This is a genomic window from Prevotella sp. AM23-5, assembly GCF_003473645.1.
Classification (GTDB): Bacteria; Bacteroidota; Bacteroidia; order Bacteroidales; family Bacteroidaceae; genus Prevotella; species Prevotella copri_A.
Map to the genome: position 1 here is coordinate 1 of NZ_QUCG01000015.1, position 57671 is coordinate 57671.

General features: G+C 45.8%; 43 protein-coding genes (1 of these 43 running past the window's edge). 27 read left to right on the forward strand and 16 right to left on the reverse strand.

Annotated features, from left to right (window positions below):
• The first annotated feature begins 271 nt into the window (after positions 1-271).
• A complete protein-coding gene (locus tag DW657_RS05440; protein WP_296995451.1) occupies positions 272-1168 on the forward strand; it encodes an Rpn family recombination-promoting nuclease/putative transposase in 897 nt (298 codons plus the stop codon).
• Between the two features lie 655 nt (positions 1169-1823).
• Here DW657_RS05440 and DW657_RS05445 read toward each other — a convergent pair.
• From DW657_RS05445 to DW657_RS05465, 5 genes are all read right to left on the reverse strand, one after another.
• Entirely contained in the window at positions 1824-2252 is a 429-nt protein-coding gene (locus tag DW657_RS05445) for a hypothetical protein (RefSeq protein ID WP_118311712.1), read from the reverse strand.
• A 372-nt stretch (positions 2253-2624) separates the two neighbouring features.
• Positions 2625-4289 (reverse strand): right-handed parallel beta-helix repeat-containing protein, encoded by a 1665-nt coding sequence (locus DW657_RS05450; protein WP_118311713.1) that lies wholly within the window; start codon positions 4287-4289, stop codon positions 2625-2627.
• Positions 4290-4398: 109 nt separating this feature from the next.
• Positions 4399-4875: a hypothetical protein gene (locus DW657_RS05455; protein ID WP_117661534.1), complete on the reverse strand. Its 477-nt coding sequence runs from the start codon at positions 4873-4875 to the stop codon at positions 4399-4401.
• 30 nt (positions 4876-4905) lie between these two features.
• A complete protein-coding gene (locus DW657_RS05460) occupies positions 4906-6762 on the reverse strand; it encodes a RagB/SusD family nutrient uptake outer membrane protein (protein ID WP_118311714.1) in 1857 nt (618 codons plus the stop codon).
• 31 nt (positions 6763-6793) lie between these two features.
• Positions 6794-9910 (reverse strand): TonB-dependent receptor, encoded by a 3117-nt coding sequence (locus tag DW657_RS05465; protein WP_233546619.1) that lies wholly within the window; start codon positions 9908-9910, stop codon positions 6794-6796.
• A gap of 419 nt (positions 9911-10329) precedes the next feature.
• On the opposite strand from DW657_RS05465, the gene DW657_RS05470 reads away from it, so the two are divergent.
• Together DW657_RS05470 and DW657_RS05475 are read left to right on the forward strand one after the other, a co-directional pair.
• Entirely contained in the window at positions 10330-10680 is a 351-nt protein-coding gene (locus tag DW657_RS05470; RefSeq protein WP_118311744.1) for a transposase, read from the forward strand.
• Positions 10680-11024 (forward strand): hypothetical protein, encoded by a 345-nt coding sequence (locus tag DW657_RS05475; RefSeq protein ID WP_118311715.1) that lies wholly within the window; start codon positions 10680-10682, stop codon positions 11022-11024. Before DW657_RS05470 ends, DW657_RS05475 begins: the two co-directional genes overlap by 1 nt.
• Positions 11025-11086: 62 nt before the next feature.
• Here DW657_RS05475 and DW657_RS05480 read toward each other — a convergent pair whose 3' ends face one another.
• Both DW657_RS05480 and DW657_RS05485 read right to left on the reverse strand, forming a co-directional pair.
• Positions 11087-12535, reverse strand: a complete 1449-nt coding sequence (locus tag DW657_RS05480) for an ATP-binding protein (RefSeq protein ID WP_118311716.1) — start codon at positions 12533-12535, stop codon at positions 11087-11089.
• A gap of 265 nt (positions 12536-12800) precedes the next feature.
• Positions 12801-13532 (reverse strand): HAD family hydrolase, encoded by a 732-nt coding sequence (locus DW657_RS05485; protein ID WP_118311717.1) that lies wholly within the window; start codon positions 13530-13532, stop codon positions 12801-12803.
• Between the two features lie 324 nt (positions 13533-13856).
• Between DW657_RS05485 and DW657_RS05495 the strand changes: the two genes are divergently transcribed.
• The 3 genes from DW657_RS05495 (at position 13857) to DW657_RS05505 (ending at position 16041) form a co-directional block, all read left to right on the forward strand.
• On the forward strand, positions 13857-14576 hold the full coding sequence (locus DW657_RS05495) for a DUF6088 family protein (protein WP_118311719.1): 720 nt from the start codon (positions 13857-13859) through the stop codon (positions 14574-14576).
• A complete protein-coding gene (locus DW657_RS05500) occupies positions 14573-15550 on the forward strand; it encodes a nucleotidyl transferase AbiEii/AbiGii toxin family protein (protein WP_118311720.1) in 978 nt (325 codons plus the stop codon). Before DW657_RS05495 ends, DW657_RS05500 begins: the two co-directional genes overlap by 4 nt.
• 110 nt (positions 15551-15660) lie before the next feature.
• The gene (locus DW657_RS05505) at positions 15661-16041 is read left to right on the forward strand and encodes a hypothetical protein (RefSeq protein WP_118311721.1); all 381 of its coding nucleotides are present in this window, start codon (positions 15661-15663) and stop codon (positions 16039-16041) included.
• A gap of 109 nt (positions 16042-16150) precedes the next feature.
• Here the strand turns inward: DW657_RS05505 and DW657_RS05510 are convergent, their stop codons facing one another.
• Positions 16151-16387 (reverse strand): OmpA family protein, encoded by a 237-nt coding sequence (locus DW657_RS05510; protein WP_118311722.1) that lies wholly within the window; start codon positions 16385-16387, stop codon positions 16151-16153.
• Positions 16388-16618: 231 nt separating this feature from the next.
• Between DW657_RS05510 and DW657_RS05515 the strand changes: the two genes are divergently transcribed.
• On the forward strand, positions 16619-18865 hold the full coding sequence (locus DW657_RS05515) for an inorganic phosphate transporter (RefSeq protein ID WP_118311723.1): 2247 nt from the start codon (positions 16619-16621) through the stop codon (positions 18863-18865).
• A 123-nt stretch (positions 18866-18988) separates the two neighbouring features.
• On the opposite strand, the gene DW657_RS05520 is transcribed toward DW657_RS05515, so the two are convergent.
• Together DW657_RS05520 and DW657_RS05525 are read right to left on the reverse strand one after the other, a co-directional pair.
• Complete coding sequence (locus DW657_RS05520; protein ID WP_147381889.1) at positions 18989-21163, reverse strand: Plug domain-containing protein; 2175 nt, start codon at positions 21161-21163, stop codon at positions 18989-18991.
• A 6-nt stretch (positions 21164-21169) separates the two neighbouring features.
• Positions 21170-21595, reverse strand: a complete 426-nt coding sequence (locus DW657_RS05525) for a hypothetical protein (protein WP_118311725.1) — start codon at positions 21593-21595, stop codon at positions 21170-21172.
• Between the two features lie 284 nt (positions 21596-21879).
• Here DW657_RS05525 and DW657_RS05530 point away from each other — a divergent pair, with 284 nt between their 5' ends.
• The 3 genes from DW657_RS05530 to queF all read left to right on the forward strand — a co-directional run bounded on the left by DW657_RS05530 (position 21880) and on the right by queF (position 23795).
• The gene (locus DW657_RS05530; protein ID WP_089543473.1) at positions 21880-22287 is read left to right on the forward strand and encodes an Hsp20/alpha crystallin family protein; all 408 of its coding nucleotides are present in this window, start codon (positions 21880-21882) and stop codon (positions 22285-22287) included.
• Between the two features lie 281 nt (positions 22288-22568).
• Positions 22569-23258: a queuosine precursor transporter gene (locus tag DW657_RS05535; RefSeq protein WP_118311745.1), complete on the forward strand. Its 690-nt coding sequence runs from the start codon at positions 22569-22571 to the stop codon at positions 23256-23258.
• 81 nt (positions 23259-23339) lie between these two features.
• Positions 23340-23795: a preQ(1) synthase gene (queF, locus tag DW657_RS05540; protein WP_117661520.1), complete on the forward strand. Its 456-nt coding sequence runs from the start codon at positions 23340-23342 to the stop codon at positions 23793-23795.
• Between the two features lie 55 nt (positions 23796-23850).
• Here the strand turns inward: queF and menB are convergent, their stop codons facing one another.
• From menB to DW657_RS05560, 4 genes are all read right to left on the reverse strand, one after another.
• The gene (menB, locus tag DW657_RS05545; RefSeq protein ID WP_089545278.1) at positions 23851-24672 is read right to left on the reverse strand and encodes a 1,4-dihydroxy-2-naphthoyl-CoA synthase; all 822 of its coding nucleotides are present in this window, start codon (positions 24670-24672) and stop codon (positions 23851-23853) included.
• Positions 24669-26429: a 2-succinyl-5-enolpyruvyl-6-hydroxy-3-cyclohexene-1-carboxylic-acid synthase gene (gene menD / locus DW657_RS05550; RefSeq protein WP_118311726.1), complete on the reverse strand. Its 1761-nt coding sequence runs from the start codon at positions 26427-26429 to the stop codon at positions 24669-24671. Before menD ends, menB begins: the two co-directional genes overlap by 4 nt.
• Positions 26430-26500: 71 nt before the next feature.
• Positions 26501-27547: an isochorismate synthase gene (locus DW657_RS05555; RefSeq protein ID WP_118311727.1), complete on the reverse strand. Its 1047-nt coding sequence runs from the start codon at positions 27545-27547 to the stop codon at positions 26501-26503.
• A gap of 3 nt (positions 27548-27550) precedes the next feature.
• The gene (locus tag DW657_RS05560) at positions 27551-28003 is read right to left on the reverse strand and encodes a PaaI family thioesterase (RefSeq protein ID WP_117661516.1); all 453 of its coding nucleotides are present in this window, start codon (positions 28001-28003) and stop codon (positions 27551-27553) included.
• A 211-nt stretch (positions 28004-28214) separates the two neighbouring features.
• On the opposite strand from DW657_RS05560, the gene DW657_RS05565 reads away from it, so the two are divergent.
• The 15 genes from DW657_RS05565 to DW657_RS05640 all read left to right on the forward strand — a co-directional run bounded on the left by DW657_RS05565 (position 28215) and on the right by DW657_RS05640 (position 51051).
• On the forward strand, positions 28215-30497 hold the full coding sequence (locus DW657_RS05565) for an alpha-N-acetylglucosaminidase (RefSeq protein ID WP_118311728.1): 2283 nt from the start codon (positions 28215-28217) through the stop codon (positions 30495-30497).
• Positions 30498-30514: 17 nt separating this feature from the next.
• Positions 30515-31645 carry an acyltransferase family protein gene (locus tag DW657_RS05570; protein WP_118311746.1) on the forward strand — a complete coding sequence of 377 codons (1131 nt, stop codon included), beginning with the start codon at positions 30515-30517 and terminating at the stop codon, positions 31643-31645.
• Between the two features lie 130 nt (positions 31646-31775).
• Positions 31776-33506, forward strand: a complete 1731-nt coding sequence (lysS, locus tag DW657_RS05575) for a lysine--tRNA ligase (RefSeq protein WP_118311729.1) — start codon at positions 31776-31778, stop codon at positions 33504-33506.
• A 108-nt stretch (positions 33507-33614) separates the two neighbouring features.
• The gene (locus DW657_RS05580; RefSeq protein ID WP_089545285.1) at positions 33615-34613 is read left to right on the forward strand and encodes an NAD(P)H-dependent glycerol-3-phosphate dehydrogenase; all 999 of its coding nucleotides are present in this window, start codon (positions 33615-33617) and stop codon (positions 34611-34613) included.
• Positions 34614-34656: 43 nt separating this feature from the next.
• Positions 34657-36015 (forward strand): glucose-6-phosphate isomerase, encoded by a 1359-nt coding sequence (locus DW657_RS05585; RefSeq protein WP_118311730.1) that lies wholly within the window; start codon positions 34657-34659, stop codon positions 36013-36015.
• Between the two features lie 3 nt (positions 36016-36018).
• Positions 36019-36789, forward strand: coding sequence for an HAD family phosphatase (locus DW657_RS05590; RefSeq protein WP_118311731.1), 771 nt, complete (start codon positions 36019-36021; stop codon positions 36787-36789).
• A complete protein-coding gene (locus tag DW657_RS05595) occupies positions 36786-38168 on the forward strand; it encodes an alpha-L-fucosidase (protein ID WP_118311732.1) in 1383 nt (460 codons plus the stop codon). Before DW657_RS05590 ends, DW657_RS05595 begins: the two co-directional genes overlap by 4 nt.
• Positions 38169-38294: 126 nt before the next feature.
• Positions 38295-40067, forward strand: coding sequence for an L-fucose isomerase (gene fucI, locus DW657_RS05600; RefSeq protein ID WP_089545289.1), 1773 nt, complete (start codon positions 38295-38297; stop codon positions 40065-40067).
• A gap of 48 nt (positions 40068-40115) precedes the next feature.
• Entirely contained in the window at positions 40116-40751 is a 636-nt protein-coding gene (locus DW657_RS05605) for a class II aldolase/adducin family protein (RefSeq protein ID WP_117661511.1), read from the forward strand.
• Between the two features lie 115 nt (positions 40752-40866).
• A complete protein-coding gene (locus DW657_RS05610; RefSeq protein ID WP_118311733.1) occupies positions 40867-42258 on the forward strand; it encodes a rhamnulokinase family protein in 1392 nt (463 codons plus the stop codon).
• A gap of 54 nt (positions 42259-42312) precedes the next feature.
• Positions 42313-43641, forward strand: a complete 1329-nt coding sequence (gene fucP, locus DW657_RS05615; protein WP_118311734.1) for an L-fucose:H+ symporter permease — start codon at positions 42313-42315, stop codon at positions 43639-43641.
• A 249-nt stretch (positions 43642-43890) separates the two neighbouring features.
• On the forward strand, positions 43891-47277 hold the full coding sequence (locus tag DW657_RS05620) for a SusC/RagA family TonB-linked outer membrane protein (protein ID WP_118311735.1): 3387 nt from the start codon (positions 43891-43893) through the stop codon (positions 47275-47277).
• 20 nt (positions 47278-47297) lie between these two features.
• Positions 47298-49247 (forward strand): SusD/RagB family nutrient-binding outer membrane lipoprotein, encoded by a 1950-nt coding sequence (locus tag DW657_RS05625; RefSeq protein ID WP_118311736.1) that lies wholly within the window; start codon positions 47298-47300, stop codon positions 49245-49247.
• A gap of 71 nt (positions 49248-49318) precedes the next feature.
• Positions 49319-49969, forward strand: a complete 651-nt coding sequence (locus tag DW657_RS05630) for a hypothetical protein (protein WP_147381890.1) — start codon at positions 49319-49321, stop codon at positions 49967-49969.
• A 407-nt stretch (positions 49970-50376) separates the two neighbouring features.
• Entirely contained in the window at positions 50377-51051 is a 675-nt protein-coding gene (locus tag DW657_RS05640) for a hypothetical protein (RefSeq protein ID WP_147381891.1), read from the forward strand.
• Between the two features lie 315 nt (positions 51052-51366).
• Here the strand turns inward: DW657_RS05640 and DW657_RS05645 are convergent, their stop codons facing one another.
• Together DW657_RS05645 and DW657_RS05650 are read right to left on the reverse strand one after the other, a co-directional pair.
• Positions 51367-52257, reverse strand: coding sequence for an Abi family protein (locus DW657_RS05645; protein WP_118311740.1), 891 nt, complete (start codon positions 52255-52257; stop codon positions 51367-51369).
• Between the two features lie 527 nt (positions 52258-52784).
• The gene (locus DW657_RS05650; protein WP_118311741.1) at positions 52785-55448 is read right to left on the reverse strand and encodes a glycoside hydrolase family 3 C-terminal domain-containing protein; all 2664 of its coding nucleotides are present in this window, start codon (positions 55446-55448) and stop codon (positions 52785-52787) included.
• Positions 55449-55730: 282 nt separating this feature from the next.
• Here DW657_RS05650 and DW657_RS05655 point away from each other — a divergent pair, with 282 nt between their 5' ends.
• Positions 55731-57137, forward strand: coding sequence for a sigma-54 dependent transcriptional regulator (locus tag DW657_RS05655; RefSeq protein WP_117661505.1), 1407 nt, complete (start codon positions 55731-55733; stop codon positions 57135-57137).
• Positions 57138-57432: 295 nt separating this feature from the next.
• On the forward strand, positions 57433-57671 hold the 5' portion of the coding sequence (locus DW657_RS05665) for a hypothetical protein (protein WP_117661503.1). The gene runs 4 nt beyond the window's last position; 239 of the gene's 243 nt are visible here — the first part of the coding sequence; it begins with the start codon at positions 57433-57435; the stop codon falls past the right edge of the window.

A 57671-nucleotide genomic window follows, 5' to 3' on the forward strand; every position in this document is an offset into this window, starting at 1 on the left:
AAGGTGATACTGGGTCATCGTGACCTGCCTGGCGTGCAGAAGGCATGCCCCTGCTTCGATGCCACCAAGCTCCAGCCGCTGCTGGAGGTATAGGAATGGAATCAGAAAAAATCATCCCCCAACCTGCAAACTGCGGGCTGGGGGATTTGTATTATGTGATAGAAAGAGTTATGAATGTCTATCAGCCAGTTTTCCCGCTTTTTATTTGGTCGTTTCAGGAAAAAAGCGTAATTTTGCGGCGAAACTAGATGTTGAATTAAATGAATTGCGTATGAAACAGGTAGAAGAAAGATACATCAGCTTGCTGACCGACTTCGGCTTCAAGCGAATATTCGGAACGGCAATGAACAAGGATTTGCTCATTTGCTTCCTCAACAGCTTGTTTAATGGCAGACAGGTTGTGAAGGATGTGTCGTATCTGAATCCGGAGCATGTGGGAGATGTCTATACCGACCGCAAGGCCATCTTCGACGTGTATTGCGAAGGAGAAAACGGCGAGAAGTTCATCGTGGAAATGCAGAATGCCTACCAGGCTTATTTCAAGGACCGCTCCCTCTTCTACTCCACTTTCCCGATTCGCGAGCAGGCACCCAAGGGGAATGACTGGGATTTCAAGCTCAATCATGTCTATACTGTTGCGCTGCTCAACTTCAACATGAACGAGGATGCCTTCGACAAGGAGAAAATTCGCCATCATGTACAGTTGTGCGATACCGCTACCCACAAGATTTTCTACGACAAGCTGGAGTTTATCTATGTAGAGATTGCGAAATTCAATAAGACACTAGGAGAACTGGAAACGCTCTACGAAAAATGGCTCTATGCGCTGAAGAACCTCTATAAGCTTACCCAGCGTCCGAAGGAGCTGTGCGACAAGGTATTCGACCGTCTCTTTGAGGAAGCCGAGATTGCCAAGTTCACACCTCAGGAAATGAGGGAGTATGAAGCAAGTAAGATGGCATACCGGGATATCAAGAACTCCATTGATACGGCGAAGCAAGAAGGTCTTGCAGAGGGTATGGAAAAAGGTATGAAAAAAGGTATGGAGAAAGGTATGAACCAGAAAGCCCTGGATATTGCCAGGAACATGCTTGCTGATAGCGTTGACATCAATCTGATTATGAAGTATTCCGGTCTTACCCAGGAACAGATAGAAAAATTGAAATAAGATATTATCTTAGAGGTAACAGATAAGAAATCCCCCCATCCCATCGATATGCTGACTATTGCCTGGGGCTGGGGATAACATATCCCCAAAGCATAAAGAGGTTAGGTCAGTTTTTGACGGCGGATTGCAAATCCGCCGGAACGCCTAACGGAGGAAAGGCATATCCGGCGCTACGGAAAATTATCTTGGAGAAAGAGTAATCTCTCTCCAAGATAATTCGAAAAAGATGACGTAATGGATATTATTATGTCAACGTATAGTACATTTTCTATGGCATATTGAATATAATAATCCGCAAGGAACCATTACTTTAATTTTGCCTTCTTACATAACTTATACTGCACGCCAATTACATCGCCCTCCATTAGAGTCAGTTGTAGCGAAACAAAGTTTTGCCGTAAGACCTGCACCACTAGCAGCAAGTAGAACTTTTACTTTAGTTTCAACTCCTAAACATCCTACAGCGGTTCCGTAATTCCACTTGCCGAAAATATAAGTCTTGCATGTATATACAGGAGTTATTGCTGCATTTGACTGACAATAAAACAAAACATTACTATTCTCCTCTCTAGGCATAAAAGCGTCATATCCTTCTGTATTCCCATATGTCTCTATATGTCCATATTGATCCCCTAATGCTCTACTAGAAGTGAGTCTAGAAACAATGTTGCTTTTTTTTACTCTCTTGTATAGATGGTTTTACATCTGTCAGAGTAATAGGTTTCCCTTCTTTGTTGCATTTTGCAATGGCTTCATTGGCAACTTTCATCTCGTTTAATGCATTTTTGTACATTTCTTCGCTGATGCCCATCGCTTCCGCTTCTTTTTGTGATATAGTTAAACTATAAACACTATCTTTTAAAGATACAAATTCAGACAACTTTATGTTTGCTGCTCTTTGTTCTCTTTGCTTAGGAGTGAGTTCTGAAAAATCAGCCTCAGATAGTCCAAGTTCCGATGCAGTGCAAATGCTATTCTTTTCTGAAGATGCTGTTGATGAAATGTTCTGCTCTTTTTGTGAGCAAGACAAGAACAGCAGGGAGAAGAAGAATGCGCTGATTAATTGAAATTTAAATTTTTTCATACCGTCAATTGTTTGTTGATAATAGGTTTATTACTTAATGATTTCGGCTACAAAGATAATGAAAAGTTCGCAAAAACGAGAGATTTACTTCAAAAATCTACGCAAAATAACGTAAAAAGTCTGTGTGCTAATACTTTTATAAAAAAATATGCCCTCTTGCTTCGCAGCAAAAGGGCATACGCTTAGTTTTCATTATTTGATTTGTGTAAGTCAATAATTGAACCAAATTTAATAACTATTCTTATCGACCTATTTTTTTAAAACTAAATCTTATAAACCTAATCTTACAATAAGCCTATTCTATAGATCTAACCTAGTACAATTAAACTAATTTGATAGTTATTCAATTCTAAGTTATCCCGTATAAGATGACTAATAACTCAATTTTGTTGTCTCACCATTTGGGCTAATCACAATATTGTTCTTCACCTTCAAGTTATCTACCGAATCATAAACAAGAGGCTTGTCGTCCTGAGAACGCAGAGTGAATACATTGTTCTCGATGGTGATGTTGCGGTGAACAGCACCTGCCTTCTTGCGGTTTTCTGGATTGATCCAGATAGTAGAACTAGCGCAACGATTGAAAGTATTGTTGCGGATGATGAGATTGTGAACAGGACCCGATTCAAACCAGCTGCGAGCATCGTCTGCCACGAGAATAGCACTCATCTGCATTCCGTAGAAATAATTGTCCTCGATAACAGATGGCTGACGGGTGGTAATGAGAATACCACGAGTAGGAATACGGCTGAAGTGGCAACGTGCAATGTGTACACGAGGAGTCCAGGTGATATTCTCCACTACACGTGTTCCATTCTTCAATAGATTCGCTGGTACTGGCTTGGTGAGCGTAATCTCTATCTCGCGAGGAGAAACCATCTTGGCACTCTTTACCTTGAAGGTACCCTCAGCAAGAAGTGTTTCAGGATTTACGATTTCAATGTCATCGCCGCTGTGGAATGACTGGAAACCATAGGTCTGATGATGCATATAGCGCAGGAGCAGCTTGTTGGCAGAGGTTGCACGAACAATCTGCAAATGTGTTCCATGCACATTGATAGGGTCATCATGAGCACCGGCAAACTTGGTATCGGTAATATCTACCAGTCCACGGCAGCCGGAAATCTGGATAAAGTCGGCAAATCCTGCATTGGTTCTACCGCTTCCCTCTTCTGGTGCAAACCAGCAGCGGTGGATAGAAATGTTTTCAGAAACCTGACCTACAACACCGAAGTTGCTGAGATAATAGATACGTACATTGTCCAGACGAACATTCTTTGACTCCCAGATAAGTCCGCAAGCCTCACGGCGGATAGCGTCGCGCATCTGGAAGACTGTACCTACAGGAACGGCAGGCTTCTTGTTGTATTTGATATAGAGCTTACCAGGCTCCATCTCGCGAGCCTCTACCACATTGTCGGTAGGACTCCAGTCACGCCAGGTAATATCCTTGATAGGATCATACCACTGCGCAATACCTCTGCTGAAAGCCCAGCCACGTCCGTACCATTCTACTTTACCGTCCTTGATGCGGTATTGTGAGGTAGGATGAGTGCGGCATATCATATAGTCCTTACCATCAGCCTCCACGGTCATTTCGGTCTGGGTAGGATGAGCATTGTCAATATTAAGATTACGGAGTGTGATGTTCTGACAGTTGTCGATGACAAATGCCGACATCTCGCCGTCGAGCATCAGTGTAGAGCCATTACCGTCGATGGTTACATTTCGAAGGCCACGCAGCAGCAGGGCGATGTGCTTTGAAGGATCTGCACACTCAACCTCTGACGTAGTATTCGAAATATAATATTTGCGTACGGTAGATTCCTCACGGGTAATGTTCCATACACCGAGTTCCAGCTTCAAAGTTACTGGACTTCCCTTCATGGTAGCAGCCTTTTCCAATGCGCTGCGGATAGCATTGGCTGCATTTCCGTTCTGGCTGACGCTGATAACCTTCTCAGCAGCACTTACAGAAATGAACGACAACAGTAAAAGCGACAGGGCAATCAGTCTTTCTTTAATAGTATTCTTCATTATAATGATACCTTTTCTATTATTCTTAATTTTAAGAAAGCCCGAAATCAGAAAAGATTCCGGGCTTTCCCCTTTTTCTGGCTAACTCCTGAAATAGGAGCTGGCAAGTTTATTTATTAAAACTAACAATTTTAATAGTCCAGATCTTTGTGTTGCCATTGGCAGCCTTTACGCTGAACTTGCGTTCCTTGGTCCAATCGTCTGGAGTACCCAAGTTAGCAGTTCCCTCAACAGGAGTAATACGAGCTGCTGTAGAAACAGTTACCTGCCCCCACAACTTGCTCTGAGTTACCTGGTTGCGTACTTCTGTAGAGAAGTCGCCGCCAGCTTCAGGAACGGAAACACTTACGCTGATGACGCCATTCTCAGAGTCAACAGTACTCTGGCAGTTCAAACGCTTTTCCTTTACCACAGGCTCGCCAGTGATAGGATCCTTGTCTGTACTAGCCCAACGGTGGTAGAGCTGTACGGCGCTGATTTCAGCCTCCTCGTAAGAAGGCAGATCCTCCCAACTACATGCTGTAAGAAGAGGCATGCAAATCAACAGAAACACCCACTTGAGTGTTGAAAGAGATATCTTTTTCATTTCTATTCGATTTTTTGTTTATTAATAATATTACTCCCATCCTGGGTTCTGGTCAGATTCGTTGATGGCAGAGTTTGCCTGAATCAATGACTTTGGAATTGGGAAGAGATAAGAGCGTGTATCGAATGTACGCTTATCATTTGACAGCTGAACATTACCGATATAGAAAGCAGAGTGGTCTGGCTTAATCTCGATGAATGTTGCAGGTTCTGTAAGCTCATTGATTACGCTACCAGGAGCCTTGCCATCGTTAGCCTCCTGACCATACTTACCCCAACGCAGCAGACTGAAGTACCAGTCGCCCTCCCAGAAGAGTTCTACACGGCGCTCAATCTTGTAGTCCTTCCATGCATCAGCAAGAGTAGATGCCTCAGAAGCAGGAAGACCACCATGAGTCTGGCGGGTCAGGTTGAGAGTTGCTACTGCATCAGATACCTTTTTCAGACGGAGCTGAGCCTCAGCCTTGTTGAGCAGGCAACGGCCATAGCGGAAGATAACCTTGTGGTAATCCGTATATACATTGTAGAATGGACGTGGATCCCAGTTGGTATAGATAGACTTGCGCATTGCGTAGTTGGTCAGAGGCACGTGGTCGTTGGCGTAACGGTTGGTTGCCCAGCGGCTGAAGTTACCACGAGTGTAAGTGGTGATATTCTCGCCCAGGTAAGTAGAACCGTCGTGAACGATAGAAGCGTCGAAACGCTTGTCACGGTGCTGATACATCAGGTCGCTGATGTTGGTACCAGCAGTCTTTACCTTGAATGCCTTGAAGTACTGACCACCGTCAAACTCTGCATCATCCTTGTGCTCGATGCTGGCAATAGCCTCGTCGCGGCTGATAGGAGTGGTGTTGTTGACGAACTGTGAAGCCTCATACCAGCGTACTGCCTTACCAGTCTCCTGGTCGATAACCAGATAGTCATCTACAAGGTTCTGGCTTGGAGTGTGGTCGAGCCAGCACTCAAAGATATCTGGATTCTTGAACAAAGGTCCGCAACCGTTCTTCTCAAGGTTTGAGTTGAGCAGGTTAGGGATGAGGTTGATCATATCAGTACCCTGTACGGTTGTATTGTCCTTGCTCCAGTACTGAGCCAGAATGATCTCTGGTGAAGAGTAAGCACCGTTCTGGTTGAAGATACTCTCATAGTTGGCATCGAGTGAAACACCTTTGAGGGCGTCAACTGCGTCGATAGCCTCCTGATAAAGGCTCTTGCCTGCCTGCAGAGATGCATTGTCGTTGGTATAAGCTGCAGCTGTAAGGCAAACCTCAGAGAGGAATGCATAGCCTGCATTCTTTGTAAGGCGACCAGCTTCTGCCTCTTCTGGCAGGTTAGGAATAGCCTCACGCAAATCGGTCAGTACGTGCTGGTAGCTCTCTACGATATCCTTGGTAAGAGGAAGATTGAACTCATCGCCGGTGGTGAGTACACGGTCCACCCAGATATAACGGCCAGCCTTGCGAGCCAGGTCGAAGTAAATCATGGCGCGCATCATCTTTGCCTCTGCTGTAAAGCGTGCCTTGTAAGCCTCAGGAATAGAAGATTCCTTCATCTTCTCGATGATGAGGTTACAGTTACGGATAGAGGTAAAGCGGCTGTTCAAACCACAATCATAGGTGTTCTCGATAAGACCACGAGCCTCACCCGGACAGTCGGCACGGCAGTTCACCATGTTGTTGGTGAATGTCTTGTCCCATGTAGAGAACCACTCGTAAAGGTCGAACGCATTGCCATAGTTTCCGATGACGAATGCATCAACAGTACCCTGTGTCTCCCAAACAGTTGTTTCAGGATAGCCTTCTGTTGGCTTGGTGTCGAGGAAATCGCTGCAGCTCTGAAGGCCGAGGGCTCCCATCAACAGAATTGGCAATATATGTTTATGTTTCATAATGAATATGCTTTTTAATTATTGTTAGAATTTAGAAGCCGATGTTCACGCTGATTGTATATACTCTTGAAATCGGATATGTATAACCGCTACCTGAACCTGACTCAGGATCGAATCCCCACTTCTTGGCAGGGCTGAAGGTAAGGAGGTTGTAGCCTGCGAGAGATACATTACACTTGGTAAACCATCCCAGCTTGCTGAGAACGGTACGCTTCAAGTCGTAACCGATAGAGAGGGTCTTCAAGCGCAGGTAGTGAGCATCAACCAACCAGAAGTTAGAGCTTACGAAGTTGTTGTTGCCGTTGAAACCTGCTGATGCATGCTGACGTGGGTAGAGACTGTTGGTATTGTCAGGTGCCCAGATATCCTTCTGGAAATCGTAAATCACTGGCAAATAGTTACTGTTACCACCCTGGAGAATGCCATCTACATAGAGGTTGTAGTTGGTAGCACCCTGCCACAACATATTGAGCGACCATCCCTTGTATTCCAAATCTACATTGAAACCGTAGTTAGACTGTGGAGTTCCACCTGAACCCTGGCGATACTGGTCATCACCATCAATCTTACCGTCACCGTTGAAGTCGTAATACTTCAAGTCACCGGCCATCAAGTTGGTTGAGCCATTACGCTTAGGACTGTTCATAACGTCCTCATAGTTCTTGTAGAAGCCGAGGTTCTTGTAGTAAACACCAGAGTAAGCACCTACCTGTGTGCTGCGCTTATATGGGTTCTTCAATGAAGTCTCGCTCTCGTTAGGGTTGATGTTCCAACGGTCATCGTAGAAAGTGAAGTTGGCAGAAACACCATACTTCAAGTCACCGATGTTGTCCTTCCACTGGAGTACGAACTCAGCACCACGGCGGATGCTCTCACCGTCTGACTTCACGTAAGGAAGGTTCTTGCCCAGAGGAGCTGTATAACCTACGTTTGAAGGTGAAGCGATGTAACCTGTTGTAACCTTGGCAAAGTAATCGATAGATCCTGACAAGCGACTGTTGAGTGTAGCGAAGTCAACACCGATGTTGAAGTCCTTGGTGGTGTACCAGGTCATATCTGGACTGATAAGGCCACCCTCATAGAAGCTTGAGTACCACTTGCCGCCGAGGTAAGCACCACGGGTATTCATACCATAAGAAGATACATAAGCGAAACGTCCTACATTGCCGTCCTGACCGATCTCACCGTAAGAAGAACGGATCTTCAAGAGGTTGAGCACCTTGTCGATACCGAGGTTCTTGTAGAATGCCTCATCAGATACTGCCCATGCAGCAGAGCCAGAGAAGAAGGTTCCCCAACGCTTGTTCTTTGGGAAGTAATCACTACCGTCATGACGCATATTCACCTCGAACATGTAGCGAGAATCATAGTCGTACTTCAAACGGCCGATAAAGGCTGCACGGCGATAACCTACACCCTCTTGTGAACCGTTGGTAGCTGTATCTACAGGACCTGAATTCATCTGGTCAACGTCGAAGAGGTATGAGTTACGAGCCAAAGATGAGTTGTCGTAATCTGAACCGCTGGCCTCAACACCGAAGGTTGCACCTACAGTATGCTTCTCAAAGAAGGTACGAGAGTAGTCAACGAAGAACTGAGTATTGAAGTTGCTGCGGTAGTAAACGTTCTTGCTCAAGCTAGGCTTGTTGGCAGTAGCAGGATTGCCCTCCCAGTCGTATGTCTGTGCAGACTTATTCCATGTCTTGTTGCGGTCGTTCACGATACCGTAGCTGGTGAGCGCCTTCAGGGTAAGTCCCTTCACCCATGGCACCTCCCAGATCAGGTTGAGGTTACCACGTACAGAACTGATTTGCTCCTTATAGTAACCGCCATCACCGCTGATGTCAACGAGTGGGTTATCGGTAGTACCGCTGTAAATCTGTCCGTACTGGTTGTAAGCAGGCTCCCAAGGGCGCTTGTTCTGAATGTGCGACCATACTGTGTAATATCCACGACCAGAAGCAGTTGCAGGTTCCTTTGTATCCACGATGTAAGCATCTACACCCGTCTGTACCTTTAAACCAATCTGCTTGAAGGTAGCCTCCATGTTGGTACGGAAGTTGTAGCGCTGCATGTTGTTGGAGTTGGTGCGATAGATAGACTCCTGGTTGTAGTAACCCAGACCAGTGTAAATCTTCATCACATCATTACCGCCTGCTACAGAGAGATTGTGGCGCATTTCAGGAGCGAAAGCACGCATACATACGTCCTGCCAATCTACATTAGGATGACCCTTTGGATCAGAACCGTTGCGGAAGAGTTCCAATTCTTCCTTAGAGTACTGAGGGGCACGTCCGTCATATTCCAGACCGCGGTTCAGATAGGTAGCTGCTGTGTAAGAATCTACCTTATCCTGCAAGTCGGCTGGCTGAGAGAGTGTGTAGTTGAAGCTATAGTCAATATTCAACTTGCCTGTAGCACCCTTCTTGGTAGTTACCATGATGATACCGTTGGCAGCTCGTGCACCGTAGATAGCGGTAGCAGAAGCATCCTTCAATACAGTTACCTGGTCGATATCATCTGTATTCAAGTTCTGGAAGTCACGCTCCTCACAGATAATGTTATCGATAACGTAGAGAGGTGTGCCACCACCACGGATCTTGATAGATGCCTTGGCATTGATACCACCACCTGACTGCTGCACGATAAGACCAGGAGCACGTCCTGCCAAACTCTGTGTAATATTAGGTACAGGTACCTTAGCGATGTCATCTGCCTTTACAGAAGAGATGGCAGATGTAGTCTTTCTCTTAGAAGTAGTACCGTAACCTACTACAACTACTTCGTTGAGGGTTTTAGAATCTTCATAGATTACAACATCCAAAGGTTGACCTTTGAACTTCACTTCCTGTGTTACATAACCAATGTAGGAAACAACAATAGTCTGTCCGTTTTCTACACCAGAAATGGTAAATACACCATCCAGGTCAGTTACAGCTCCTGTCTTATCGGAACCTTTCACCTTGACCGTTGCACCAATAATTGGTTCACCAGCAGCGTCCTTTACCACACCCTTGCAAACAGCACCCTGCTGTGTTACCTGGGCTACACCAAATGTACTTGAGGAAGGAACAGTACTCGCATTGGCGCCACCTACTAAAATCGTAGATAGTAATAGGGTCATGCCAAACTGACTTTTTTTGCTCATAATTGTTTGGTTTTAATTGTTATATTATGTAGTTTTATAAGATAATCAGATTCTTAATAATATAATTGTCTGACTAAGTTTATATATTGATTCAATTAATAATTCTTATTGCTTAGGCTTATTATATTTAATAACCGGTTGCAAATTTACGATAAATTTTAATAAGTTGTCTAAAAAAAAGTTAATAAATGCAAATGGGGCGAAAAAACATATAAAACTTGCTTTTTCGCCCCTCTTTATCCTTATTTATATATAGGAGAGGGGCGTGGACTTATGATACACCCTCATCTTCATCTTTTTCTCTCTCCATACCTTTTCCTTTCCTTCTTTTTGAAAGAAAATCCCAGAAATTCTTGGCTGTTTCAATAAAAAAGCGTATCTTCGCAGCAGATAAAAAATGGATTTATGTGTTGAAGTATATGGAAGAAGTATTTAAAAATTTGCCTTCAGCGGAACAGAAGAAGATGCTCGATTATCTTGCAAAATTGCCAGATGTTCGTTATCTGAGTAGTGAGGAGCAGGAAAAATACGATGAAAGTATTAAGGCTGTTGATGATTACTACTCCGGTCTTTATGGCTCGTATGTTGAAGGCGAGGAAAAGGGTATTGCTAAAGGACGTGTGGAAGGTAGAGCAGAAGGACGTGCTGAAGGTGAATTGTCCAAAGGTTTGACTGTAGCCCGTAACTTGTTGGCAATTGGTATGTCTTGGCCTCAGATTATGCAGATAACTGGATTGACAGAAGAACAATTGAGGCAGCTTAAGTCGTAGTGTACGTTACAGAGTATACTAGCTTCCCTCTCAATCCTCAGATGCAGGCAGAACTCCTGGAGATTTCTCTCTCTACCGACCTGAAGGAATATTGCAGGCGTGGTTACAGCGAGAAGTCTTTTAACACCAGTGATTTGGTATGGAACGCTTCGCTGGCCCGTTCGTTCTGCAAAGGCAAGCTGACGCTGAAGGCGGAGGCTTTTGATATTCTTCAGAATCTGTCGAGCACCGTGTATGAGGTGGGCGGACAGGGCAAGACCGAGAAATGGAACAATACCCTGCCAAGCTATGCGATGGTGCATTTGATGTATAAATTCAGCAAGGCACCGAAGAGCAAGAAATAATTGTGGAAGTTTTGAGGTGGGGTGTGGCATGAGCCACACCCTTTCCTTTTAGGGGTTATCTTTTAAACAAACAAATCATCCATCGTAATCTGTTTCTGTACGATGTCGCTATGTTTGTTCTGCTTCAATCCGAAAGAAGTAATCAATGTGAGGAGAAGCGATTTGGAAGTCTTCGTCTCTTCAGTGAAGATACGAAGTTTCTCCTGCAATTTCTCCTCATATTCCTTGCTGATTTCGAATTCGCTCTTGTAGAATTTCATCTCACAGATGTTGATGGTTTCATCTTTCCGGTCTATCAGCAAGTCTATTTGAGCTCCCTTTTCTGTGTTGCTGCTTCGCCATGAGCAAACCAAGGTCTGTACTCCCGAAATTCCCAGGGCATGCTTGATTTTGTCTATATGGTTTAGACAAAGCATCTCAAACGACAGTCCTGCCCAAGTATGGTATAGCTGACTGTTCTGGGAGGATGACCAGAAACTGGAATCCTGATACTTGTTATGTCTGATGAACCGGAAGTAGAAGAGCGTATAGAAATCTACTAACTGAAATAAGGTGTTTCGCTTTTGGCGAATGTCGGAAGTCATCTTGTTGGTAGTGCTGAATGGTTCATACAGACGGATGAATCCGCATTGTTCCAATTCTTCCAGTACAGTAGAGAAGGCTCCGTTATCTTTTCCTCCCGATGCTTTGACCAGTTCCTGTCGGGTCATACCCATTCCTTTGGTAGCAAGGGCAGTAACCACGGCGATATGGTCGGCTGATTTCTTAAACAAAGCTCTGTATAAGTCGTTGAATTCATCTTTCAGTTCTGCATTGTCTGCGAAAAACAGCTGGTCGATGTTCTGTGCCAGACTTTTCGATTTATCCATCATAGACAGATAATAAGGTATTCCACCCATAACCATATAGCATTCTGCTATCTGTTTTCGGCTGTAGCCGAAGTGGTAAGCCTTGAAGTATTCTTCGCATTCGTGCAGAGTGAATGGTTTTACGATCAGATGATGGGTCAGTCGGTTATGCAAGCCACCACGGTTGCGAATCAGGTTGTTGATCATCCAGGATGTGGCGGATCCGCAAACGATGAGTTTGATGTCGTTGCGCAGTACAGCCCAACTGTTCCAGAAGTTTTCCAGTGCTGGTATGAATCCCGATTTGGCGGTATCCATCCATGGCAATTCATCGATGAATATTACTTTCTTGCCTTCCGGAAGTGTTTCTATGTATTGTGACAAGGCATAGAATGCCAGCAGCCAGCTCTTGAACGTCTGCAGAGTGGTGGAGTGGGTATATTTTTGCAGGGCAATGCTGAAGTTGACAAGCTGTTCGCCTTTGGCAACTCCGTTCATTCCTGTCATGAAGAAGGCAAAATGATCCTCTACGGCTTTTCTGATGAGAAAAGTCTTGCCTACACGTCGTCTTCCATAGACGGCGATAAACTCTGATTTATCGGAGTTTATATATTCATTGAGCAGTTTGAGTTCTGCTTCTCTTCCTATTAGTCTCTGTTCCATATCTTTCGTTATTTTCTGCGCAAAGATAATGCAAGCGAGCGCAATGAAAGCTTGCTTTCAAATTGCCGAGTGCAGCTTATCTTCTGCAAAGATAATGCAAGCGAGCGCAATGAAAGCTTGCTTTCAAATTGCCGAGTGCAGCTTATCTTCTGCAAAGATATAAAAAAATCCCCATTAGCGCAAATTATTCGTGGATAATCTGCGCTAATGGTATGAAAAAAGCACATTAGCGCAGATTATCTGTGCGAAACTTGCCCCAAGGAAGCTACAGGATGTCCAGCAGCTGCGCAAAGCGGGAGATGCGGCGGAGGTTGGGATGTTCAAACTCCTCTATCTTTTCGTGCGCCCAGGTAGTATGGAAAGGGATATGGACGGCAGAGGCTCCGATTTTCAATGCCGGCGCAATATCGCTCTTAAAGCTGTTGCCCACCATAAGAAGCTCTTCGGGCTTCACTTCCATCTCCCTGCAAAGACGGCGGTAAGCCTCGGGCTTCTTATCGCTCACGATACTCACCACATCAAAATAGCGCTGCAGCCCCGAACGCCACAACTTATTCTCCTGATCCATCAGTTCTCCCTTGGTAAAGACAGCTAGCCTGTATCTTCTTTCACCGGAAGAACCATCCTCCTGCCCTACTCTCATTTCACGGATGCTGGCAAGGGTAGCCTCAACGCCCTCCAGCGGTTTGGCATCAAGATGCAGAAGACTCTTGCCCAGATCCAGAATCTGAGCAATGACATTCGCCTCCACCTTACCATAACTCACCTTGATGGCATTTTCTACCAGCGAAAGGGTGAAAGCCTTGCAGCCATATCCCAAGTCAGCCATATTCCGACTCTCCGTTTCAAAGAGGGCTGCAGAAATCTCCTTCTCCTTGCCATAAGCAGAAAGAAGCTCGCAATATTCATGCTCTACCTCCTCAAAGTAATTCTGCAATGCCCAGAGCGTATCGTCGGCATCGAAGGCTATCGCCCTGATATCTTTCAGTTTTTCCATACTTTTCATTTCTTTTAGCTGCAAAGTTAATGTTTTTATCCGAAAAGGAAAACAAATTATTCTGCTTTCTTTTGCATATACCTATATTTTTCGTTACTTTTCCAAAAATTCAAATAAAGCAACAATATGAAATACCCTGCAAACCACTCAGCCCCTCTATGGGCATGAGTAGTTACAGTATTTTAAGAGGAAAAAAACAAGGGAAGATGAAGGGGTATGGGAGGATTATAGCATGAAAATGGTTAAAGAAACATATAAAAGTCAAGTTTATTGCGTGAAAAACAAGACTTTTATTAACTTTGCACTCGAAAAAAAGGAGAAAACATGGTTATAGCAAGACTGATAAAAGAGAAATTGTCATCCACCCCTGCTGGGGTTGTATTGACAACAAGAGACTTTGGGGTGGAGATGCGGTATCAGCCAGCACTCGCCAAAGCTCTCAACCGTCTTGTGCTCCAAGGCGAGCTACAAAAGATAGCAAAGGGAAAATACTATATTCCGAAGAAGACCATCTTTGGAAATCTAAAACCTGCAGATTCTGAACTTGTAAAGGACTTTCTGGAGCAAAATGGCAAAATTGTAGGTTACATTACCGGGACAGCCGCATTTGCATCCATGGGGCTGACAACACAGATAAGCTCATCTATCCTTGTCGGCACAAATAAATATAGGAGACCTATCACAAGGAATGGCGTCAAAATATCTTTCTTGTTACAAGAGAACGCCATAACATCAAGCAACATTCCATTACTTAGAATATTGGATGCTCTGCGCCTTATAAAGGACATTCCTGCCACTTCACCAGATGAATGTGTGATGAATATTTGCAAAGCGATCAATGCTCTTTCAAAGAATCAGAAGCAAGAATTGGCGGAACTATCCTTGGCATACACACCTTATGTAAGAGCTTTGCTTGGAGCCATCTACGAGAATATGGAACTTGAAACGGAAACCATCAGCAAAACATTGAATGGAGTGACCAGCTACAAGTTGCCAATCTCCGACAAAGTATTATCAAACAAAAAAAACTGGAACATCATATGAGATTACATGAAAACTGGGAATTGTTCTCTGATGCCTTGCAAGCTGCATCACAACCCGTAGAAGTTGGAGGACTTGGCATCAAGAGCATTTTCATTGAGAAGGACTATTGGATTTGTCGCTCGCTGTCATTGATGGCTGCGAACGACAAGGAGAATCGTGCCATTTTCAAAGGAGGAACAAGTCTTACAAAAGCATACAGTATCGGAAGTCGATTCTCAGAAGACATAGATATTGCTATTTCTGAGGCATGGACGCTCAGCGGCAACCAATTGAAGATGCTGATCAAGAGAACTGCCAAAAGCATGACGGAAGGTCTGCTGGAAATGGATATGCCTGGTTTTACGAGCAAGGGATCTCACTATCACAAGGCATACTATTCTTATCCAAGAGCTATTGATACATTACAAGTAGGTGCTATCAAAGCAGGACAGTTGCTTGTTGAAATCAATTCCTTTGCCAATCCATATCCTTTTCAGAAATGTAAACTGCAAAGCTTCTTGACCGAGTTCTTGCAAAAGACAGGCAACGAGAACTTGATAGAGGAATATGATATGCAACCTTTCGAGGTGAATGTTCTCGACAGGCGTAGGACATTGACAGAGAAACTGGTATCATTGCTTCGCTGTTCCTTAGCCGACAACTACTTGCCGGAGTTGACAGCCAAGATACGTCATTTCTATGATTTGCATTTTCTATTGAATGATGCAGAGACACAGAAATATCTGAAAAGCGATGCTTTCAAATCGGACTTCAACAACTTGTTTGCACAAGACCAACAGAGATTCGACAAGCCTGAAGGATGGCAAAACAAAGACATCATGGATTCTCCAATCATCTGTGACCTACATAATGTATGGTCAGCGTTAAGCAACGTCTATGCAAAAGAACTTCCAGACCTTGCCTACAAAGATATACCGACTATTGAAAGTATCGAAAATAGCATGGAGCAGTTGATTTCGTATTTGATAAAATAAACTGTCATGGCAAAGAAGCATAGAGGACATTACTGTAAGATTTGTGGTGAATACAAGTCGAATGAATCATTTTCTGGAAAAGGTCATGCCCAACACATCTGTAAGGGTGCATGGGTGAGATAAAGAAAGGTAACAAGAAAGTTTTGGACTTGCCTTTCGGGGATAATGAGTTTGAAATTGCTGACGCAGATGAATATATCGCTTCCGTTTTATATGGCAACAACGAAGAACGAGAAACCAAGACCTTCAAAAAACTCAGCCGTGAACAGAAAATGGTGTTGAAAGCGATAGTGCAAGATGAAGTTACGCTCTATTGGCAAGCCCATCGACAGATACCAGTAAACGACAAACTAAAACTACTCAGAAGTTCTGTCAATACTGTAGTATATGAACAGTTGGGCTTTGCCATAAAGGATGACACGATGTTCAAAGCTTACATTCAAGAGCAAGTTGTCGCTGTCATAAACAAGATATTGCGACTTGAAAAATAACAGAATAACCAATAGCAGAAAGAGCCCATTCATCACGAATGGACTCTTTCTTTTGATAATCATTGTTTTACAGATTATCCATTTTTATCGTATGAATGATACTTTACTATCAAACAAACAATCTAACCACCGTATGACGGTTGGCTGCAATTGGTGAATACTCATCAATACCACCCTCGCTTTTTGATATTATCATGGACTTGTCAATGCCTCTTGCCACAAGCTGTTGCGTGATATAATCCGCTCTTGACTTGCTGAGAGGATTGTTGATGCCATCGTTTCCTGTGGCACTGTCAGCAGCACCAACAACGGAAATTTCTTTATCTTTGTGGATAAATTCTTTCATTTTTACGATTTTAGACTAAAGATATTGACTTTTCACCCTTACAAATCAATTTTCACGAAAAACATATTATCTATACCTCGCCAACACAACAACATCTTAACAACATTGTAACACCTGTTTAAATCACCTGTAACATCGTACTCGTATCTTTGCACCCAGAAAAGCAAGGGGAGAAATTTATCTAACTATGTAGAGATAAGCCCCTATAAAACAATAAACATTAATATAATAATGAGTACGATTTATCTTTGTATCGTGATCTTCCTGCTCTGTCTGGCAGTGTTTGATCTCTTCGTGGGAGTCAGCAACGATGCTGTCAACTTCCTGCAATCTGCCATCGGAGCTAAGGTGGCAAAGTTTCGCACGGTGCTGATCATCGCATCCTGCGGTGTGGTACTGGGTGCCATTATGTCATCGGGAATGATGGATATCGCCCGACACGGCATCATGAGTCCAGATCACTTTACCTTCGAGGAAGTGATGACGCTCTTCCTAGCCGTGATGGTGACGGATGTGATCATCCTGGATGTGTTCAATACGCTGGGTATGCCAACCTCAACCACCGTTTCGCTGGTGTTCGAACTCCTGGGAGGTGCCTTTATCCTCGCAACATTGAAGATGTACGGCGACGATAGCCTCAACTACGGCGTATTGCTCAACAGTAACAAAGCTTTGGAGGTTATCATGGGTATCTTCTCATCCGTCATCATCGCCTTCGTATTCGGTGCTTTCGTGATGTGGCTTTCCCGTATCATCTTCACCTTCAACTATCGCAAGCATTCACGCTACAGCATCGCCATCTTCGGTGGCATCGCCTTCACAGCCCTCTCTTACTTCATCTTCATGAAGGGATTGGGTAAGAGTCCTTACCTGCCAGCAGAATGGCGCGATTATATCGACCAGAACCTGGGCTTGCTGCTCTGCATCACCTTCGTAGGTTCTGCCATCGTAATGGAGTTCCTGCATCTCTGCCGCATCAATATCTTCAAGTTTACCGTATTGATGGGTACTTTCGCCCTGGCTATGGCTTTCGCCGGCAACGACCTGGTGAACTTCATCGGTGTGCCTCTCGCTGGTCTTTCTTCTTATCAGGACTATATGGCAAATGCCAACGGTGCTACTCCAGACCAGTTTATGATGACTTCTCTGATGGATAGCGCCAAGACTACTCCAGTTTATCTTCTCGCTGCCGGTGCCGTGATGATCATCGCTATGGCAACTTCCAAGAAGGCTCAGAACGTAATCAAGACTTCTGTGGATTTGAGCCGTCAGGACGAGGGTGACGAGATGTTCGGAAGTTCTTCTGCAGCCCGCGTGATTGTACGCAACTGCCAGGCTACAGATTCTTGGTTGAAGCAGTTTATGCCAAAGTCTTTGATGAACTGGATTAACAGACGATTCGACAAGAACGATGTAGAGCTGGAAGAGAGCGCTGCCTTCGACGTGGTTCGTGCAGCCGTAAACCTGGTATTGGCAAGTATGCTCATCACCATCGGTACCAACCTGAAGTTGCCACTCTCTACCACCTACGTAACCTTTATGGTGGCTATGGGTTCTTCACTTGCCGATAGAGCCTGGAGCCGTGAGAGTGCCGTGTTCCGTGTAACCGGTGTATTGAGTGTGATTGGTGGATGGTTCATCACAGCCGGTGTAGCTTTCGCAGCCTGCGCCATTGTCTGCCTCATCATGCACTTCGGCGGTGTAGGAATCCAGAGCTGCTTCATGGCATTGGTTATCTTCCTGCTCATCCGCAGCAACATCCAGTATAACAAGAAGGCAAAGGAAGAGAGCAAGGGCAGCACCTTCCAGTTGATGATGCGCTCACACGATCCAGAGATTGTATGGGATCTGCTTCGTCGCCAGGTATCCCGCACCCAGAGCTTCGTCTGCCACTTTGCACTCAACGAGTTCAACCAGATTATGGATGGTCTTGCCAACGAGAATCCTAAGTATCTCCGTCATGCCAACAAGGACTTGAAGAAGGAGCAGGATATGCTGAAGAAATACCGTCGCCAGGAGATGCTCGGTTTGAAGAAATCACCTATGGAGATTGCCATCGAGCGCAACACCTGGTTCCATCTGGGTGCCAACAGCAACCAGCAGTTCATCTACTCTCTGCGCCGTATGCTAGACCCGATCAAGGAGCACGTGGACAACAACTTCAATCCACTTCCTGCAGAATATACCAAGGAGTTTGCTCCTGTACGCCAGAAGATCAACGACCTGATGCGTATGAGCTGCGAGCAGATTGAGACCAGCCGCTACGAGAACTACCACGAGATTCTCGCCGAGGCAGATGCCTGCAAGGATGAGCTCAGCGTACTTCGCAAGAAGCATATCGACCGCATCCAGCATCTTTCAGATAATTCCCTGATGCAGATTTCGCTGGTTTACCTGAATGTACTTCAGGAGAGCCAGGAGTTCCTGAGCGTGATGAGACACCAGCTCAGAGCAGCCAAGAAGTTTATGGAAAAATAAAAGACTAAAGACATAAGGTAGCAACCTATGGTATAACAACAATATATCTATTCATTATCAAAAGAGGAACCCTCGCTTTTTGAGGATTCCTCTTTTTTTGATTATCTATCGTCGAATCTATAATTACTTTGTGTTTAAAGTCATTGGATATTCAAAAGACCAGATATCCGTACCGTCAACAACATCTACCAGCATACGGCAATTGTCTTTTCTTTGCCCTATCTGCTTTATATTCCCCTTCTTTACTACAGACAATCCCATAGGTGTATAATATGTTCCTTTAGAGACTGCAGCTTTTTTATTTCCAAAACGGGTTTTTACATAAATAGCCCCTTCCAATGCTCCATGCACGTATGCTAGAGTTTCCCATGGTTTGAGCAGCTTCACAGATTCTATTTCCAAAGCAGGCATTTCAAGAACAGACTCTATTTCGTAATCTTGGCGAGTTCCATCCACCAACAACACCAGAGATGAGCCATTCAATGCAGAGTTTCCTCTAGTAGATTGCAAAGAAAATCTCTTTTCAGCTTTTACGTCACTGTTATACAATACCCTTACTCCTGGCATAGATCTTAAAATATCCAACAGAGTTTGGTAATTGTGTCGTTCAATATGATCGTGATCCACGTAATTCACGCCATAAAATTCTGCGGATGTCATAGGCTTTTCTCTACGATATTTAGCTTTGACTACAACTTCCGGCAAATATTGGTCTTTAAATTTTCCTTTTTTGGCACCACTTTCATCAATACTAAAAATACGATTCGTTCCGGACTCAATCAGATGAAAAGCTGGAGGAAAAGTCATATCTTCAAAATGAATAGCAGCATTGACTGGTTGCTCCCGTACATTTACAGGCTGCAGAAAAAAGGTATCTCCATCCTCAAAGTCATCAACAGCCATTCTAAATCTACCTTTTTTATCTACCGGTGCGTCATACACCAAGGCATTCCTTGTATTATAGGCAACAACCTTTCCTCCTCTTAGCACCAAATCATCTATAGACATGACTTTTCCAATAATGAGCATATTTTCCTCTGGTAGATGAGTATATATGGCTGAATCTTTCAAGAGGGCCTCAGAAAGTTCAAATCGCTTAAATCTAGCAGTATTCATCCATGCCTGCAAATCGGCAAAGCGAGAAGAGGTTCTTTTCTGAAATACTTTTTTGGGAAAAGGCAATGGCGAATTATAATCCGACAAATACAGCAAATCACTTTCTGCATGAGAAACCCATTTGTCGCTATCAGAAACAAAACGTATGGACTCATACCTATTGCCAGCTAATACAACCGTATCATTGGAAAAGGTTCTTTGAGCTTCATTTATCAACGAATCTACATATTGCGGATATTGATACTTACAGACAATACTCGTTTCTGATAAAATCTGATGATTCTTATCTGTCAGAAACAGAGTTATGATTTTAGGGCTATTCGTAAGAAGCACAACCCCACTCTCACCAAACTTATCAATCTTACAAACACCATTTTCTCTACTGAACAAATAAAGTTCAGTATTATCCAACCTACCTTTTGCATTCAAGACTTCATAAAATAACTTATTACCATTCACAGAGCATTGCACTTTCATTTTCTTGTCGTCAGCAAAAGGCAGCAGGATCCTTTTATCCTTTCCAGAAATGTTAACAGACAAACTATATCTTTTACCCATTAATGGAATAAAATGAAAGACTGTAAATCCAGAATTAGAAGTTTTGACAGAACTAATTGTATCACCAGCTTCATTAAGCAGAGCTACCGGTAAGGATTCCAAGGGTTCACCTTGAGAATTTAAAAAGGATGCAGTAACCTCCTGTATTCTATTAGGGCACAAAACTCCTGCCGTCGGATAAATATAACAAGAAACTTCATCATTATCCAAAGATTTGAGAGATGAAGGCTTGCTTCCGATATAAACTGGTTGATACGCAAAACTTTCAGAAGAAAAATTTCTCATCAGATTGGTATAAGAGCGTAAATAATAGGAGCCAGAATAAATTCGTTCCGTAGGAATTCGTGCCCTAAAACTTCCTTCCTTTTTACAATCCACCCTCTGTCGAACCAAAACTGAATCCTGACTGTTCAAGAGTTCTATATATAGATAATTACTATAAGGTAAGAAACGATTAGCAGCCAGACAAGTCACAACGCCATTTACCTCCAGTGTATCCCCTGGATTCCATTCCGTCTTTCCTAATTCCAAAAAAATCTGTTCTGTTCTAAAATCCTTTGGAAGCTGAGCAAAGCCAAAAGAACACCATAAACCCAATAAAGACAATATAAAAACAACTCGCATAGGCAACTACTTTAGTTTATTCCATAACAAACGTATTTCATAATAGCAACGCCAATACCTTCCAGGAGTATCAGTATTTGAAATCGAAGTTACGTATCTTCCATTCTTTTCATCATACCATTTATCCACACACAGCTCTAGCACTGCTTCATCATAATTAGAATCATCATCGAGCAATATTCCACTTACTGATATCTGCCATGTTCCACTACCATAACTAATTATTCGTGGTTGACCAGGACCATATATTTCAGCATTAGGACTTGCTCCTTCTGGCGGTTCTGGCACAGAAAAAACAAACCGTTGCAAATCCGTTGCATTTAAATCTACACTTACAGTTGCCAAAACTCCTAAATCTGTAAGATGTGTAGTTTGTGAAAAAGCTATATTTGCAATACACAAACAAATCCATAATAACAAATTTCTTTTCATAACTCAATTGCATTAAAATTAATATTAGCAAAAGTAGAAAAAAAAGCACATACTCAAAAACTTACGAATAAACATTAACTATAATTAGCAGAAATCAATCGAATTCAAATAGAACTCTGCCATTCTAGGACATTTTGACACCTCTCACCGACGTTTTGGCAGAAGTTTACACTTTGGTACGGGGATTGTAAAAGAGGAAGTGTAAGCGGACAAGTAATTCGCTACACAACATAAATAATAACGAATAATAATAAATAAAAATAGAATCGGAGGTTAAGATTATGATGTACAGAAATTCTTGGATACCAGAGGTATTTAACGGACTCTTCAACGAAGGTAATATGCAGAAGGCTAATACTACAGCCCCTGCCATCAACGTCAAGGAGTCTTTGACAAAATATACAGTAGAACTTGCAGCTCCAGGAATGCGCAAGGACGACTTTGAGGTAAACCTCAATGAGAATGGCGATCTCCACATCAAGATGGAGAACAAGCATCAGCCTGAGCAGGAGGAGCACGTTTATCTACGTCGCGAGTTCTCATACGCTAAGTTTGAGCAGACCCTGATTCTCCCAGACGATGTCAACAAGGAGAAGATTTCTGCCAGTGTAGCTGACGGTGTGCTCACCATCCAGTTGCCTAAGATGCAGCAGGAAGAGCAGAAGATTGCACGCCAGATTTCAATAGGATAAGTGTTTTTGGGTTAGTTTTTCATAAGCAGATTGTTTAGTTAGGTTTTGGTTGAATAGATTGTTTAGTTTAGGTTAGATTGTTTAGTTAGGTTTAATTGTTAGATAAGTTAGGTTTAGTTAATACATATCGCCCTAAGTGCTAGTGATAGTACTTGGGGCTTTTTTTATGCAAAAAAACGGGTAAAGATTTGGCAGTTAGAGAGAAATGTTGTAATTTTGCAGCCCGAAATAAAAAGTAAGTATAACCCGAGTGCTTGGTAAACCTCGTAAAAAACAAGAAAATGGAAAAGAAAACAACTCAAGTGAGTGTGCTGTTCATGCTTTTCAGCATCCTCTTCTGCGTTTGTCTCATTGCGGCAAACGTGCTCGAAACAAAGCAAATTGCAGTAGGCCCGATTTCTTTGACTGGCGGCCTCATCGTGTTTCCGGTAAGTTACATCATCAACGATGTGGTGTGCGAAGTATGGGGCTATCAGAAAGCCCGCCTTCTCATCTGGACAGGCTTCGCCATGAACTTTTTCTTTGTAGCTCTGGGCGCCATCTGCGACTGGATTCCAGCCGCTCCCTATTGGACAAACGATGCCGGTTTCCATGCCATCTTCGGTCTTGCTCCCCGCATTGCCGCTGCCTCTTTCGTAGCATTCATCATAGGTTCCTTTGCCAATGCCTATGTGATGAGCGTGATGAAGATTCGTGATGGCGGCAAGCATTTCTCCGCCCGTGCCATCTGGAGCACCGTGGCAGGCGAAAGCTGCGATAGCCTTATCTTCTTCCCTCTTGCCTTGGGTGGAGTGGTTCCTACTTCAGAACTGCCGTGGCTGATGCTCTGGCAGGTGGTATTGAAGACCGTGTACGAAATCATCGTGCTTCCTGTCACCATCCGTGTGGTCAATGCGATTAAGAAACACGAGGGCGAGGATGTGTATGACAACAACATCTCCTACAACATCTTCAAACTGGGGACTATCTAGAGCCCAAAAAGAAAGTCCTTTCAGCAGAAAAGTTCGCCACCCAAAATTAACATTAAACACCAAACATTAAACATTAGAACTATGGATAGAAAAGAAGATGGGTTGAAGGCACTGGGTGCCAAGACCCAATATAGAATGGATTATGCGCCAGAGGTATTGGAGACCTTCGTGAACAAGCACCCTGGCAATGATTACTGGGTACGTTTCAACTGCCCTGAGTTTACCTCCCTCTGCCCTATCACGGGTCAGCCAGACTTTGCAGAGATTCGCATCAGCTATATTCCAGACGTGAAGATGGTAGAGAGCAAGAGCCTGAAGCTCTATCTCTTCAGTTTCCGCAACCACGGTGATTTTCACGAGGACTGCGTGAACATCATCATGAAGGACCTCATCAAGCTGATGGATCCAAAGTATATCGAGGTAACAGGTATCTTTACTCCTCGCGGCGGCATCAGCATCTGGCCTTACGCCAACTATGGCAAGCCAGGAACCAAATATGAGAAGCTCGCAGAACAGAGATTCGCTACTCACGAATAAAAAACGAAATAAAAAAACTCGGAAGATATCGAAATGTATCTTCCGAGTTTTTTTATTATGGGAACTGAGGATAATCCTCGAAGCGAGGCTTGCGCTTCTCCAGGAAAGCCTTACCGCCTTCCTGTGCCTCATCCATGGTATAATAGAGCATAGTAGCATCGCCAGCCAACTCCTGGATACCAGCCTGACCATCCAACTCGGCATTCAATCCAGCCTTGATCATACGGAGAGCCAAAGGAGAACGCTCCATCATGATTTCAGCCCACTCTACACAGGTATCCTCCAACTGATCGAGAGGAACCACCTTGTTCACCATTCCCATCTCCTCAGCCTCTTTTGCAGAATACTGCTTGCAGAGGAACCAGATTTCACGAGCCTTCTTCTGACCTACCATTCTTGCCAGATATGAAGAACCGAAACCGGCATCAAAGCTTCCCACCTTAGGACCGGTCTGACCAAAGATGGCATTCTCAGATGCGATGGTCAGGTCGCACATCACATGGAGCACATGACCGCCACCAATGGCATAACCATTCACCATGGCGATAACCGGCTTAGGCAAGCGGCGAATCTGCATCTGCACATCGAGCACGTTGAGACGAGGCACACCATCGTTGCCTACATATCCACCTCTGCCCTTCACATGCATATCACCACCGGCACAGAACGCCTTGTCGCCAGCACCCGTCAGGATAACCACACGAATATCCAGACAGTCACGACAGTAGTTGAAAGCCTGCGCCATCTCCCAGGTGGTCAATGGGGTGAAGGCATTGCGATAACGCTCACGATTGATTGTAATCTTAGCGATATGATTATACTCCTCGAAGATGATTTCCTTGAAATCAAAACCTTCTATCTTTTTCCATTCTCTCATATTTGAAAACTATTATAATATTTTTCTATTACCTGATTATCAGTTTCTATATCCGTTAGCACCTCCAGAAGCATCGGTCTGTCAGACTTGGTATGGATGAGCCAATCGAGCCCCTCATGCAACGACTTCATATCATCAGCATTCTGATAAGCCACATTCTGTGCCAGACAAATGTGATAAGCCGAGGTGCAATGCTCAGCCATCACCAGTTTCTCGCGCGCAGCACTCTCCTTCAATCCCTTGAACTTGGCAAAGATGGCTCCGCCGCCATTGTTCAGCAACAAGATGCGAAGGCTACCATTGAGATTCTGATTCCAGAGAGCATTCTGATCGTAGAAGAAACTCAGGTCGCCCAACACGCAGAATACCTTCTGCTGGCTCTTGGCATCCGGATGATGATACTCCGAAAGATAGATAGACAAGCCTGCTGCCGTAGATAGCGACCCCTCAATACCATTTACACCCCGATTGCAATGCACATACTGACGGGCATAGATGCAAGCCAGACGAATAGCCATGCTATTGCCATAAAAGAGACGGCACTCACGAGTATCATCCAGTGAATGAGCCAGATATTCCGTCTGGAAAGCCTTCACAGCTACCATACTGCTGAAGGACGGTTCATAATCGAAAGCATAACGTTTAGCCGCCCACAGTGCCTTCTCCCAACGTTCCTTATACGCATTCACTTCATCCCGATAAACCTGATCATAAGAAGTCATGGCATCTGCCAACTGTGTGGTATCACATGGGAAAATGCGGTCAATACGCATAAAGGTATCGATGTAATCACCATCTGTGCTTGCCCGCCATACCTTCGCCCCCTTCTTTACGGCAAGGCGAAGAAACTGTTTCAGACGCTTGCTCACCAAAGTGCCTCCTACATAGAGAATAAAATCGGGCATATAATCCTCGTCATACCCTATCTTATTCAGCACTTCATCGAAATTAGTAACCAGGAGGCCGCTGGAGAATTCCCGGCATGCAGGATCTTCACTTGATGTGCCCAGAGCCGTCGGTTCGATAAGCGTGACTGCCCATGAATCTATCTGCTTGATGCCGTAAAGCTGACTGCATGGGTAATCCTGCCCTACCACAATCATCGGTTTCCTGGCATTCAGGAAATCAAGCATATCACCATAATGGAAACTGCCGCCAAAGAGATTGGTCTTCACGTAATCCACCCAATGAGTTTTCGGAAGCTTATCTACCGTAAACTGATAAAGCGGTTCAGAAAGCTGGATATTGATGTGTACCGGACCTATCTTGCGATGCACACAGTCGATAACCGCTTCGTGCACCAACCGTTCGCAATACCATGCCTGCTCCTCATTGGATATAATCGGAAGATTCACACTCCTGTTGACCATCGTCCCAAAGACATTGGCTTGTGGCAGCGTCTGTCCATCCTGCTGTCCGATCCAAGTTTCAGGTCTATCAGCCGAAATCACGATGACAGGCAGTTTCTGATAAAAAGCCTCGCAGACTGCCGGATAGAGATTGAGCAATGCTGAACCGGAAGTAACGCATACCGCTACCGGATCGGGACATGGTGACGGATTACCCAAGGCAATGCCCATAGCCACAAATCCTGCACTGCGTTCATCGGTGACAGGATAGCAGGTAATGCCTTCCATCTCATTAAAATTATGCACGATAGGCGCATTACGACTTCCAGGACAAGCCACAACTCTTCTCACACCATGAGATGCGAGAACACCCGTCAGGATATTGACATTATCGATATTACTAAACACGAGAACTTACTTATAATTAAGATTTTATAATTAATCAAAGAAAAACACGTCTGATGAACTGACCATCTCAGCTAAAGCAATACCCGTCTGATGGTCTGCATCTTAGCTTCAGTCTCTTTCCATTCCTTTTCCATCTCGCTCTCCTTGAGCAATCCGCCACCGGCATAGAGTTCACAGGTTCCATCCGGCAGGATATTCATGCAGCGAAGGGAAACGAAGAGATGGGTCTTACCTTGCGGAGAGACAGGTCCCACAAAACCACTATAGTATTTGCGGGGCTGATGCTCATGCTGCAGGATAAACCGGCGGGCTTCCTCCTTCGGAATTCCGCAGACTGCAGGCGTAGGATAGAGTGCATCTATCACATCTCCCAACCTGCCTTCATCCCGCAGACGGAAACTGATATCCGTACGAAGATGATAGAGGTTTGCTGCCATCGTGGTATAAGGTCCCTTGAGCTGATAATCATCAGCAAAAGCCTTGATGCAATCTTCGATATAATCCGTGACATACTGTTGCTCCTCCTGATTTTTATGCGACCATTCCACGCCCTCCACCGGATAATCGGCAACGGTACGGGAAGGTTCCGCCTTCTGGGTACCTGCCAGCGACATCGTACTCATATTTCCCTGTTCTCCCTTGAGCAGAATCTCAGGAGTAGCCATCAGCCACATTCCCGACTGCGGGGTATAAACCAGGGAGACGAAGAGACGGGGATACATCCGGCACGCCTTCATGAAGAGACTTTCGAAATCCTTATCAGCAGTTCGCACAGTTGCCTTTCTTGCCAACACAATCTTTCTGAAAGTACCTTTCTCCAATTCCTGATGAAAGCATTCAAAATCTTCGGCATAGGCATCACGATCAGAAGCGTTTTCTGCCTGAGTAGAATCAGATGTTGAAATCACTTTTGCGTCAGAGATGGGCAAAAGCTTGCTTTCATCCGGATGAATGAGCAGCACAGGGCAATCGCCGGACGGCGAGAAAGGAGCTATCACAAAGCCCTCCTTGCCATTCAGTTCCGCCACCGAGGAGAGCACTTCCGGCTCACCCTCATGCTGCGCCACATAATGAGCGTGATGCAGATAAGGCAAACGATAGTATGCAAATGCTGTCATACCTTATTCTTCTGTCTTTTTAGATTCTTCTTTCTTTGAGTCTTTCTTTTTGGGAGTAAACACATAGTTGGTTACCTGCACGGTACAGATCAACTCACCGGCTGTATTCTTGATGGCTACCTCCCAAGTGTGCAAGGTTCTGCCCTTGTGTACCAGTTTGGCGTATGCCGTAACCGTATCACCTTCACTCACAGCCTGTACATGAGTACCACTCACATTGATGCCCACAGCAATCTGTCCCGGGCACAAAGCCAGAGAGCCAATGCCTGCTACATTCTCGGCAAGAGCCAGAGAGGCACCTCCACTCAAGAATCCGAAAGGTTGGCGGTTACGCTCATCCACTTTCATGGAAGCCTGAAGCGTATCAGGCTCTGGGGTAGATATGAAATGCATGCCGAGGGTCTTGGAAAGTCCATCGGTCTTGCTGATTCTCTTTACTAATTCATCTATGTTCATCCTTTATCAAAATTTAAAGTTGGTCGTTTAGGGGGATAAGAGCGAACGGATGTCCAGCTCACTCCTCACCTCATTTTCCTGCAAAAGTAATGCAAATTAAAGACAAAACAAAATAAATAAGTCTTTTTTAATCTTTTAAGCACTTTTTGCTTGGCATTATCGGCTTTTTCCACTATCTTTGCAGCATATTGAAACAACAACAAACAATTTTATGAAAAAATTACTTCTAGGACTATTATGCACCGTTACTCTGGGCGCATACGCTAATCCGGCAGACGATCTTCTGAATCGAATCGACAAGGGGGCTGCTGCCAAGTTTAAGACCATCCTTGTAAAATCAGACAAGGATTTCTTCGAGATAGACCAGGCTGGAAATGGCAAGAACACCACTGCGCCTAAACCAGCAGGCAAAAACAATCCTATCATCATCCGAGGCAACTCCTGGGTCAATATTGCCGTGGGCATCAACTGGTATCTGAAACACCATGCCGGCATCCACATCACCTGGAACAATATGAACCAAAAATTGCCAAACGTTCTTCCTGCCGTAAAACAGAAAGAGCGCCATGAAACCGACCTCAAGCTTCGCTACGATTTCAATTACTGCACCTTTTCTTATACGATGGCTTTCTGGGATTGGAACCGATGGCAGAAAGAAATAGACTGGATGGCATTGCATGGTATCAATATGCCGCTGGCTGCCGTGGGCACAGAATGCGTATGGCGCAATATGCTCCTGAAACTCGGTTATTCTGAGGAAGAAGTGGGCAAGTTCATCGCCGGACCAGCCTTTCTTGCCTGGTGGGAAATGAACAACCTGGAAGGCTGGGGTGGTCCGTTGCCGCAGAACTGGTATAAGCAGCAGGAAACCCTGCAGAAAAAGATTCTTGCCAGAATGAAAGAGATGGGCATGAAGCCAGTCTTACCGGGCTATTGCGGAATGGTGCCTCATGATGCCAAGAAGAGACTGGGACTGAACGTGACGGATGCCGGCAAGTGGAACGGTTACCAGCGTCCTGCCAACCTCTCTCCTACCGACAGCAGATTTACAGAAATCGCCGACTTATATTATAAGGAACTGACCAAGCTCTACGGAAAATCAGATTTCTATTCGATGGATCCTTTCCATGAGAGTGGAGATGATGCTGCCGTAGATTATGCCAAGGCTGGACAGGCGCTGATGAGTGCGATGAAGCGTGCCAACCCAAAGGCGGTCTGGGTGGTACAGGGATGGAACGAGAACCCTCGCCCTCAGATGATTGAAGACTTGAAGGTTGGCGACATCCTGGTACTCGACCTCTTCTCAGAATGCCGTCCGATGTTTGGCGGTCCTAGCATTCTGAAGCGGGATGGCGGTTACGGCAAGCACCAGTGGCTCTTCTGTATGCTCGAGAACTTCGGAGGCAATGTGGGTCTGCATGGAAGAATGGACCAGCTGCTGAACAACTTCTATCTGGCAACAGGAAAAAAGGGAGAAAGCAATCATAATAGTGAAACGCTCAAGGGTTGGGGCTTTACGATGGAAGGTTCGGAAAACAACCCGGTGATGTTTGAACTGATGAGCGAACTGCCTTGGCGTGCCGAGAAGACTACCAAGGAAGACTGGCTCAAGGAATACTGCTATGCCCGATATGGGGTACACGATGCAACCATCGAGAAGGCATGGGCGCTCCTGGCGCAGAGCATCTACAACTGTCCGGTGGGCAACAACCAGCAGGGTACTCACGAGAGCATCTTCTGCGGTCGCCCTTCGCTCAACAACTTCCAGGTTTCCAGCTGGTCGAAGATGCGCAACTATTACGACCCAGAGGATACCCGACAGGCAGCCATCCTCTTTGCCAGTGTTGCAGACAAATACCGTGGCAACAACAACTATGAGTACGATCTGGTAGATATCTGCCGACAGGCTCTCGCCGACCAGGGACGCAAACAGTACTGGAAGACCATCGCCGACTATCAATCATTCTCCCGCAAGGAGTTTGACAAGGATGCCGACCGTTTTCTGAAGATGATTCTGCTGCAGGACAAGTTGCTCGCCACCCGTCCGGAATTCCGTCTGGGCCACTGGATAGAGGAAGCGCGCAACCTGGGTAAGACCGCAGCAGAGAAAGACCTCTACGAATGGAATGCCCGCGTACAGATAACCACTTGGGGCAACCGTGTCTGTGCCGACGATGGAGGCTTGCGAGATTATGGACATAAGGAATGGCAAGGATTGCTGAAGGACTTCTACTACAAGCGCTGGAGTACCTATATGAAAGCCCTCGCCGACCAGATGGCGGCTTGCACGAACATCGATTACGAGGCTTTGGGCAGTGGCAAGAATGCCGGCAAGACATCCGCAGAACTCTTCCAACTGGCATTGCCTAGTGCTCCGAAAATCGACTGGTATGCGCTGGAGGAGCCTTGGACCCTGCAGAAGAACCCATACTCTTCGAAGCCAGAGGGAAATCCTGCAGACATAGCCAAAGAAGTCATTCATTTCATCAAGTAATTCATGATATCCATCAGATAAATATGAACAGATTAAAATCACTCGACGTGATGCGAGGACTCACCGTAGCCCTTATGATATTAGTAAACAATGGCGGGGAGCATAACTACAGTTTCCTGGAGCATAGCAAGTGGAATGGTCTCACCCCATGCGACCTGGTCTTTCCCTTCTTCCTCTTCATGATGGGAATGTCCACCTTTCTATCCCTGAAGAAGACTGAGTTCAAGCCTTCTGCCGCCATCTACAGAAAGATTGCCAAGCGAACCGTCCTGCTCTTTCTCATCGGTCTGGGCATCAACTGGTTTGACATGATATGCAACGGAGGTGGGCTAGACTTTGCCCACCTCAGAATCTGGGCTGTCCTGCAGCGCATCGCCCTCTGCTACGGAGTAGTGGCTATGCTTGCCATCACCCTGAACCACCGTTACTTCATCCATACCATCATCGGACTGATTGTCATCTATATAGGAATCCTGGTATTTGGCAACGGCTATGCATACGATGCCTCCATCAACATCCTGGCACAGGTAGATAGAAGCATTTTCGGCATCGACCATCTCTATCATAGAAGTCCGGTAGATCCCGAAGGACTGCTGAGCACGATTCCAGCCATCGCCCATACGATGATAGGATTCCTCTGCTGCAAGTACATCTCCATTGCGGGGCAGACTGTAGAATCCAAGATCAAGGTCTTGAAAGTGGCAGGTCTTGTGATGGTAGCCCTGGGATTCGGACTCTCCCTGATAGGTTTCGGAATCAACAAGCGCATCTGGAGTCCCAGCTACGTATTCGTAACCTGCGGATTCGCATCCTGGATATTGGGTATCCTGGTACAGTTTATCGACGGAAGAGGTGCTGCTACCGATTCAGCTGCGACAGGCGACAGCCAGAAGAAGCCGCAGAAAGACAACATCCTGACCAGGGGATTGCTCGCCTTTGGCATGAACCCACTCTTTCTCTATGTGATGAGCGAGGCGCTCGCCATTCTCTTCGGCAGCTTCGGCATCAAGGCAGATATCTTTGCCGGCATTCACAGCCTCATCACCGATGATTATGTGGCATCGCTCACCTACGCCCTCTTCTTTGTAGCCATCCACGCCGTGATGGGAGTCTGGATGTATCACAAGAAAATCTTCATCAAACTATAGGCTCGTGCAATTTTTGCATAGATAAATCACCTTATTGTATTAAAAAGCATAAAAATAGGGTGCGAGTTCGGAAAATTATTTGTATTTTTGCACCAAAATAAGAAAATATAAAGATATATCTGAATATAATATGAACATTTTAGAGTTAAGCGAACAGGAGATCGTTCGCAGACAGAGTCTTCAGACATTGCGCGAGATGGGCATCGATCCATATCCAGCAGCAGAGTTTCCAACCAATGCATTCAGCACTGATATCAAGGCTGAGTTCAAGGACGAGGACGAGCCACGCCAGGTAGTTATCGCTGGCCGTATGATGGGTCGCCGCGTAATGGGTAAAGCAAGCTTCGCTGAGTTGCAGGACTCAAAGGGAAGAATCCAGGTCTATATCGCCCGCGACGAGATTTGTCCAGACGAGAACAAGGACCTTTATAATACTGTATTCAAGAAGCTCCTCGACATCGGTGACTTCATCGGTGTAAAGGGTTTCGTTTTCCGTACACAGACTGGCGAGATTTCTGTTCACGCCAAGGAGTTGTGCCTGCTCTCCAAGAGTTTGAAGCCACTCCCAATCGTGAAGTACAAGGATGGTGTAGCTTACGACAAGTTCGACGATCCAGAGTTGCGTTACCGTCAGCGCTATGTTGACCTCATCGTAAACGACGGCGTGAAGGATACCTTCCTGCAGCGTGCTACCGTACTCCGCACCCTGCGCAGCGTACTCGACAACGCTGGCTATACAGAGGTAGAGACTCCTACCCTGCAGAGCATTGCCGGTGGTGCTTCAGCCCGCCCATTCATCACCCACTTCAACGCACTCGACCAGGATATGTATATGCGTATTGCTACCGAGCTTTATCTGAAGCGCCTCATCGTAGGTGGTTTCGAGGGTGTCTATGAGATTGGCAAGAACTTCCGCAATGAGGGTATGGACCGCAACCACAACCCAGAGTTCACCTGTATGGAGCTTTATGTTCAGTATAAGGACTACAACTGGATGATGGCATTCACAGAGAAGTTGCTCGAGACTATCTGTATCGCTGTCAACGGCAAGCCAGAGCGTGAGATTGATGGCAACATCATCAGTTTCAAGGCTCCATATCGCCGTCTGCCTATCCTCGATGCCATCAAGGAGAAGACCGGTTTCGACTGCAACGGCAAGACCGAGGAAGAAATCCGCGCATTCTGCAAGGAGAAGGGCATGGACGTAGATGAGACTATGGGTAAGGGTAAGTTGATTGACGAGCTCTTCGGCGAGTTCTGCGAGGGAACCTTCCTCCAGCCAACCTTCATCACCGACTATCCTGTAGAGATGTCTCCATTGACCAAGATGCACCGTTCTAAGCCAGGCTTGACCGAGCGTTTCGAGTTGATGGTAAACGGTAAGGAGCTTGCCAATGCATACTCTGAGCTCAACGACCCAATCGACCAGGAAGAGCGTTTCATCGACCAAATGAAGCTTGCCGACAAGGGTGATGACGAGGCAATGATCATCGATCAGGACTTCCTCCGTGCCCTCCAGTATGGTATGCCTCCAACATCAGGTATCGGTATCGGTATCGACCGCTTGGTAATGCTGATGACCGGCAAGACCTTCATCCAGGAGGTATTGTTCTTCCCACAGATGAAGCCAGAGAAGAAGATGCCACAGAGCACCATCAAGGAATGGGCAGAGATTGGCGTGCCAGAGGATTGGGCATACGTACTCCGCAAGGCAGGTTTCAACCTCATCTCTGATATCCGTGAAGAGAAGGCTCAGGGACTCCAGCAGAAGATTGGAGAAATCAACAAGAAGTACAAGCTCGGCTACGAGAAGCCTTCTGTTGACGACATCCAGGGCTGGATTGACGCAGCAAACAAATAAAATCAAGTTTATTCCGTTTCAAGAATTAGAGAATTTCAGATCTTTTCTCCAATTCTCTAATTCTTGAAAAAACTTGAGAACATTTAACACTTAACATTATATAATAAGGTGTATAATTGCGGTAAAATAGCGATAATTGGCGGCGGTAGCTGGGCTACAGCAATAGCCAAGATTGTGGTGGGCCATACTCATCACATAGGTTGGTATATGCGTCGCGATGACCGCATCGAGGACTTCAAGCGTATGGGCCACAACCCTGCCTATCTGATGTCAGCACGATTCAATGTGGATGAGATATTCTTCTCTTCCGACATCAACAAGATAGTGCAGAACTACGATACACTCGTATTCGTTACCCCATCGCCTTACCTGAAGAACCATCTCAAGAAACTCAAGACACGGATCAGCGACAAGTTCATCATCACAGCCATCAAGGGTATCGTGCCTGATGAGAACCTTGTCTGCTCGGAATATTTCCATCAGGTTTATGACGTACCATACGAAAACCTGGCATGTATCGGCGGTCCTTCTCATGCCGAGGAGGTAGCCTTGGAGCGATTGAGTTACCTCACCGTGGGTTGCAGCGACACAGACAAAGCGCATGCCTTCGCCAACGACTGTTTGGCGAGTGAGTATATCAAGACCAAAACTTCCAGCGACGTCATCGGTATCGAATACTCATCGGTACTGAAAAACGTGTATGCTATTGCAGCAGGTATCTGTGGTGGTTTGAAGTATGGTGACAACTTCCAGGCGGTACTCATGTCGAACGCCGTACAGGAGATGCATCGCTTCCTCACTGCCGTCCACCCTATCGACCGTTGTATGTACGATTCGGTATATCTGGGCGACCTGCTCGTAACGGGTTACAGCAACTTCTCCCGCAACCGCACCTTCGGAACTATGATAGGCAAGGGCTATAGCGTGAAAAGTGCGCAGATAGAGATGGAGATGATAGCCGAGGGATTTTTCGGCACGAAGTGTATGAAGGAAATCAATCGCCACATGCACGTCAACATGCCGATTCTCGATGCCGTATATAATATATTGTACGAACGTATCAGTCCGCAAATCGAAATCAAGCTCTTGACCGACTCGTTCAGATAAAGGAGAAACATTAACACATTCATTTAGATATTAAAAAGGAAAAATGAAAAGTATCAGCTTAAACATTACAAAGGCTGCATCATTCCTAGCAGAGGGTGCAGTAAAGGCTTACGAGCCTAAGGTAAAGGCCGCTCAGGAAGCTCTTGAGAACGGCACATGTGAAGGTAACGGTTTCTTGGGATGGTTGCATTTGCCATCTTCTATCACTCCTGAGTTCCTCGATGAGATTCAGGCTGTTGCCAACACATTGCGCGAAAAGTGTGAGGTCGTTGTTGTGGCAGGTATCGGTGGTAGCTACCTCGGTGCACGCGCCGTTATCGAAGGCCTCGGCAACTCTTTCGCTTGGCTCGTAAACGACAAGAAGAACCCTACTATCCTCTTCGCAGGTAACAATATCGGTGAGGACTACCTCTTCGAGTTGACTTCTTTCTTGAAGAACAAGAAGTTTGGTGTCATCAATATCTCTAAGTCTGGTACCACAACTGAGACAGCTCTCGCTTTCCGTCTTTTGAAGAAGCAGTGCGAGGATCAGCGCGGCAAGGAAGAGGCTAAGGATGTTATCGTTGCTGTAACCGATGCCAAGAAGGGTGCTGCACGTACTTGCGCTGACAAGGAGGGTTACAAGAGCTTCATCATCCCTGACAATGTAGGTGGTCGTTTCTCTGTTTTGACTCCAGTAGGTCTGTTGCCTATCGCTGTAGCTGGTTTCGATGTTAAGCAGCTCGTAGCTGGTGCTGTAGAGATGGAGAAGGCTTGCGGCAAGGACGTAGCTTTCGAGGAGAACCCTGCTGCTATCTATGCAGCTACACGTCAGGCTCTCTATACTCAGGCTGGCAAGAAGATTGAGATCGTCTGCAACTTCCAGCCTAAGCTTCACTATTTCGCTGAGTGGTGGAAGCAGCTCTATGGTGAGAGCGAGGGTAAGGACCAGAAGGGTATCTTCCCAGCAGCTTGCGACTTCACTACCGACCTTCACTCTATGGGCCAGTGGATTCAGGAGGGCGAGCGCTCTATCTTCGAGACTGTTATCAGCGTAGAGACTCCTAACGAGAAGTTGCTCTTCCCTCACGACGATGAGAACCTCGACGGTTTGAACTTCCTAGAGGGCAAGCGTGTTGACGAGGTGAACAAGATGGCTGAGCTCGGTACACGTCTGGCTCACGTTGACGGTGGTGTTCCTAACATCCTGGTTAACGTACCTGAGTTGAACGCTTACTACCTCGGTCAGTTGATCTACTTCTTCGAGAAGGCTTGCGGTATCAGCGGTCTCTTGGAAGAGGTGAACCCATTCAACCAGCCAGGTGTTGAGGCATACAAGAAGAATATGTTCGCATTGCTCAACAAGCCAGGTTATGAGGCAGAGAGCAAGGCTATCCAGGAGCGTCTGGCTAACGAGAAGTAATTGATGAAAGAAATTATTTCAAAATACTTAAAAGACCACGGCTTTGGGGAATTCAACCCTAAAGCCGTTCTTTTTGATATGGATGGCGTATTGTATAACAGTATGCCCAACCATGCCGTGGCTTGGCAGGAGTCAATGAAGCAGTTTGACATCCACATGACTGCCGCAGATGCCTATGCCACCGAGGGAGCCCGAGGCATCGACACCATCCAGATGATGGTAAAGAAACAGAAGGGTATCGACATCACACAGGATGAAGCACAGAAGATGTATGATGTGAAGACAGGCATCTTCCACTCCATGCCTACCGCCGAGATTTTCCCTGGTGTGAAGGAAATCATGCAGAAGATCAAGGAAGCCGGTATGCAGGTAGGAGTCGTAACGGGCAGCGGTCAGCGCCCACTCATCCAGAGACTTCTCAATGACTTCGGCAAATATCTCGATGAAGAGCATATCGTAACTGCTTATGATGTGAAGCGAGGCAAGCCAAATCCAGATCCTTATCTGATGGGATTGCAGAAAGCTGGCAACCTGCAGCCTTGGGAAGGCATTGTGGTAGAGAATGCTCCTTTGGGCGTTCGTGCCGGTGTAGCAGCCAACATCTTCACCGTAGCCATCAACTCCGGTCCTTTGCCAGATACAGAATTATCTGATAAAGGCAGCAACCTGCTCTATCATCAGATGACAGAGTTCTGCGATGACTTTGGAAACTTGATTGATGCAGCAAAAGAAACAGGCAATATATCCGTTCAATTTAACTATCAAGGTATATGAAACATTTCAAATTAATGATGCTCGGCCTTGCCTTATCTGCAGGATTCACTACCCAGATACAGGCACAGGAAGCACAGAGCTTCGTTCACCAACAGTCAAACACAGAAGATTACGTCTGGCCAACAGATCCACAAGTATTAACCAAACTCAAGCATTGGCAGGACCAGAAGTTCGGTGTATTGATGCACTGGGGACTCTATAGCGTACCTGGCATCGTAGAATCCTGGTCAATCTGTTCGGAAGACTGGATTGTACGTGAGCGCAAACCTACCTACGAGGAGGACAAGGCATGGTACTGGAGCCAGAAAGATTCCCTCAACCCAGTAAACTTCGATCCTGGCAAATGGGCTGACGTGATGAAAAAGGCAGGTATGAAGTATATGATTTTCACCACCAAGCACCACGATGGCTTCTGCATGTTTGATACCAAATATACCGACTTCTCCATTGCCCATGGACCTTTCGGCAAGGATCCACGCCACAACATCGCCAAGGAGGTATTCAATGCCTACCGAAACAAGGGATTCATGATCGGTTGTTATTTCTCCAAACCAGACTGGCACAGCAAATGGTTCTGGAACCCTTATTATGCAACCCCTAACCGCCGCATCAACTACAAGAAGAAGCAGCATCCTGACTGGTGGCAGAACTACCGCAAGTTTACCCAGAACCAGCTCAACGAGCTGACCACCGATTATGGCAACATCGATATTCTGTGGCTCGATGGCGGATGGATTACCGGCGATGAAATCGGTCTTGATACCATTCTGGTAGATGCCCGCAAGCGCAATCCGGGTATGATCAGTGTAGATAGAACCATTCGTGGAAAGAATGAAAACTATCAGACTCCAGAGCAGGGTATCCCAGCCAAGCAGCTCGATATTCCTTGGGAAAGCTGCATCACCCTGAGCCATGCATGGGGATGGACACCTAACGCCAAGTTCAAGTCACCTAACAAGGTAATCGGTATTCTCTCTGAAATTGTAGCAAAGGGCGGATGTCTCGCACTCGGCGTTGGTCCGAAGGCTGACGGAACCCTGCAACCGGAAGTTGTGAATACCCTCCTGCGGATAGGAAGCTGGCTCAACAAGAACGGTCAGGCTATTTACTCTACCGTCAATGCAGCCCACTATAATGATGGCAAGGTATGGTTTACCGCCGACAAGAATGGCAAGACCCTCTACGCCATCTATGCACTGGAAGATGGAGAGAAGACTCCTAAGACCATTACCTGGACAGAAAACAAGCCTAAGGGTAAGCTGGTTCTGCTGCAGAACGGCAAGTCTGTCAAGTACACCGTCAAGGGCAATCAGGTAACCGTTACCCTTCCATCCGGACTCAAGAATGAACCTCTGGCATTCAAGTTTAATTCTAAATAAAGAAAAACAAATATAAAAAAGTATAAAGGTAGTGATAAGATTCAGTTTTTATCACTACCTTTGTGCTTACATATAATATAATGTATATAAAATATAGTAACTATAAAAACTTAAAGAACAAGAATTATGAGTAACTATCCTAAAATCGGTATCCGTCCTACCATCGACGGACGTCAGGGAGGTGTACGAGAAAGCCTCGAGGAAAAAACCATGAATTTGGCTAAGTCTGTAGCCAAACTGATTTCAGAGAATTTACGTAATGGCGACGGCTCTCCTGTAGAGTGCGTGATCGCTGACAGTACCATCGGTCGTGTAGCAGAAAGTGCTGCTTGCGCAGAAAAGTTTGAGCGCGAGGGTGTTGGCTCTACCATCACCGTTACTTCCTGCTGGTGCTATGGTGCAGAAACTATGGATATGAATCCACACTGGCCTAAGGCAGTATGGGGATTCAACGGTACAGAGCGTCCAGGTGCTGTTTATCTGGCTGCTGTTCTCGCAGCTCATGCCCAGAAGGGATTGCCAGCTTTCGGCATCTACGGTCATGATGTACAGGACTTGGAGGATGACTCTATCCCTGCTGACGTAGCAGAAAAGATTCTGCGCTTTGCAAGAGCAGCTCAGGCAGTAGCTACCATGCGTGGCAAGTCTTATCTCTCTATGGGTAGTGCCTGCATGGGTATCGCTGGTTCCATCGTTGACCCTAACTTCTTCCAGGAGTACCTCGGTATGCGCAACGAAAGTGTTGACCTTACAGAAATCATCCGCCGTATGACTGAGGGTATCTACGACCCTGTGGAGTACGAGAAGGCTATGGCATGGACCCGCGAGCACTGTATGTGCAATGAGGGTGAGGACATCGCCAACAATGAAAAGGCAAAGACCCGCGAGCAGAAGGATGCAGACTGGGAGTTCATCGTGAAGATGACTATCATCATGCGCGACTTGATGCATGGTAACCCAAGATTGAAAGAGTTAGGTTTCAAGGAGGAAGCATTAGGTCATAATGCCATCGCTGGTGGTTTCCAGGGACAGCGTCAGTGGACAGACTTCTATCCTAACGGCGACTATCCTGAGGCTCTCCTCAATACTTCATTCGACTGGAACGGTATCCGTGAGGCTATCATCCTCGCAACTGAGAATGATGCAGGCAACGGCGTAGCTATGCTGTTCAACCACCTGTTGACAGGTCGTGCTCAGATCTTCAGCGACGTTCGTACCTACTGGAGTCCAGAAGCTGTGAAGCGTGTTACCGGTAAGGAACTTACAGGTCAGGCAGCAGGTGGTATCATCCACTTGATCAACTCTGGTGCTACCACACTCGACGGTACAGGTCAGGCTACAGATGCAGAGGGCAACCCAATCATGAAGCAGCCTTGGGAGATGACCGAGGAGGATGTAGATAAGTGCTTGAAGGCAACTACCTGGTATCCAGCCAACCGTGACTACTTCCGTGGCGGCGGTTTCTCTTCCAACTTCCTCAGCAAGGGCGGTATGCCTGTAACCATGGTTCGTCTGAACCACGTAAAGGGTCTTGGTCCTGTGCTCCAGCTGGCAGAAGGTTGGACTGTAGAGATTGATCCTGAGATTCACAAGGTTCTCGACAAGCGTACAGACCCAACATGGCCTACCACCTGGTTCGCACCACGCCTTTGCGACAAGGCTCCATTCAAGGATGTATATTCTGTGATGAACAACTGGGGCGCAAACCATGGTGCTATCAGCTATGGTCATATCGGTGCCGACCTCATCACCCTCTGCTCTATTCTCCGCATCCCAGTATGCATGCACAATGTAGAGGACGATAAGATCTTCCGTCCAGCATCTTGGAACGCATTCGGTATGGACAAGGAAGGTGCAGACTTCCGTGCTTGCAAGAACTACGGTCCTATATATAAATAAGGTGTAACACCATCAGTACGAATATCATTCAAAAGAAAGAAAAAGAAAATGATTACAGAAGAGCATATTCAGAAATTCCTGGAGCAGGCTCACCGCGTAGGCGATGCAGCTCTCACCATCTGCAGTAGTGGCAACCTTTCTTGGCGCATTGGCGACGAGGCTCTTGTCTCAGGTACAGGTTCATGGGTTCCTAGCCTCCAGAAGGAGAAGGTATCTCAGTGTCTGGTAGCAACGGGCGAAGTTCTCAATGGTGTCAAGCCTTCTATGGAGAGCGGATTCCACCTCGGCGTACTCCGTGAGCGTCCTGACTGCGACGTGGTTCTCCACTTCCAGTCTCCTTTTGCAACAGCTGTAGCTTGTATGCAGGAAACTCCCAAAGACTTCAATGTAACCGCAGAGGTACCATGCCACGTAGGCAAGGAAATCCCTGTGATTCCTTACTATCGTCCAGGTTCTCCAGAATTGGCAGCAGCTGTCATCGCAGCCTTGAAGGATCACAACTCTGCTCTCTTGCTGAAGCACGGACAGGTAGTTTGCGGCAAGAATTTCGATGAGGTGTTCGAGCGTGCCATGTTCTTTGAGATGGCTTGTAGAATCATCGTTCAGAGTGGCGGCAAATACACCACACTGACACCGGAAGAAATCGACGATCTCGAGGTTTACGTATTAGGTAAGAAACAATAAACCTCTATCCTCTATATGAGAGAAGCGGTAGGAGAGAAAGCTGCCCGCTACGGGCACTCTCCTACCGCTTTTTATACGAAACAACTTTTATCTACCCAAACATTTATAAATAACTATGATTTATCTAGCTATAGATTTCGGTGGAGGCAGCGGACGAGTGATTGCCGGAAAACTAGAAAACGGCAAGCTCGAAATGGAGCTCATCCATCGTTTCCCTAACCGACAGGTAAGATTAGGCAACCACGTCTATTGGGATTTCCTCGCCCTTTTCGAGGATATGAAGACGGGACTGAAGATGGCAGGAGCCAAGGGACTCAAGGTGGATGGCATCGCCATCGATACCTGGGGAGTGGATTTCGGTCTCATCGACCAGGACGGCAACCTTCTGGGCAACCCGGTATGCTATCGCGATGCCCGTACCAAGGGAATGCCGGAAGAAGTTTTCAAGCAGATTGATCCATCGGCACATTATGCCATCAACGGCACGCAGGTGATGGAAATCAATACCCTCTTCCAGTTATACAGTCTGAAGAAAGCCAACAGTCCACAGTTGGAGAAGGCTGCGCATCTGCTTTTCACCCCAGACCTCTTCAGCTACTATCTCACAGGCGAAGCCAACAATGAATATACCATCGCATCCACATCAGAACTGCTGAATGCCAGCACCAAAGATTGGGATTGGGAAACCATCGACCAGTTGGGTCTCCCACGCCACATCTTCGGCAAGATCGTGATGCCGGGCACCGTAAGGGGAAAGCTGCGCCGCGACATCGCTGAGGAAACCGGACTCGGAGAAGTGGATGTCATTGCAGTAGGTTCTCATGATACAGCCAGTGCGGTAGCAGCCGTACCAGCCACAGAAGATGAATACCCGATGGCATTCATCAGTTCAGGTACCTGGTCGCTTCTGGGTGTTGAGATAGAAAAGCCAATCCTTACCGAGGAAGCCCGAAAGGCAGAGTTTACCAACGAGGGCGGCATCGGCGGCCGCATCACCTTCCTGCAGAACATCACAGGTCTCTGGATCATGCAGAGACTGATGGCAGAATGGAAGGAGAATGGCGAGGAACAGCAGTTCGACATCATCCTCCCTCTGGCAGAAGAAGCTCACATCAATGCCATCATCCCTGTGGATGACGCTGCGTTCCAGAATCCGGCATCCATGCAGCAGGCTATCATCGACTACTGCGCCACCCATCAGTTGCAGGTTCCTCAGACCAAGGCAGAAATCGTGCGCTGCGTACTCCAGTCGCTGGCAGCCAAGTATGCCGAGGCAACCGCTCACCTCAACGAGATGTTACCGCAGCCAATCAAGTGTATGCACATCATCGGCGGCGGTTCACAGAACAAGTTACTCAACCGTCTCACCTCCGAAGCATTGGGCGTTCCAGTCATTGCGGGTCCTATAGAGGCTACGGGTATGGGCAACATCCTGACCCAGGCACTTGCCAAGGGAAAAATCAAGGATATCGACGAGCTGAGAGCTGTGGTAAGACAAAGCATCTGATCCATCTGAACATTTACCCTACAAACATAAACGCAGACAATATTAACCTGAAATATGGAACCAAAAAAGAAAGAATCAATCCTGATGAAAGACGGGGTGAGCTACCTCGTACCTTTCATATTAATCACATCGTGCTTTGCACTGTGGGGATTTGCCAATGATATCACCAATCCGATGGTGAAGGCATTCTCCAAGATCTTCCGAATGTCATCTACGGATGGCGCACTGGTACAGGTTGCCTTCTACGGCGGTTACTTCGCCATGGCATTCCCTGCCGCCATCTTCATCCGCCGCTTCTCCTACAAGGCAGGCGTACTGCTGGGATTAGGACTCTATGCCTTCGGTGCATTCCTCTTCTATCCGGCAAAGATGATGGGCGAATACTATCCATTCCTCCTCGCCTACTTCATCCTTACCTGCGGACTCTCCTTTCTGGAGACATCGAGCAACCCTTACATCCTGTCGATGGGAACGGAGGAGACGGCAACACGCCGACTGAACCTGGCACAATCGTTCAACCCGATGGGTTCGCTGCTCGGTATGTATGTGGCGATGAACTTTATCCAGGCAAAACTCAACCCGCTTGATACGGCTGGGCGCGCCAATCTCTCGGATAGCGAGTTTGAGGCAATCAAGGAATACGACCTTTCGGTACTGATCAATCCATACCTGATTATCGGTCTGGTCATCCTCACCATCTTCTTCATCATCCTGTTTACCAAGATGCCGAAGAACAGCGAGAAAGACAACAAGATCAACTTCATGCCTACCCTACGCCGCATCTTCCGCATGCCGCACTATCGTGAAGGCGTATTCACCCAGTTCTTCTATGTGGGTGCGCAGATTATGTGCTGGACCTTCATCATCCAGTATGGTACCCGCATTCTGATGCAGGAAGGTATGGCAGAGATAGATGCCGAGGTAACCTCGCAGAAGTTCAACATCGTAGCGATGGTACTGTTCTGCTGTTCCCGCTTCATCTGCACCTTCATTCTCCGCTTCTTCAACGCAGGACAGTTGCTGATGATCTTGGCGATAGCAGGTGGCTGCTTCACAGCTGGCGTCATTGCCCTTCACAACATCTGGGGTCTCTACTGCCTGGTAGCAGTCAGTGCCTGCATGTCATTGATGTTCCCTACCATCTATGGTATAGCCCTGAGGGGTCTTGGCGATGATGCCAAGTTTGGTGCAGCCGGTCTCATCATGGCAATTCTGGGCGGTAGTGTCCTGCCACCTTTGCAGGCATCCATCATCGATATGCATACCGTATTCGGAATGCCATCTACCAATGCGTCGTTCATTCTTCCATTCATCTGTTTCGTGGTGATTGCCATCTATGGATATCGCACAAAGTTGCGCAGCATTGGCAAACTTTTAGGTTAAAATTAGCAAGCTGTGGCCGTTTGTTGTCGGTCACAGCTTATTTTTTAGTTAAATAGTTCTAAAGTCGACAAATATTCACAGCATTTCCTATATCAATTAATAAATTTTGCGTATTTTTGCCTAAAATTTTAAAGCTTACCAACCTAGATAATTAATAAAAGAAAATCAGATTGTAAGTGAGTAAATTAAACATCTCAAGCAAGAACAATTAAATATAAATAGATATTCATCACATTAAAAGTTTGTATTATGGCAAAAACTAACAAAACAATGAATCTGGCATTCGCCTTGATGGTTGGTTCTGCTGGTGCTGCTTACGCAGGTATTCCTGCCGTTAACAGCGTACAGAACGTACAGCAAGACGAGACATGTACAGGTATCGTCAAGGATGCTACTGGCGAAACAGTCATTGGTGCTTCTGTTCTCGTGAAGGGAACGACTACAGGTACTGTTACCGACTTGGATGGGAACTTTGAACTCAAAGGCGTCAAGAAGGGTACGGTACTCCGTATCTCTTACGTTGGATATGAGACCCAAGAAGTTGTCTTTAACGGCAAGCCACTCAATGTAACCTTGAAAGACGATGCGAAAAGCCTCAACGAGGTCGTAGTAACCGCTTTGGGTATGAAGCGCGAAACAAAGGCGCTTGGTTATGCAGTTACTGAATTGAAAGGAGAAAATCTTGATAAGAACTTGGTAAACCCTGTATCAGCTTTGCAGGGTAAGGTTGCCGGTGTGGATATCTCGGGTTCTGATGGTGGACTCTTCGGTTCTGCCAAGATCCTGATTCGTGGTGCTTCTACCTTGAGCTCCAACAACCAGCCTATCTATGTTGTTGATGGTGTTATCCTTGACAACGGCGTTAAGAATGGTGATGCAGACTGGAGCCAGAACGATACTGACTGGGGTAATGAATTGAAGAACTTGAACCCAGACGATTTCGAGAGTGTATCAGTTTTGAAGGGTGCTGCCGCTACAGCTCTTTATGGTTCCCGCGGTTTGAATGGTGCGGTCGTTATCACTACTAAGAGTGGTAAGGGCAAGAAGGGTCTCGGCATTAACTTCTCTCAGACATTCGGTATCGATCACGTATATGGTGGTCCAGACTTCCAGAATGTTCGTGGTGATGGTTATATGTCAGGATATGCAAACTTTAAGTCTTCTGGCAATATGCAGGATACCGACTCTTTCTACCTGAACGCAGACGGCAAGCGCTCTGTAGCATTTCCAGATGGAGGTGGCGGTGTGTCTTGGGGTCCTAAATTCGATGGACAGCCTATCGAGTTCTACGACTATTCAACAGTGAACTATTCACCATATAAGAACAACTTTACAGATGCATACGATGATGCCTTCAACACCAATACCAACATTGCCGTATCTGGTGCCAACGACAAGACATCTTTCTATACATCTATGTCTTACAAGTATGCCAATGGTACTACACCAAACAACTCATTCTCCCGTTTGTCTTTGATGGCTAAGGCATCTCACAAGATTACAAACAAGGTAGAACTTGAGGCAGGCATCACTTTTGCCAACTCTAATCCTAAGCAGGGTGGCATGACTAACTTCGGTGAGTGCTTCATTGATGGTACATTCAGCCGTATGTATGATACCCGCTATTGGAGATCACGCTATAAGGGCGTTCATGGAGGCTTGGCAAGCACAGCATATAATGACGAATATGGTAATGCACCTGGACGTAGTGTATGGTGGAGCATCTATGAGAATGAATATTCTCAGAAAGAAACTTCTGTACGCCCTAACGTGAAGGTTACTGCCGACTTGACAAATTGGTTGAAGTTCTCTGCCGAAGGTAACTACAACTACTACTACAAGCGCAGCGAAAGCAAGGAGCTGGGTTCTGGTTACGCCAACGAAGGTGGTGCTTACGGACTTGGACAATATACCAAGGAGCAGACTAACCTGAATGCAAACTTCTCATGGAACAAGGCTGTGAGCGACTTCAACATCAGCGGTTTCATACGTGGAGAGTACTACCACAACTTCCAGCAGGAGAGCAGCATGAAAACCAAGGGCGGCTTGATTGTTCCTGGACAGTATTTCATCGGAAACTCTAAGGAGACTCCTGAAGCTTCTGCCACCATCTCTGGCGAAAAGACCATCATGTCTATTGCAGGTCAGTTGGCATTGAGTTGGAAGGATCAGGTATATCTGGATGTAACAGGCCGTAACGACTGGTCTTCATCTCTGGTATATACAGATAAGCATGGTAACTTCTCTTACTTCTATCCATCAGTTTCCGGATCATGGTTGATTCACGAGACATTCCGTGGCAAGTTGCCATCTTGGATTTCATTTGCCAAGATCCGTGCATCATGGGCTCAGGTAGGTAATGACACAGATGCTTACAGAATCAACTCTGCATACACCATCTATGGTATTGACAAGACTTATGGTTTGCAGGTACCAGAGACTTTATACGATTCTAACTTGAAGCCAGAGCGTAAGAACTCATGGGAAGTTGGTATCGACTGGCGTTTCCTGAACAACCGCATTGGTATTGATGCTACTTATTATCGTGAGAACACCAAGAACCAGATTATGTCTATCTCGGTTCCTAGCATCTCAGGTTTGAGCAACCAGGTAGTTAACGCTGGTAACATTCAGAACCAGGGTGTGGAGCTTGCATTGAATACAACACCTATCCAGACCAAGGATTGGGAGTGGGATTTGAACTTCACTTACACCAAGAACAAGTCTAAGATTGTTTCTTTGCACGAGAACGTAGCTAACTACATCAGCCTGGTAGGTATGCCTTCATACGGTAACTTCCGTATTGGTTCTGTTGCCAAGGTGGGTGGTGAGTATGGTTTGCTGATGTCAGACGCAACTCCTAACTATGATGAGAAGACCGGTCTTCCTATCCTGGAGACAGCTTCTTACAACGGACGCCATGCCGTATACTACTCACGCTCAGGCGTAGAGAAAGAGGTAGGTAGCATCCAGCCAGACTTCCTGGGTTCTGTCAATACAACCTTGAAGTACAAGAACTGGTCTTTGAGTGCTTCTCTTGATATGCGCTTCGGTGGTATGGTTGCCATCTATGGTTCTCACTATGGTACCGCTTACGGTTACTTAAAGTCTTCACTGAATGGAACAGATGCTGCACATGGTGGTATCACCTATAAGTCTATCTGGGATGGCAAGCAGTATGATGACGGTATCATTCCTGAAGCAATCATGCCAGGCGGTGTAACGATCAATACTCCTACAGGTAATTATACCATTGCTGAAGGTGGTGAGCTGTATGCCGACTTGGTTAAGAGAGGAATTGTTGATCCACAGCACGCTTCTTCATGGAACTATTGGAACAATTCATGGGGTCGTGCATCTGTATGGAAGAACAATGACTGGTTCCATGAGCTGAACTACATCGCATTGCGTGAGGTTTCCCTGAGCTATCGTATGCCTCAGAGCATCGCCAACAAGATTGGTGCTTCTAACCTCAGCTTCGTTTTGACTGGTCGTAACTTGGGTTACTTGTTGAATTCATTACCAAACAACTTCAACCCAGAGTCTATGCGTGGTACACAGTCTGGTCAGTTCATGATCCGTTCTGTCAGCCCATACACAGCAAGCTATACATTTACAATCAGCGCAACATTCTAATTTTATAAAAATTGAAGATTATGAAATCAAATAAGTTAATAATGGCGGCACTCGCAGTTGGTCTGACTTTCACCGCTACCAGCTGCCGAGATGATTTCGCTGAAACAAATACCAATCCATCTGCAGTAACAAAGGGAGAAATCTCTTATTTGTTTGCAGAGGCTGTGAATAAATTCGATCCACAACCATATCTGGAGTACTTCTACAATGCTCCAATGAAATACCAGTGGGCAGGAATGGGTATGTCTGCCAGCGGAGCTGGTGAAGGCATTTTGACCTTAACATTGGATGGTGACCAGTCTTGGCAGTATCAAAACGTACTGCGTGTTCTCCGCGCTATGGAGAACCTGTACGATTCATTTGATGAATCTCAGAAGAAGAAACAACTTGGTTACGTGAAGGGTGCTCAAGTCATGAGCATTTATCTGGGTCTTTTCGGAACCGACCTGTATGGTGCTATTCCTTACAAGGAAGCATGTAAAGCAGCCTACGGCGGTACTCTTACCCCAGAATATGACAGCGTAGAAAGCCTGTATGATCTCTGGCTTACACAATTGGATGAGTGCATTGCAGCTTTCACATCTGAAGATGTAAGTATCAAGTCTGAGCAAGATGTAGTTTGCGGTGGTGACAAGGCAAAGTGGGCAAAATTTGCCAATTCCCTGAAGCTTAAAATTGCAGTTCGCCTTTTGGCACAGAATCCAACCAAGGCTAAGCAGATTGCTGCCGCTGTAGAAAGTGCTTCTTGTGGCTATATGAACACCAATAGTGATGATATCCTTTTCAAAAAGGGTGTTAACAAGTTGACTGGTGATGACGGCTATATCAACGACCGCATCTATCACTGGAACGAAGGCTTCACTGGCTGTGTAGGTTCTCAGTCGGTCATCAACTTCATGGTTGATAACAAGGACCCACGTGTACGTTTCTTCTACACCAAGAATCAATGGAACTCAAAGATTATCCAGGGCTACTATGATGCAGGGTTGGAGATTCCAGACTTTATTGAAAAGAACGTAGAATTCACCACTGGTGCAGACGGCAAGAAGAAGTTTGTCAAGTGGAAGGGTATGGGTGAGCCATGGGTACGCTACTATGGTTTGACCGAGGACTGGAACGCACAGCTCGATGCGACAGGTAAATACAAATGGTATTTCCCTTCACAGTATGCTAACGCAGACAAGGAGTTGTACCTCCACAACAAGGAAGGCAAGAATCCACAGGGCTATACTGTGTACTCTACTCTTAACAATATGATGATCATTGGTCGTCGTTATTCTTCTGCATCTCAGGTTGAGGCTGCAACATTGCCAGACGATACCTATACATTCACCACAAAGGATCGCCCTTGGTATGGTTTGTATATGAGTGCAGCAGAAACCAACTTGTACTTGGCTGAGTTTGCTATGCTCAACAATGACGAGGCAAAGGCAAAGAAGTATTACGACAATGCTCTTGCTCTCTCTTGCAACACCTACAATACATTGGCTAAGGACAACCAGGTAGCTTACTACAGCACCGTTACAGGCTGCTTCGGTTACGACAGAGAGAACGAGAAGCCTATCGACTTGCAGGATGGTGAGATTAACAATATGATGCAAAGCGACAAATATGCCTTCACAGGTACAGCTGCAGAAAAGCTGGAGAAGATCTACATTCAGGAGATGCTGAACTTCACTCTCTATCCAAATGAGGTTTTCGTAACAGCACGTCGTTCTGGTTATCCAAGTTATAACTCAACAATTCTGCCACGTAAGAGCTATTCTGAGGTTCCTGCCAACAAGATTCCTCGTCGCTTCCCTACAGGTAATATCAGCAAGACTGATATCATGAAGGGTATCAAGACAGAGGCTTACAAGGCACAGGGCTTGACCATCACTACTTCAGGTCTCTACAATGAGGTTCTTGCAACAGAACGTCTGTGGCAAGACCAGGGTGCTCCAGCATGGGGTGCAGGAAGTGCAAAGTAATATTTAAATACATAGGGTATGGGAACACATCAGTGTTCCCATACTTTGTTTTATTCTAATTCTTAATTCAAATGAAAACAAGATTTTTCTTATTGTTCCTTTCTTTCTTGAGTCTTGCAAGTTATGCGCAAAACAAGACGGTGCTTCTTTATCCAGAGTATCAGAAGGGAACAATCTATATGAACGGGAATCAGGAAGTAAGAGTTCCGCTGAATTATGATGCAGGCAAGCACTGCGTGATGTATCAGCAAAACGGAGAGAACATGATTCTGATGAATGTCCAGTCGGTAGATAGCATAAAGATTGCCCAAGATCTCTTTTGCAGAATCAAGAACAAATTCTATCAGGTAATCAGTTATCCTCAGGGAAAGCTTCTGATTGACTGGGATCTTGACAAAGTGAATGTGGGTTATAAAGGAGCCTATGGAACAGTATCGCAAGCCCGTTCGCAGTCTGTCAATCTCTCCCTTATGGAAGGACAAGAATATTCTGCAAATAAACCAGATACCCAACAGGATGTTTACAAAACCAGAAACAACAACAAATATCTTCTGCTGAAGAATGACAAGCTGAGTCATTTCAGCAACAAGAAGTCTTTGCTCAAACTGTTTCCAAACAATCAGAAAGAAATAGAAGAAATCATCAGGAAACACAATACTGACTTCGTGAAAGCCGAAGACATCATTGCCCTTACTGCTGATATTCTCCCATTGCTTCCATAAAACTCCACCCCTCCATTTCCTAGGTACAACAGAGAAATTCAGCACAAAAAATGCAAAACACTCTTCACAATTCAGCACAAAAAATGCAAAACACTCTTCACCCTTCACCAATCCATTATAACCATCTGATATACAGAAGTTTTAATAGGGTGAAGAGTCAGCTTGACTCTTCACCACTCTTCACCACTCTTCACCCTATCTAATTTTTCTGTTTCAACAGCATCCTTCTTATAGATTCCGGCGGGTGAAGAGTGAGCGTTTTTAATATAAAAAAAACTTAAAGAAAGTACATTTTTGCTGATACTTTCGTATATTTGTACCTGAATATCACAGGCAGTAGCAATTGATGGCATTTACTGCAATAGTTCATTGTCTGCCTATATGTAAAATCTTAACTGCTTATAATTATGACTAAGAAGTTTTTATCATTCGTACTCACAATTGCTTGTTCCATCTTATTGGGAAGTTGTGAGAATTCAGAGGGTTTAATCGTTGAGGACAGCAAGCTGGACATGAGCCTTTTCTCCCAGACCTATACCATCGACGATGAGGGATGTTGTGTCCTCAAGGGTGCTAAGCCAATTACCAGGGGCGAAGTGCAAAGCAAGGTCTTGAACTATGGCTGGAAGTCAATTGCCACTTACGAGGTGCTGGCTAATGGTAAATTGAGCAAAGAGGAGTTTTGGAAAGACATGGTTGGAGGCAGTCCTACCCACTATTGGTTTGAATCGTCGCAGCAGCTCGTTCAGTATTTCTACATGGATGCGAAGCCTGCTTTTTGCTTCCGAAATGTTTCATGGTCGTATGATGCAACCAAAGGTTTCATCCTTTGCGGAAACGACAAATCGGCAACTGTTGACCAATACAAGCAGATTCTCAAACTTGTAGAATCGGACGGCAGAACATTGATGTACACCATACAGAAGATTGCCACAATCAGCGATGGGGACAATGATTACAAACCTGTTTATGCCATGATTGTCTATAAGCGTCTGACCGATGATGAGCTGAAAAAGATGCAAGAGTCCTACAACTATGATTTGAACGCAGACAATTCAGTCCCAGACAACAGTAAGTTTTAAATCCTGCACACAAGGTGAAGAGTGGTGAAGAGTGAGTAAGCACTCTTCACCTCCCGAAACCCCAGTGTTTATCGGGGTTTCGGGCGAAAAGGTGAAAGGTGAAGAGTAAAAAAGAGATTAGGATTCTATACGACGCATCAGAAGAAAACCTGATACGCCAATTCCTCCAATACGAGAGGACGCATCGTTTCTTGCCTCGCCTTGGCATTATATTGCCCTGTACTAGAGCAATATCTTGCCAAGGCGAGGTAAAATATGAAAAGAGGACATTGTGGCAGCAAGTGCTTGGATAGACTTATATCCGAACACTTGTTGCTATCTCCATAAAGGTTCGTTTTCCCATCCTTGTGGAAAGCCCATGGCATGTAAATCAATATTGGGATAATCTGCAAGCAACCTGAGCAGCGAACTTTTCAAATCCATACAAGGAGTTATAGTTTGCTCCATATATAATAAGGTGCATAACTGATGGTAAAGTTTGATAGGCTTTTGGGTTGGAGCAATCCAAGAAAGTGGAAGCCGATTTGGCAATTGTGGCTTCAATGCAAAACGCCTATTCCATATACGAGCATGGTGTGCACAACAATTGCGAAGCACGGTTATGCACCTTATCCAACTTTCCAAGTAAGTGTATTGAGGTAGTCCAAACTCTCTTGCCACTTGCTTTTTAAGACGATTGTCCTTAAACAGACAAAATAATTTGGAAAGCGTACCAAACGAAACGACCTCCAATGTTTTCCACACAGGAGGGAGAGAAGGGAAAGTATATTTCTCGGAATGCTCCTTGATGAAATCTTCATTTGAACGAGACACCTCTTTCTTGATATTGTCAAGGCAGCCTTCATAAAAGTCTGCATTCTTGAACAATGATGCATCCATAAACCAAAATGCGCCATGCTCCATAGAAAATATCTGAATCATTTTGGTCCGAAGAGAAATCTCTATATCTTGAATTGCCTTGAATATAAGTTGACGAAGTTCTTTGTCAAAGAGATAAAGGTCGATGGCTTGTTCAAATGTACTACCCAGTTTATAATGATGAAACTGTCTGTCTTCCTCCATATATCGTAGGTAACTGGCAATACGAAAATAACTGATATTGCGAAGCTGCAATTTGGCAGTTGCAACATCTTCTATCACCAGCCCTCTGTTCTGGAGCAAGGCAACCTGTTCATCTACGTTTATCGGTTGTTTGTCGTAATCCATATACCCTTTATAAAAAGCGAAGTCCCACCGTGGTACGCATCGTTGAGAGGCGTGGTGGGATTTGTTGCTGCAAACAATACTCTTTTTTATTGGAAACTCCAAATATTTTCTTCAAAATCTGCTTGTCAAATATGGATTTTAACGTAAAAAGTTCTAATTTCCAAGGTTTTCTCCTTGTAAGCTATGCGAGATTTAGAAAAATATCGTATCTTTGTCCCCGAATTAAGGCGTTCTTTGCATATTGCAAAATACAGAAACGAGCAGAAGTCCGCTCGTTTCCATATTGTTACCTATATAATAAAGGCAAACGCCTAACTTCTTGATATTCAACTAAAGTCCAATTTAGTGTGAGTTAGTTTTGTTAACAAATTAATGCAAAAAGTCATTTAATATACAAAAGAAAAATTGATTTTTTCTTGGTTGATTCGAGAAAAAAGGCGATAGGTGTACTAAATCTTATTGATTCAAGAGTTAGTGCACCTATCGCCTTTTTTGAGTATTCCAAGATAAGCTCTATGAAAAGAGACTTACTTGATCTTCACTTCTATCTTAGTCTTGGATGCATCAGCGCTGGAGCCGCCAACAAATACCTGGTAAGTGCCAGGAACCACGCGGATGGTGTTGGTCTGGGCATCCCAACCCTCGAAACTCTTGCGAGGAAGATCGATGCTTACCATCTGGCGCTCGCCAGTCTTCAAAGACACACGCTTGAATACCTTGAGACTCTTGATTGGTCCATCCACATCATCCACACGCTTGATATAAACCTGCGCTACTTCGGTACCCTCTCGCTTGCCCGTATTCTGCAAGGAGAACATCAGCTTGTAATCAGCAGCCTTGCTGCCACGCTTCCTGCTCTTCACCTGCATCAGGGTAGGCTTGCCGTACTCGAAAGAGGTATAACTCAAACCGTAACCGAATGGGAACAAAGGCTCGCCCTTGAAATAACGATAGGTACGATTCTTCATCGTATAATCGAGGAAATCAGGAAGATCGTTCACACTCTTATAGAAGGTAACCGGAAGCTTGCCCGATGGATTCACCTCGCCAAAGAGAACCTTGGCTACAGCCTCACCACCCCGTTCACCAGGATACCATGCCTGAAGGATTGCCTCGGCATTTTCCGTCTCAGGAACCATGGCGATGGCACCTCCCGAACAGTTGACAAAGACAACACGCTTGCCTGCCTGATGCAGCATGGCGATAACCTGGCGCTGAGCCTTCGGCAACTCCAGGTCGGTTCTGTCGCCGCCCTTGAATCCAGGCTCCTCAATCTCAAGCTGCTCGCCCTCCAGATTTGGAGAGATACCGCCTACGAATACCACGGCATCCGCATCGCCCACCTCTGCCAGGATCTGCTCGTTGGTAGGCTTCGAAGTCTTCAGGATATCAAACTGCATCACAGCCACATCTTCCTTCTGGGTATAATCTATCTGAATCTTAACCGGCTTGCCTGCTTTCAGAGAGAGCGGTTTGATGATAGGCGCCACGCGGCCCCAGCACTCTCGCATATTCACGATGGTATCGCCATCCACTATCAGGCGGCAACCATCATCAATACCCATATTGATGGTAAGATCCTCATCCCTGTCAGGAGTCAACACTCCCTCATAGCGGGCTGAGAAATGAGTAAGATTCACACCCGGTGCAAACACGGTATTACCACCATTGCTCAGATTGATGGCAGTCTTCATCACATCCGTAGCCACCGGCTCACCCTTCTGTTCCTGATTGTTCCAGTAGGTGGCCTTCATTCCCTCACGGAAGAGATTGAAACGGCTTTCCTGCACCTCGTTTCTTGTCAAGGTACAAGCTGGAACATACTTCACCTCTGCCCCCTTCATATAGTTGCGGATGCCCTGGAGGATGGTGGTAGAACTGGTAGGATAACCCGAATAGTTGCCTCGCAGCATGATGGAGTCATTGGCATTAGGTCCCATCACCACAATCTTCTGATTGCGGTTCAATGGCAGCAGCTGGTTTCTGTTCTGAAGAAGTACGATACCTTCTTCAGCTATCTTCTCAGCCAGATCCTTATGAGCCTTGCAGGCGATGACGTTCTCAGGAATCTGAGTCCATGACACGGTTTCATCCTTATCGAAATCGCCCAGTTGGAAACGAGCCACCAGCAGACGCTTCAGGCTCTGGTTTACCTTATCTTCATTGATCATTCCCGCCTTCACAGCCTGCGGAATAGTACGATAGGCACTGCCGCACTCCAGGTCGGTACCGGCATTCACAGCCTGGGCAGTTGCCTCGGTAGCGGTCTTTGCCGTACCATGATAGCCCGGCATAAAAAAATCGAAGATAGCTCCGCAATCGGAGGTAATCAGTCCCTTGAATCCCCATTCGTCTCTGAGGATCTGGCGCTCAAACTTGGCGTTGGAACAGCAAGGAGCACCATCTATACGCTGATAGGCACACATCACCTCAGCCACATGTCCATCCTGTACCAGCGACTTGAAGGCAGGGAGATAAGTCTCCCACAAATCCCGGGCTGGCAGATTCTCCAGATTGAAGACGTGGCGATTCCACTCCGGACCGCTATGCACGGCGAAATGCTTGGCACAAGCCAGTGTCTTGACATATTGGGGAGCCTTAGACTGATCAGAAGCCAGAACACCAGGAGCCGCCAGCGGCTTGCCGTCGAACGACTGTCCCTGCAAGCCATTCACTACGGCGAGTCCCATACGTGTAGTGAGATAAGGATCTTCGCCATAAGTCTCCTGTCCGCGTCCCCATCTAGGATCACGGAAGATATTGACATTCGGAGTCCAGAAGCTCAGACTCTGATATCTCTTTACATTACCCGACTTCTTCGCCACCTGCGCCTTGGCTCTCGCCTCATCGCTTACGGCAGTAAACACCTGATAGAGCAAGGCATCATCCCAGGAAGAAGCCATGTGCATGGTGATAGGGAAAACCGTGGCATATCCGTTGCGTGCCACACCATGCAGCGCCTCGTTCCACCATTGAAACTGAGGGATACCCAGTCGGGAGATGGCAGGCGAAGCATCCATCATCAGTTTCGTCTTCTCCTCCAGGGTCAGGCGTGAAAGTAAGTCATTGGCTCTTGCCTCGGCAGAAAGGTTAGGGTTCTGATAAGGCAACAGCTGACTGGCTGGCTGTTGGGCATGAGCTGAGAGCGCCAGAGCGGACAGCATAGCCAATGTAAGTATTTGTTTCTTCATAACTACTATTGTTAGTACGATAATATTGTATAGATTCGTTTTATTATGCAAAAATACATATTTTTCCTGAATACTGAGACTGATGAAGTGTTAAAAAACTCAGATTGTTTTCATTTTTATGTGATTACTTCCTAATTTTTTCGAATCATTCAAACAATAAAGCACTTTTTCCTTGCTGATTCCAAATATTAGTGCTAACTTTGCACTCAGAAACGACTCTATCTTTTTAGAAGACAAAGATACAATAAGAAAGATACAACAAGACAGTAAGATCGCAATAATATGGAAAAGATTCTAATAGTTGAAGACGATATCGCATTTGGAACCATGATTCAGACATGGCTCAGGAAGAAGGGATTCGAGGTGGAGAAAACTACTTCGGTCAAGGCCGCCATACAGGTTTGCGAGGAGGCAGAAAGAGGATTCGATCTGGTATTATCAGACCTCCGCCTTCCAGACCACGACGGCATCTTCCTGCTGCAATGGATGAGAAAGCATGGCGTGCAGGTGCCTTTCATCGTGATGACCAGCTATGCAGAAATTCAGAATGTGGTGCTCGCCATGAAATCGGGCGCTACCGATTATGTGGCAAAACCTTTCCATCCGGAAATCCTTCTGGATAAGATCAAGGAAGCTATCAAGACTCCGAAAAAACAGGATCCGTATGCTGCCTCAGCAGATAGTCAGCGTTCCACAGACACAAATTCTACTCCTACAAACGCAGCACCTGGCAAGCAGGCAGGAAATCAGGCTTCATCTGCCAATGGGGATGTACCCAAATACCTGGAAGGTGAAAGCGAGGCTTCACGCAAGCTCTACAGTTTCGTTTCGCTGGTGGCTCCTACCCCTATGTCGGTACTTATCTTGGGTGCCAGCGGTACGGGTAAGGAATATGTGGCTAGAAGAATCCATGAACTCAGCACAAGAGCCAATAAACCTTTCTTCGCACTCGACTGCGGTGCCATCCCTAAAGAAGTGGCGGCATCAGAATTCTTCGGTCATGTGAAGGGATCGTTTACAGGTGCTGACCAGGACAAAAAAGGTGCTTTCGAGATTGCCAACGGAGGAACTCTCTTCCTCGATGAGATGGGAAACCTGAACTATGAAGTACAGGTGCAGCTGCTCCGTGCCCTCCAGGAAAGAAAAATCCGTCCGGTGGGAAGCAACAAGGAAATAGATATCGATATCCGACTGGTATGCGCTACCAATGAGAATCTGGCTCAACGCGTGGCAGAAGGCAACTTCCGTGAAGACCTCTACCACCGTATCAACGAGTTTACCATCTACATGCCGGAGCTGAAAGACCGTGGTGCCGACCTCTTCCTCTTTGCCGACCTCTTTATCAAGCACGCCAACAAGGAGCTGAACAGAAATGTGGAAGGACTCGACGGCAAAGCCAAGGAGCGAATTGCCGCCTACAACTGGCCGGGCAACCTGCGAGAATTGAACAATGTGATGAAACGAGCTACCCTGCTCGCCACCGGAAGATACATCGGAGTAACCGAACTGGAACAGAGTATGGCGCATATCCAGCCACAAGCTCCTACCGCCCTGCACGATGAGGAAACGGAACTGCAGCGCATAGAAGCTGCGCTGAAAGCAGCAGGCGGCAACAAGAGTAAGGCTGCACAATTGCTCGCCGTAGATAGAAAGACACTCTACAATAAGATGAAGAAATACGGTATCTGATAGAAAGAAGTACGTCTTTTGATGATATGGGAAAATGGGGAAAATGGGGAATCTGATGACCATTCCCCAACTTTTTGGGGAATAATTCCACACCAGTTCCACAGTTTCCACAATGTAGAATTCTGGAACAAAAAGCATTTACTGCTGATAATCAAACTATTAGATAATTCTTTTGTTTTTTGGCACGCAGATTGTGATATTAGAAAGTGAACACGCCAATGAGCAGTAACGCAAGCAAGGCTGTTCACAAAGAAAGTTATAAACATAATATTCACAATAAAAAAAACAAAAGATTATGAAAAAGTTAGTTTTCGCAGCTATCGCTGCCATGGTTATGGTTTCAGTTAGCAATGTATTCGCCAGCAACAAGATGGCAAGCGTATCATCAGCTGCTCCAGTTGACACAGTAGCTCCAGCAGAACCAGCTGCTCCAGCAGACACAACAGTAGAGAAAGAGAATCCAGCAGAAACACCAGCTGAAACTCCAGCAGAGACTCCAGCAGACTCGACAGCAACAGATTCTACTGTAGCAGA

What these genes read in the sequence shown, in the direction of transcription:
- fucP (WP_118311734.1), top strand. Translation starts at nt 42,313, where the DNA reads ATGGAACCAAAAAAGAAAGAATCAATCCTGATGAAAGACGGGGTGAGC.
- lysS (WP_118311729.1), top strand. Translation starts at nt 31,776, where the DNA reads ATGAACATTTTAGAGTTAAGCGAACAGGAGATCGTTCGCAGACAGAGT.
- DW657_RS05620 (WP_118311735.1), top strand. Translation starts at nt 43,891, where the DNA reads ATGGCAAAAACTAACAAAACAATGAATCTGGCATTCGCCTTGATGGTT.
- DW657_RS05445 (WP_118311712.1), bottom strand. Translation starts at nt 2,252, where the DNA reads ATGAAAAAATTTAAATTTCAATTAATCAGCGCATTCTTCTTCTCCCTG.
- DW657_RS05520 (WP_147381889.1), bottom strand. Translation starts at nt 21,163, where the DNA reads ATGCGAGTTGTTTTTATATTGTCTTTATTGGGTTTATGGTGTTCTTTT.
- DW657_RS05455 (WP_117661534.1), bottom strand. Translation starts at nt 4,875, where the DNA reads ATGAAAAAGATATCTCTTTCAACACTCAAGTGGGTGTTTCTGTTGATT.
- DW657_RS05555 (WP_118311727.1), bottom strand. Translation starts at nt 27,547, where the DNA reads ATGACAGCATTTGCATACTATCGTTTGCCTTATCTGCATCACGCTCAT.
- DW657_RS05565 (WP_118311728.1), top strand. Translation starts at nt 28,215, where the DNA reads ATGAAAAAATTACTTCTAGGACTATTATGCACCGTTACTCTGGGCGCA.
- DW657_RS05505 (WP_118311721.1), top strand. Translation starts at nt 15,661, where the DNA reads ATGGGTGAGATAAAGAAAGGTAACAAGAAAGTTTTGGACTTGCCTTTC.
- DW657_RS05605 (WP_117661511.1), top strand. Translation starts at nt 40,116, where the DNA reads ATGATTACAGAAGAGCATATTCAGAAATTCCTGGAGCAGGCTCACCGC.
- fucI (WP_089545289.1), top strand. Translation starts at nt 38,295, where the DNA reads ATGAGTAACTATCCTAAAATCGGTATCCGTCCTACCATCGACGGACGT.
- DW657_RS05495 (WP_118311719.1), top strand. Translation starts at nt 13,857, where the DNA reads ATGGTTATAGCAAGACTGATAAAAGAGAAATTGTCATCCACCCCTGCT.
- DW657_RS05525 (WP_118311725.1), bottom strand. Translation starts at nt 21,595, where the DNA reads ATGAAAAGAAATTTGTTATTATGGATTTGTTTGTGTATTGCAAATATA.
- DW657_RS05460 (WP_118311714.1), bottom strand. Translation starts at nt 6,762, where the DNA reads ATGAAACATAAACATATATTGCCAATTCTGTTGATGGGAGCCCTCGGC.
- DW657_RS05470 (WP_118311744.1), top strand. Translation starts at nt 10,330, where the DNA reads ATGGAAGAAGTATTTAAAAATTTGCCTTCAGCGGAACAGAAGAAGATG.
- DW657_RS05560 (WP_117661516.1), bottom strand. Translation starts at nt 28,003, where the DNA reads ATGAACATAGATGAATTAGTAAAGAGAATCAGCAAGACCGATGGACTT.
- DW657_RS05500 (WP_118311720.1), top strand. Translation starts at nt 14,573, where the DNA reads ATGAGATTACATGAAAACTGGGAATTGTTCTCTGATGCCTTGCAAGCT.
- DW657_RS05610 (WP_118311733.1), top strand. Translation starts at nt 40,867, where the DNA reads ATGATTTATCTAGCTATAGATTTCGGTGGAGGCAGCGGACGAGTGATT.
- DW657_RS05625 (WP_118311736.1), top strand. Translation starts at nt 47,298, where the DNA reads ATGAAATCAAATAAGTTAATAATGGCGGCACTCGCAGTTGGTCTGACT.
- DW657_RS05515 (WP_118311723.1), top strand. Translation starts at nt 16,619, where the DNA reads ATGAGTACGATTTATCTTTGTATCGTGATCTTCCTGCTCTGTCTGGCA.
- DW657_RS05650 (WP_118311741.1), bottom strand. Translation starts at nt 55,448, where the DNA reads ATGAAGAAACAAATACTTACATTGGCTATGCTGTCCGCTCTGGCGCTC.
- DW657_RS05450 (WP_118311713.1), bottom strand. Translation starts at nt 4,289, where the DNA reads ATGAAGAATACTATTAAAGAAAGACTGATTGCCCTGTCGCTTTTACTG.
- DW657_RS05480 (WP_118311716.1), bottom strand. Translation starts at nt 12,535, where the DNA reads ATGGAACAGAGACTAATAGGAAGAGAAGCAGAACTCAAACTGCTCAAT.
- DW657_RS05535 (WP_118311745.1), top strand. Translation starts at nt 22,569, where the DNA reads ATGGAAAAGAAAACAACTCAAGTGAGTGTGCTGTTCATGCTTTTCAGC.
- DW657_RS05530 (WP_089543473.1), top strand. Translation starts at nt 21,880, where the DNA reads ATGTACAGAAATTCTTGGATACCAGAGGTATTTAACGGACTCTTCAAC.
- DW657_RS05590 (WP_118311731.1), top strand. Translation starts at nt 36,019, where the DNA reads ATGAAAGAAATTATTTCAAAATACTTAAAAGACCACGGCTTTGGGGAA.
- DW657_RS05440 (WP_296995451.1), top strand. Translation starts at nt 272, where the DNA reads ATGAAACAGGTAGAAGAAAGATACATCAGCTTGCTGACCGACTTCGGC.
- DW657_RS05510 (WP_118311722.1), bottom strand. Translation starts at nt 16,387, where the DNA reads ATGAAAGAATTTATCCACAAAGATAAAGAAATTTCCGTTGTTGGTGCT.
- DW657_RS05595 (WP_118311732.1), top strand. Translation starts at nt 36,786, where the DNA reads ATGAAACATTTCAAATTAATGATGCTCGGCCTTGCCTTATCTGCAGGA.
- DW657_RS05645 (WP_118311740.1), bottom strand. Translation starts at nt 52,257, where the DNA reads ATGGATTACGACAAACAACCGATAAACGTAGATGAACAGGTTGCCTTG.
- DW657_RS05465 (WP_233546619.1), bottom strand. Translation starts at nt 9,910, where the DNA reads ATGAGCAAAAAAAGTCAGTTTGGCATGACCCTATTACTATCTACGATT.
- queF (WP_117661520.1), top strand. Translation starts at nt 23,340, where the DNA reads ATGGATAGAAAAGAAGATGGGTTGAAGGCACTGGGTGCCAAGACCCAA.
- DW657_RS05655 (WP_117661505.1), top strand. Translation starts at nt 55,731, where the DNA reads ATGGAAAAGATTCTAATAGTTGAAGACGATATCGCATTTGGAACCATG.
- DW657_RS05630 (WP_147381890.1), top strand. Translation starts at nt 49,319, where the DNA reads ATGAAAACAAGATTTTTCTTATTGTTCCTTTCTTTCTTGAGTCTTGCA.
- DW657_RS05485 (WP_118311717.1), bottom strand. Translation starts at nt 13,532, where the DNA reads ATGGAAAAACTGAAAGATATCAGGGCGATAGCCTTCGATGCCGACGAT.
- DW657_RS05585 (WP_118311730.1), top strand. Translation starts at nt 34,657, where the DNA reads ATGAAAAGTATCAGCTTAAACATTACAAAGGCTGCATCATTCCTAGCA.
- menB (WP_089545278.1), bottom strand. Translation starts at nt 24,672, where the DNA reads ATGAGAGAATGGAAAAAGATAGAAGGTTTTGATTTCAAGGAAATCATC.
- DW657_RS05640 (WP_147381891.1), top strand. Translation starts at nt 50,377, where the DNA reads ATGACTAAGAAGTTTTTATCATTCGTACTCACAATTGCTTGTTCCATC.